This window comes from Marinobacter sp. CHS3-4 (assembly GCF_030053415.1).
Classification (GTDB): Bacteria; Pseudomonadota; Gammaproteobacteria; order Pseudomonadales; family Oleiphilaceae; genus Marinobacter.
Window position 1 is genome coordinate 1,150,780 of the sequence record NZ_JASGBJ010000002.1, and the last position, 56,668, is coordinate 1,207,447.

Sequence of the window (56,668 nt, forward strand, 5' to 3'; positions counted from 1 at the left end):
ACACAGGCAACCCCAAAGGCTGGCTGGATCATGAAGAACCGGAGAACACAGCCAAGTCGGTTGAATTGATGGGCCTGCGCTACATTGTTCTTACGTCTGTGGATCGGGACGACCTGGAAGATGGTGGCGCCAGCCACTATGCTGCCTGCGTCTCGGCCATCAAAGAGCGCACTCCGGAAGTGGCGGTGGAAGCCTTGACCCCGGACTTCGATGCGGTCATGCCCAACGTTGAAAAAGTGGTCGATTCGGGGCTGGACGTTTTTGCACAGAACGTGGAAACCGTCGAGCGTCTGACTCAGCGAGTTCGCGACCCCCGCGCCGGTTACCGCAAAACGCTGGATGTACTTGCCCACGCCAAGCAGTATCGTCCTGACGTTCTCACCAAGACCAGCCTGATGCTGGGCCTGGGTGAAACAGAGGAAGAAATACTGGCCACCATGGACGATCTGCGCGCCATCGGCGTGGACATCCTTACACTCGGCCAATACTTGCGTCCTACCAAAAACCATCTGCCTGTCGAGCGCTATGTCACCCCGGAAGAATTTAACCGCTATCGGGAGATCGGGCTGGAAAAAGGCTTCCTGGAAGTGCCTTCTGGTCCCATGGTGCGTTCAAGCTATCGGGCTGACCGCGTCTTTGAAAAGAACAATCTGGGTCTGGCAGTGCCAGATGTTCCAGAATCCACCCCACCTGGCCAAATTGCGGTCACCCAGATCGATTAACGGCATTCCTCGCTGCTGGTCCGGTTATTAATGTCACATGTTCACTCGTAACTTGTAGATTGCACTCAAAAACCGGACAATCTGGGTCGCCGCCGAATCGACGTTACGGCGGCCTGAAGTCTCAGGGAACGCTTTGATCTAACCCTCGAAAGCGACTTATAGGACTTCTTCACCCAGATAATTAGCTAGGAATGCTTCCATGATGAAAAAAACCTTTATCGCACTGTCTACTGTAGCCGCCCTAACAACTACGGGAATGGCGAGTGCCCAGGACTCTGGGTCTAATGATCTGATGATGGGCTTCAACCCCTTTGGACTTAATTTTGGTGGTCTGAATGTCGATTCAAGTCAGATTTCAGCAACTGCACCATCTTTCATGGTCGGCATGCGAACCAGCGACAAGTTGATGCCTTTTGGTTATGCAGCCATTGCCGACAACGGTGGCAATACTGATACCGTCATTGGCTTCGGCGGTGGCGCACGTTATTACCTCGACAATATCTCGCAGAATGTCCGCCCATTTGCCGGCGCATCCGCAGGCATTATCAGTGCCGAAGACACCGGCTTTGGCATTGGTGGTTTCTTCGGGGCCGAAGCAATGGTAACCGACGCATTCTCAGTCAGTGGCCAGGTTGGTCTCGAAATTGCTGACCAGGGCGGCACGAACAGTGACACCGTCTTCCAGCTGGGCACAGCAAACGTGATGTTCAACCTGTACTTCTAAGTCAGGTTCTGTCGGCCGGTACGCCTCACAAATGCGCACCGGCCAACGGCCCGCCTACGAAACCACAGTACAGACATACCATCTCTGCCTTCGAAAAAAACCACGCATAGGTGCCCTCTGACATGTCCTGGCTTCGATCATTTTACGAGCGGGTAGTGCTTCCTCACCCAATCCTTGTGCTGGTCATCTTTGGCGCGCTTCTGCTGACCGCCAGCCTGCGACTCGATCAGTTCCGACTGGATGCATCAGCCGAATCCCTGGTTCTGGAGAATGACCGTTCTCTTGAACAATACCGGCAGGTGAATCGCCGGTTCACCAACTCTGACGACTTTCTGGTTGTGACGTTCACGCCGGACACCGAATTATTCAGCCAGCAAGGCCTGGCCCTGCTCACCCGTCTTCGCAACGATCTACAGGCGCTCGAACGGGTCAGTTCGACCAATAGCATCCTGAACGTTCCGCTGCTTCACAGCCCGGATCTGACGCTGGACACGGTGGATTCCGAGATCAAATCCATTGATGAAGACGAGGTTCCACCAGAGACGGCCAAGAAGGCCCTGCTGAACAACCCGCTTTACCCCAATCTGCTGATCAGCGAGGACGCCAAAACCACGGCCATTCAGGTAAACCTGCCGACTCCTCAACGTTATTTCGATCTGCTGAATACCCGCAACGAACTGCGGGAAAAGATCGCTGCTGGCGAAGCGAGTACAGAGGCGCAGCAAAAGCTCGAACGGGCCAATCAGGCCTTCATCGCTTACACCGAGTCGCTTGGAGAAGATCGGGACAAAACCATCAGTCAGGTCCGTGACATTCTGGATCAATACAGGGATCGGGCGGAGATTTTCCTGGGCGGCGTGCCCATGATTGTCGCTGACATGATTCGCTTCATCCAGAACGACCTCTCTACCTTTGGCGTGGGTGTGCTGATTTTCCTTTTGCTCACTCTGGCCGTGATCTTCCGACAGTGGCGCTGGGTGATGGTACCGCTGCTGTGCTGCAGTTTCACCGTATGGCTGATGCTGGGCTACCTGAGCTGGGCCCAGTGGCCCGTGACGGTGATTTCATCGAATTTCGTGTCGCTTCTGCTGATCATGACGCTGTCATTAACCATTCACCTGATCGTACGCTACCGCGAGTTCCAGCACGACGCTCCTGAAGCACCCCCAAAAGACACACTTCGAAATACGCTTCTGGCCATGATCAAACCCTGTTTTTACATGGCCATTACCACCATCGTAGCTTTTGGATCTCTGACCTTCAGTGGCATTCGGCCCGTCATTGATTTCGGCTGGATGATGACCCTCGGGCTGACCGTTGCCTTCCTGATTACCTTCCTGGTTTTCCCGGCATTGCTGACGTTGCTGCCTCCCCCGGTCGATGATCGGGTGAAAGCAGACCGCATCCCCTTCACAGATCGCTTTGCCAACCTCACCCAGCACCATGGCGGCCTGGTAATGGTGGGTGCCGCCGTGATTGCCGTACTTTGTGTGATTGGTCTGAACCGACTGACGGTAGAAAACAGCTTTATCGACTATTTCAAATCCAGCACTGAAATCCACCAGGGCATGATCGCCATCGACGAACGCCTGGGCGGCACCACGCCACTGGATGTTGTCATAACCGACGACAAGCCGCCGGCAGGCGAGGCCAACGGCGCAAACAGCGATCCTTTTGCCAGCGACTGTGATCCCTTCGTTGAGGACTGCGGCGGAGACGAGGAATATCGGGATACCTGGTTTACCTACAAAAAGATGAGCCAGTTGGAAAAAGTACACGACTATCTGGATAGCCTGCCCGAAACCGGCAAGGTGCTCTCGATCAGCACCACCCTCGACATTCTGGCTCAGGTAAACGGCGGGGAACCACTGAACGCACTGGAACTGGCGTTCGTGCCGTCAGCGATTCCGGAAGACCTTCAGGATATTTTGTTAACCCCGTACATCAGTGAAGAGCATGACCAGGCACGGTTCAGCATCCGGGTTCTGGAAACCCTGCCGGATCTTCGCCGCCAGGCACTGCTGGACGGCATAAGAGCCCATCTGACGGATGAGCTCGGATACGAAAGCGACCAGGTTCAGTTGACCGGCATGATGGTGATGTACAACAACATGCTCCAGAGCCTGTTCGACTCCCAGATCAAAACCATTGGCGTGGTGTTCCTGGCAATCAGCCTGATGTTTCTGGTGCTGTTCCGGTCACTGACCCTGGCGCTGATTGGTATGGCGCCGAATCTGATAGCGGCAGGATCCGTTCTGGGGTTGATGGGCTGGTTGGGCATTCCTCTGGACATGATGACCATTACGGTCGCTGCCATCACAGTCGGAATCGCGGTGGATGACACTATCCACTACATTCACCGATTCAAAACCGAGTTCCAGAAAGACGGCGATTACATTGCCACCATGCATCGCTGCCACCGCAGCATTGGACAGGCGATGTTCTTCACCTCGCTGACCATCATCACAGGCTTTTCAATTCTGGTGCTGTCGAACTTTATTCCCACCATCTACTTCGGCCTGTTCACCGGTTTCGCCATGTTCATGGCACTGCTGGGCGCATTGACACTGCTGCCGAGATTGATCCTACTGATCAAGCCCTTCGGAAAGCAGGCATAAAAAAACCGCCCGGGCCTCGCGGCCGGGGCGGTTCTCAGCAAGTTTGAAACTTACTGCTGCTGTTGCATCTGACGACGCTGCTGCATTTGCTGCTGCATCTGCTGCATGCGCTGGTTCAGCTGCTCACGCTGTTCTTCAGTGAACACGCTATCGACTTTTGCCTGCATGATGGTAGAAAGCGCTGCGATTTCGCCAGTAATCTCGCCGAGCTCGGCCGCGTTCTCGCGAATAGAGGCTTCGTCGTAGTCTGGCTTGATCTGGCCCTGGATTTCCTGCTGCAGCTGCTGCGCCTGGGTGTTCAGCGCCTGAATCTCAGCCTGCATCTCGTCCAGAATACCGCGAATTTCTGTCTGCTGGTCATCGCTCAGACCAACCATTTTGGCCAGCTGGTCGACCTGGTCCGGCTGCTGTGCCAGGGTTGGCGCACTCAGACCCAGAGCAATCAACGCAATGCCAAACAGTTTCACGAGCTTCATAATCATCTCCACGTACGATCAATTGAGTGTCTTATCTTTTTTCGAGCCCTACACCCTAGTACAAAACGAACCCCGATTTCACCCTGTCCCCCCCGATTTTTGTACATACTTCGCATCACAGTGTGCCAAAGCGCCTGCCACGGGCGGTTTGAAGCAAATGTGAAAATTTAGTCATTCCCGTCCATAATGGCGCAGCCTAGCCACTTCCAACCCTTTTCCGGAGTCACACCATGGCGATTAACTGGTTTCCCGGGCACATGCACAAGGCCCGAAAGGAAATCAAAAAAGTAATGCCTCAGATGGATCTGATCATTGAAGTACTGGATGCCCGGCTGCCGTTTTCCAGCGAGAACCCCCTGGTACCCGCTCTTCGCGGTGACACGCCTGTCATCAAGGTTCTCAACAAGAGAGACCTGGCTGATCCCGATATAACCGCCCAGTGGCAGACCTGGCTGGAAAAGGAGCGAGGCGTCCGGGCGATTACCCTGACCCACAACCAGAGAAACGAAGCTCTGGATATTCTCCAACTGGCAACGGAAATGACGCCGGATCACGATCGCCAGAAAAGCGCCCTGCGGGTCATGATTCTGGGCATACCCAATGTCGGCAAGAGCACGCTGATCAATACCCTGGCCGGGCGCCCGGTGGCGAAGACCGGCAACGAGCCGGCCGTTACTCGCGCCCAGCAGGCCATCAAGTTGCCGGACAACGTATTACTCTATGACACGCCGGGGTTTCTCTGGCCCAAGCTGTCGCCCGAGGCTTGCGGTTATCGCTTGGCGATCAGCGGGGCCATTCGAAGCGCAGTCATCGATTTCGAGGACGTGGCACTGTTCGCTGCAGATTTTTTTCTCGACCGTTATCCGGATCAGGTGCTGGCTCGCTACGGCCTGGAGGATCGACCGGCCGACGGGCTTGCTCTGATGGATGGCATTGCTCTCAAGCGCCGCTTTCTGGGAAGGGGTGGTGTGCCAGACCTTCATAAGGTGGCGGAAGTGTTACTGAATGAATTTCGCGCCGGGAAGCTCGGGCGCCTGTCGCTGGAAACCCCCGAGATGGTGGAAAGAGAAGCGGCCGAAGCAAGCGGTGAGGTGCCTCAAACAAAGGATTGAAGACGCGCCCTGTTAGGCCCGAAGCTTATTAGGTGAATTCGTCGCTGATTTCTGACACTTTCCCGGCGCTGGACAGCAATGCCAGCTCCTCAGACAGACCGGAGCGCCAAGGCAGTTGTTTGATGCCAAAGGTGTTCCGGATTTTGGTGCAGATCATGGTGGCGTTGGCAGGCTCCAGCGTCGCCCATTTCGGCATATCGTCCACCACTCGTAAACCACTTGGAATCCCTTGCAGACCCGCAATGGCAAGGCCGAGTTCGTACATGGAAATATCTTCAGCTCCACCATATTGATACGTCCCCCAAACCTCTGCACCGCAATCGATCTGCAAAACAATGGCCGTTATCACGCGGGCCAGATCGGTTACCGTCACCGGCTGACCTCGGCATTTTCCCGGCAGCTGAATGGTATCCGATGCTGCAGCCACTTGCTGGACCTTGCTCACGAAACGCCCAAGACTCCAGCCCGTACGCAGAAGAATGTGTTGGTTCAACAAGGTCCGGATGGCTTGCTCGCTCTCCCACTGCCAATTGCCCAATTCGTTGCAGGGTTGCCCCGGATTGGATGCAATATAGGCGCTCTGTTTACGGCCATCGAATACATAGCTGGACGAAAGCTGAAGCAATGCCATGCCATGGGCGTTGGCGTATTCCGCCAAAGCAACGGGCAATGAAAAGGAAGCTTTGTGGGCAAACTCGGGATCATTCTCGGCCAGTTCGGGATCGGCCAGCCACAATGCGTTCACAATCAGGCCAGTGTCCTCCGGAATCCAGTTTTCCAATGCTGTCAGCTCGACGCTATCCAATTCGCTGATCAGCAGTGGACTGACCTGCAGATACGTTTCGCGCAAGTCTTCCAGCAACACCCTCCCCAGGGGACCATAATCATGAACTACAAGAACGTGCACGGGCCTTACTGCCTCCGTTTGATCATCGGGATTTTACTGATTTGACGGTGCGGGGAGCACCCAGAGCCAATGGCAGTGTTTGGTATCGGCGTACACTAACGCCCACAGACTTCAGCCAACAACTCACACTGCGAGCATACAACAACAGGACCTGCCATGCTTAAACAACAGAGTCACATTGTTGCACCTATTCCAGACGAGCTTCGTACCCGCTCACTTTATACCGTGGACGAACTCAGAACGCGGGGCAAAGCCGACAAAGAAGCCATTGATAAGCTGTTTAATCTTATTGTCGATCTGACCGAGAACGGCCTGGATTTCTTCTTTCTGGAACCACTGCGCCGACTCAGGGCCGGCAACATGATGATGAGCATGGCCAAGATGGGCATCAGCAGCATGCTCAAGGGCAGCAAAATGGTGGTTCACAAAGTGCTGAAAAAACTGGACGACCGGAGCCTGGCCTCCATCCTGGATTTCATCGAAGAAATCATTCACGAACCCGAGGCACCCGCACAGTAACCCCGGTTAATAGCTCATAACCGATGGTGCCGGCGTGTCTGGCCACTTCGTCGACAGAAATATTCTTGCCCCAGAGCTCTACCCTGTCGCCGGGCTTTGCGTTCGGCGCATTATTCAGATCGACTGCCAGCATGTCCATCGACACTCGGCCAATCAGGCGAATACGCCGTCCGTTTACCCAGGCTGGCGTATCCGTGCCGGCATGGCGGGGATAACCATCACCATAGCCAACGGCCACGATCCCCATTCGGGTTTCTTGCGTGGCTTTAAAGCTGCCGCCATAGCCGACAGCCTCACCTGCCTGAATGGTACGAACGCTGGTCAATTCTGCCTCCAGCGTCATCGCCGGTTCCAGATCCAGGTCGGGGCCGAATGTGTTGATCATTGGCGACGCACCGTAAAGCATTATGCCGGGCCGGCTCCAGTCGTAAAGCGATTGACCTTCACGAAAATGAGCCGCTGAGTTGCCCAGGCTCTTCTCAAGGTGCGGCCAGGGGGCAACTGCACGCGCAAAACAATCGGTTTGCTGGGCGGTAAAGTCACTGGACGGGTCGTCAGCACAGGCAAAATGGGTGACGAACCCCGTGATTTTCTGGCCGTGCCCTGCCGCCTCCAGGCGAGCCATCACGCCTTCGAGATCGGCCGGTGAGAATCCAAGGCGATTCATGCCGGAATTCACTTTGATCCAGAGCACCGGCACCACTGCTTGCTGATCGAGCCAGTTGAGCTGATGCTCACTGTGAATGACCAGCTCAAAGCCTTCCGCTTCGCTGGTTCCAATGTCCTGGTCGCTGTGTGGCCCCTGCAGTAACACCACGGGCTGGGAAACGCCTGCCTCGCGAATTGCATGCGCTTCTTCAATGCACGCAACGGCAAATTTCGGCGCCTCGTCTTTAAGGGCAACAGCGACGTCACGGATACCGTGACCGTAGCCATCGGCCTTGATAACGGCCATGGCCCGGGTGCCATTACCCAGTGCCAGGGCCCTGCGATAGTTCTGACGGATGGCGTTGGTGTCAATTCGGGCGATTGTGGATCTGGGCATCAGTAGTCACCACCATAATCGCCGTGGGCCAGGTCTTCGAATTTGGTGTATTTGCCGATAAATGCCAACCGAACAGTACCAATGGGGCCGTTACGCTGCTTGCCGATGATGATTTCGGCAATTCCCTTATCCGACGTGTCCTCGTTGTATACCTCATCCCGATACACAAACATGATGACGTCGGCGTCCTGCTCAATGGCGCCCGATTCTCGCAGGTCCGAATTGACTGGCCGCTTGTTCGGCCGTTGCTCCAGGCTACGGTTAAGCTGGGACAGGGCCACCATCGGGCAACTGAGCTCTTTTGCCAGGCCTTTGAGCGAGCGGGAAATCTCGGAGATTTCCGCGGTACGGCCCTCGGTATTCCCGGGCACCCGCATCAACTGGAGGTAATCCACCATGATTAACCCCAGTTCGCCGCCGTTCTCGCGGGCGACCCGGCGCGCACGGGAACGCATTTCAGTGGGACTGAGACCGGGGGTGTCATCGATATACAGTGGCTTGTCTTTCAGCAGGCTGACGGCGGACGTCAGCCGCGGCCAATCGTCCTCTTCCAGACGACCGCTTCGCACCTTGCTCTGATCGATACGACCAAGCGATGACAGCATACGCATGACCAGTGCATCGGCGGGCATTTCCATACTGAACACAAGAATGGGCTTGCCGGTAGTGATCAACGCGTTTTCAACGATGTTCATCGCAAAGGTGGTTTTACCCATGGACGGGCGGCCCGCAACAATCAACAGATCGGCAGGCTGCATGCCCGATGTCCACTCATCCAGGTCCTTGAACCCCGTGGTCAGGCCGGTCGTGGCTTCACCCGATTCGAACAGCTCCTCAATGCGGCTCAACGCCTTGGTCAGAATGGGGTTGATCGTCTGCGGACCGGACCCTTCCTTGATCCGGGATTCAGCAATCCTGAAGACATTGCGTTCGGCCTCATCCAGGATTTCGCTGCTGTTTCGACCCTGGGGGTTAAACGCCGAATCCGAAATTTTACCGGAGGCTTCGACCAGCTGACGCAGGATTGACCGCTCGCGCACGATGTCGGCGTAAGCGCGAATATTGGCAGCACCCGGGGTCTTTTCCGCCATTTCCGCCAGATACGACAGCCCGCCGGCATCTTCAATGTCACCCGCGCGCTCGAGAAACTCTGCTAGGGTAACCACGTCCAATGGCTCGCCTTCCCCCGCCAGTCGCTCCACTGCACCGAAGATCAGGCGGTGATCCTGACGGTAGAAATCAACCGCAGAGATAAACTCGGAAATTTCGTCAAAGCGACTGTTGTCGAGCATCAAGCCGCCGAGGACAGCCTGCTCGGCTTCTACGGAATGCGGGGGAACTTTTATCCGGCTGGTCTCCGTATCACTGGAAACCGGTTGGAAATTGGGGTTGGCCATGGACTCTACTTCGTCTGTGTTTTAAAACCACAAGCATACACCAGAACATCCGTTTCCAGAACGTCACTATCCATAACGAAGCCCATAACGAAGCCCATAACGAAACAGGCCCGGAATCCACCAAAAATGGAACCGGGCCCGTTTCGCTCGTGCACTGGTCACGAGTTGTCCAGCATTCTGTGGTTTGCCGCCGTCGTTTACTCGGCAACAACCGCCAGATTGATGGTTACGCTTACGTCCGAGTGCAGCTGCAGCTCAATTTCGTACTCGCCAACAACCCGCAGTGGGCCTTCTGGCAGACGAACTTCGCTCTTCTCCACTTCGGTACCGGCAGCAGTGATTGCATCTGCGATATCACGCACACCGATAGAACCGAACAGCTTGCCTTCTTCGCCAGCCTTGGAAGTGATCGTTACCGATGCACCATTCAGGGCTTCGCCACGCGCTTGAGCGGCAGCCAGCTTCTCGGCAGCTGCTTTTTCCAGCTCGGCACGACGCTCTTCGAACGCCTTAAGGTTGTCTGCAGTTGCAGGAACAGCCTTACCATATGGCAGAAGGAAATTACGACCGTAACCGGCCTTTACCTTAACCTTGTCACCCAGTGAACCAAGGTTTGCTACTTTTTCGAGCAGAATAACATCCATCTCGTTAACCTCTTCGTGCTTTATTCAGCCGGGTCCGCAGGCTTGATTCGCCCCCGGATGTCCAACCAGCTATCCACAAACGCCAGAACCAATAACAAAATCATCAGACTCGGACCCAGGAAAACCAACGCCAGATAGAACAACACCAGCCATTGGCCACTCAGCCCCTTTCGACGCACAGACCCATGAATCAGCCCCAGGCCCGCCAAAACCAGCGGAAACGCGCCAGCCCAACCCATCAGCATGGGGTTCAGCCCGATAAACGAGCCTCCCACAGTGATCACCACGCAGAGAACTGCGATGGCCGGCGATAACCGAAGAGCGTGAAACTCTTTCTGGAAACCTCCCGGGTTGTACAACTTGGCTTGCCAGGATCTTGCCAACATCGTCATGCCGATACCCACCATCAGATAGGTTCCGGCCATACTCGCAATCATGGTTTGCCGAATGACGGTCTCCAGGCTGTCGCCAAAGGTTTTCGCCATCTCAGCATTGTACTGTTCGTAAAACTGCACCCCGGTCTGAACCAGACTGTCCAGCATATCCGGGTAAATCAGTGGCAACAGCCAGCCAGTGACAATGGCCAGACCGGTGCCAGACATCAGTGCCTTTTCCCAGGACTGGGATACCCTGAGTACCGACGCCACAACAAACACCTGAAGTAATACCACCAGGGATGTCGGGTCGTTTACCCAGGCCCAGCCCAGCGCTGGAAGCAGTGCCCAAAGACCTATATTCAGTCCCTGACGGACACCTAACCTGAGAATAACCAGGCCGATGACCGCTGCACCGATCCAGAACAGCAGGGGGACCAATGTCGCAGCAACTGCAACCCCGCCCGCCTGCAGGGGACCGCGCATAACAAATTGTGCCAGTGCACGCATGGTCCCGAGTCCTGTGATTCTATATCTTAGTTATCGTGGCTGTCCGAGTACGGCAGCAGTGCCAGGTAGCGGGCACGCTTGATAGCGGTAGCCAGCTGACGCTGATAACGTGCTTTGGTGCCGGTGATACGGCTAGGCACGATTTTGCCGGTTTCAGTGATGTAACCTTTCAGGGTGTCCAGATCCTTGTAATCGATCTCTTTCACACCTTCTGCCGTGAAGCGGCAGAACTTACGACGTCTGAAAAAACGAGCCATAACTTAACTCCTCAACTCCGGTTAATTACTCTTCTTCGTCCTGATCTTCAGTCTGACGATTCTGATTTTCCTCAGACTCGGAGGAACGACGTGGGCGATCTTCACCGCCGCCACGACGGTCTTCACGGGACTCAGATGCTTTCATCGGTGACAGCTCAGTGTCAGCACCGTCGCGACGCAGGATCATGTCGCGGATGATGGCATCGTTGAAGCGGAAGTTGTGAGTAATCTCGTCCATCGCACCCTGTGAACATTCAACGTTCATCAGGACATAATGAGCTTTGTGAATCTTGTTGATCGGGTAAGCCAGGTGACGACGGCCCCAATCTTCAAGGCGATGTACCTGACCGCCATCTTCAGTGATGAGGTTGGTATAACGCTCGATCATCGCGGGCACTTGCTCGCTCTGATCCGGGTGTACCATAAATACGATTTCGTAGTGACGCATGAGTTCTCCCTACGGTTTAAACAGCCTCTTGCAGACGAGCCTCGCGGGGCACTCCTACAGGAAGCAAGGAGGTGGCAGACCAGGCTGCCGGCTTCTATCGCTTTTTTGACGCCCGACACCAGCAAGGCTGGTTTCAGGCAATACAAAAGCGCCCCTAAAAAAAGGGGTGCGGTATTCTAGGGGTATCGGAGTCTCTATGCAAGACGCTGACGCAAGGCTTCGTAAAGGCAAACGCCAGTGGCGACCGACACATTCAGACTATCTACGTGCCCTAGCATCGGAATATTGATGAGCAGGTCGCAGTGTTCACGGGTCAGGCGACGCATTCCCTTGCCTTCAGCGCCCATCACCAGCGCTACTGGACCTTTGAAATCCGCCTGGTACAGCGTGCTGTTCGCCTCTCCAGCAGTACCAATCAGCCAAACGCCGTCATCCTGTAGGGTTCTCATGAATCGGGCAAGGTTGGTCACACGCACGAGTGGTACGGTTTCAGCCGCGCCACAAGCGACCTTTCTGACGGTTGGCGACAGCGATGCCGATTTGTCTTTCGGCACAATCACTGCCTGAACACCAACAGCATCCGCCGTGCGCAGGCACGCGCCCAAATTGTGGGGGTCGGTGACCCCATCGAGAATCAACAGAAAAGGCGCAGCGTCCTGGCCAGCCAGGGACTGAAGCAAATCGTCCTCGCTCCATTCGCGACTTTCGGATACCTGGGCCACAACACCCTGATGGACACCCGCAACCCGCTTATCAAGCTCCCGACGATGAACAACCTCCCAGGCAACGCCGTGGCTATCCAGCGCCTCAGTCACGCTTTTTACCCGCTTATCCTGCCGGCCGGTCTGGATCCACACCCGCAGTAACCGTTGGGGTTCACGTTTCAGTACGGCTTCAAAGGCATGCCAGCCAAAAATATACTCGTCAGACACGAACTACTTCCCTACTTTTTTGGCTTGCGCTTTTTATCAGTACCGGTGCGGCTGCTTTTCTTGCCTTTCTTCTTGCCGTCGCCCAGCGCCAGCTTGGCGGCCTCTGCCACCAGTTTGTTCCGGGCTGACATTTCACCGTCTCCGGAACCGGAGCTGGCCGGGCGTTTTTTCGGGCGAGAGGGCTTTCCATCCGGCTTGCTCGTGCCAGGCTTTGCCTTTCCACGGCCCTTACCGTCACCCCGACCTTTGTCCTTGGCGCGGCCTTTGTCTTTGGCACGACCTTTATCCTTTGGCGATCGCTTGGTGACTTCCAGAGCATCCAGATCAGCCTGGCGATGATGCGGCTCGCTGGTCAGCTCCAGATCGATTTTGCGATCCTCCATACCAACCCGGACCACCTTCACACGCACTTCATCGCCAAGCCGGAAGCTCATGGCCGTGCGCTCACCAATCAGGCGGTGCTTGGCCGAATCATGGTGAAAATAATCACCGGCTAACGTGGAGACGTGAACCAGTCCTTCGATGTAAACCCCGGAAAGCTCCACAAAGAAGCCGAACGGCACCACCGAAGCAATCACTCCATCGTATTCCTCGCCCACATGGTCTTTGAGGTATTCGCACTTCAGCCACGCCATCACGTCACGCGTTGCATCGTCTGCGCGGCGCTCGGTCATGGAGCAGTGCTCCCCGAGCTGCTGCATGCGCGCATAGTCATACGGATACTTGGCCAGTTCGGAATCCCGCTTTTCAGGCGCAACCACATCCTTGGAGTCTTGATCGCCATGAATAATGGACTTGATGCCACGGTGTACGATCAGATCCGGGTAGCGACGTATGGGCGACGTAAAGTGCGCGTAGCTGGCAAAACCGAGACCGAAGTGGCCGCCCTCTTCCGGGCTGTACACCGCCTGACTCAGTGAGCGCAGCATCACGGTCTGAATGACGTTGGCATCGCTACGGTCTGCAATGCTGGACAAAAGCTCCTGATAGTCCGCTGATGTCGGGCTGTCGCCGCCACCAAGCTGAAGGCCCAGCTCACCCAGAAATAATCGAACGGCATTCAAGCGCTCTTCGGACGGCCCATCGTGTACCCGGTACAGGGACGGCACTTTGTGCTTTTTCAGGAAACGTGCGGTCGCCACATTGGCGCACAGCATGCATTCCTCAACGATTTTATGAGCGTCGTTGCGGGTAACCGGAACGATTTCTTCGATCTTGCGATTGGCATCAAAAACCACTTTGGTTTCAGTGGTTTCAAAATCAATAGCACCGCGTTCAGTGCGGGCTTTCCTCAGCAGTTTGAACAGCCCATAAAGATTGTGCAGATCGGGCAATACATGGGCGTACTGCTCGCACAAGCGATAACCAGGCTCGGAATCTGGGCGTTCCAGCATGTCGCTGACTTTGTTGTAGGTCAGCCGCGCATGACTGTGCATCACCGCCTGATAAAAGGAATAGCTGCTGATTCGTCCGGCCGCGCTCACGGTCATATCCGCGACCATACACAGCCGGTCAACTCCTGGATTCAGTGAACACAAGCCGTTGGACAGCTTCTCGGGCAACATCGGCACAACGTGATCGGGAAAATACACAGAGTTGCCGCGATTGATCGCCTCCTCGTCGAGGGGCGAGCCCGGACGCACATAATGCGAAACATCGGCGATCGCAACCACAAGGCGATAGCCGCCCCGGGGTCTTGGCTCACAATAGATGGCGTCGTCAAAATCTCTGGCAGTCTCGTCATCAATCGTGACCAGATTCAGGTTGCGGAGATCGACCCGGTTCTGTTTGTCACTTTCTGACACCTCTTCCGGGATATCAGCCGCCTGCTCTCCAACGGCGGGCGGCCAACTGTGGGGTATATCATAAGACCGAATAGCCACCTCGATTTCCATACCCGGGGCCATGTGCTCGCCCAGAACTTCAACCACTTTGCCAAGTGGCTGGGTGCGAACCGAAGGCTGACGCAGTATATCGACCACCACATACTGGCCGTGACGCGCTTCGCCAACATGTTCTGCCGGCACCAACACCTCGTGGTTTATGCGGGCATTCTCTGGCACAACGAACGTAATACCGCTCTCCTGAAAAAGTCGCCCCACGGTCTGGGTGGTTCGATATTCCAGCACCTCGACAATGACACCCTCACGACGCCCGCGGTCGTCCACGCGATCCACCCTGGCAGCAACCCGGTCGCCATGAAAAACCTGCCGCATCTGACGGGCGGTCAAGAACAGATCGCTGCCGCCGTCGTCCGGTATCAGAAACCCGAAACCATCCTTATGACCGACCACTCGCCCGGAAACCAGGTCCGCCTCTTCGAGCGGCAAATAAGCGCCGCGACGATTGCAAATCATCTGGCCATCTCGGCACATGGCAATCAGTCGGCGACGCAACGCTTCAATGCCTTCTTCCGAATCAAGCCCGAACTCTGAGCACAGAGTTTCATGGGTAGCTGGCGCACCGCGCTCTTTCAGGTGCGCAAGAATAAACTCCCGGCTGTGGATCGGGTTGTCGTATTTACTTGCCTCACGCTGGGCATGGGGGTCTTGGCCTGATTTTTTTCTGGAAACCATTCTTGTCCTTCTGCCGGCTGCTCCGCAGCAGCCAGCGACTTGAGTGTATCGATGATCGACTATTGGGCAGGAGTATAACGCTGAGGGCCAGTTTCCACCTAACACGCGGGCAAAATAACGGTGTGAAAGACCGCCAGAAGCCGATAAAAAACATTTGACAGTTTTTTTGCGAATGATTAAAGTACGCGCCATCGGATAACGGCAACGCCGATTCCGAAGCAGAAATCCCGGAAATTCAGTAATATAAAGCGTCCACAGATGCTTTAAACTGCGCCGGAATAGCTGCAAGTCATCTGCCGAGGTGGCGAAATTGGTAGACGCGCTAGCTTCAGGTGCTAGTGGGGGCAACCCCGTGGAGGTTCAAGTCCTCTCCTCGGCACCATTTCTTTCCCCAAGAAATGGCTCTCAGAAAAGCACATCATCCCGATATTTGAAGAATTCCCGATGCGTTGATTTGTGTCGGCCTGATGCTGGCCGAAACTGGCTCTTTTACTGAACCAGCCCGGCTAGATACTCGGAAAATTTCTGGTAGGAATAGGCGACTCGCGCATATCCAGTGAATGGTGCCCGGTCAACCGCACGCCCGCAACTGTCTTCACCCTGGTATTGCTTCAGATACGCGCTATCGATCAGGTTGGGTTGATCCGGAATAAAACGGTCTTGGCTGGTGGTGGGATAGTAAAACTGCCACTGGAAGCCGCCTGAGTTGACCACCCCTGCCGTGCCTTGAAAACCCTCATCTTGAAAGCCGTATCGCAATGGGCGATTGAAACCGTCGCGAAGATCCAGTTCCAGCGCCACATTAGCCAGAGCTGAAGGTATTTCCATTTCGCCCGAGATGGAGTAATTCTGCGTGGCAGATACAACCAGCGGTTCATCCAAATCTTCATCTGCGATATCAGCTTCACAGGACTGGGGGGCAGAACTGAATGCAACAACTTCCCTGTCGATACCGTTTACCGTTCGGGTAAAACCAAGGAACGTATCCGAACTACCAGTGTAATCAGGCTTCAAAATCTCGGTTTTGCTATCGCTGATGGCCGTAATGGAGTCAACGCGACCATTCGCCATCGACCAGTCGTATGCAATAGCCGCCTCCCCCCCAAGTTCGGAAGTGGAGGCAAGGCTGCCGTGGCAGGTGGTCGTCGTTTCGAAAGCGGCCGTTCCATTTTCCCAGTCAAAGGACAGGCGCTCGTCCACACCCTCTTCATCATAGAAGGTTCCGGAGATCTGATTGAGTGTGATCGTGGGCACCCACTGAACGTCTGTATCCGCGATGCGGCCATTGGCATTGATCAACCTGACCAATTCGCTGAGCTCTGGTTTCATGCATCCGTTGGTTTCTATAGAAGTCAGACGGCCACTTTCGGAGTAGTTAAAAGATAGTTCCGCCAATTCCTCAAGACTGGAGATAGATTCTGGCAATTCGTCACTGGCGCGGGCAAAAACAGTTTGCCGAACGACCACCTCGTTGTCTTCCAATTCCAGATCCACATCCGGCAACTCGAGTGCCTCCACATCGACCACTGAATAGTCACCGTCCACTGCAGCCGAATCTACAGCCTGGACAATCTCAAGTGCGTTTCGGGCAAAAGAAATACCCATCAACCTGACAGCATCAGCGCTCAGGCCCGGCTGAAGGCCATCGCCGTCTGCCAGAATCTCTTTATAGTAAGAGGGAAGCTGACTCGAAAGAAAACGTCCGAATGCCTTGGCATAGGCTTGAGCGCGCACATCACCAGACAACACATAATCACTGACCAGGTTTACATTACCCAGAGCCAAAGCCAGCTCGGTCGTCCCGGACAGAAACCCGAAAAGGCCATTTACCTGTCGCTGACGAGCAAGGGTGGTAAGAGGCGTCACATTGCGAACGCCAGGCGGCGAACTCATCATGAACGCATTGTCCAGAACCTGGTCGCCAGCGTCTGTCTGCTCCAGTGTCTGGCCAGGCAGCACCACCGCAAACAGTGGATAGTCCTTGGGGTCCAGATCAGCGGAAATTAGCGGATCCTGCTCCAGCTGCGAAATATCAAGCTCAAACCGCCCGTCTTGCCCTGACATGCCGGTGGGCTCTCCACTTGTCAGCACCAGCTCGGTTCCGGCTTCATTTTCAATGGTCAGAGGACCGGGCGTGTACTGCCCGTTGCCGTCAATATCCAGCCAGACACGGGCATTCTTCAGGTAACCATTCATCACCCGACCGACATAAGGCTTGGTATCGATGTAGCCTTCCGCATCGAAGTTCCGACCGTCTTCCGGATAAACGTCGGATTCCTCTTCACAGCCGATCAGCAGGAGGGAAAATAAAGTGATGGTGACAGGGAGCAGGAATTTCATCGCGGCAACCATTGTCCTTGTTAGAGGTTGTGCCGCTACTTTAGGGGATGTTGGCTCTTTGAACCTTGATAGGTTTGGCAATTTGTAAACTTAGGTAACCTGCTGGCGCAGTTCTATCCCTGCACAGGGATAGAACTGCGCCTTCCTGTGCCCTAAAAAGAGCGGGCCACGATTTCTTTCATGATTTCGTTGGTTCCGGCGTAGATTCTCTGTACACGGGAATCAGCCCAGGCCCGGGCAATGGGATATTCCCACATGTAGCCGTAGCCGCCGTGCAGCTGCACGCACTCATCCATGACCTTGCACTGCAGATCCGTCGTGTGCTGCTTGAGCATGGCTGCGGTGGGAATGTCCAGTTTCTTCTCCAGATGCAGCTCCAGGCAGCGGTCGCAGAACACTCTTGCCGCGGTGATTTCTGCCTTCAGCTCGGCCAGCTTGAAGCGGGTATTCTGGAACTTGATCACCGGTTTGCCGAAGGCTTTGCGTTCTTTCACGTAATCCAGTGTCCACTCCCAGGCAGCTTCAGCGGCCGCGACGGCGGTCAGGGCTACCTGCAGACGTTCTGCGGGCAACTCCTGCATCAACTGAAAGAATCCCTGGCCTTCCATACCGCCAATCAGGTTTCCTGCCGGAATTTTTACATCCTGGAAGAACAGCTCTGACGTGTCCTGGGCCTTCATCCCCACTTTGTTCAGGTTCTGCCCCTTTTCAAAGCCATCCCATTCGCTTTCCACGATAAACAAACTGGTGCCCTTGGCGCCTTCTTTGGGATCCGTCTTGGCCACGACGATTACCAGGTCCGCCATCTGACCGTTAGTGATAAACGTCTTGCTGCCATTGAGTACGTAGTGCTCGCCAGAAGCATCCTTGACGGCGGTGGTTTTGATGCCCTGAAGATCGGACCCTGCACCGGGCTCGGTCATCGCAATGGCGCCAATCATTTCACCAGTCGCCAACTTGGGCAGGTAGTGGGCTTTCTGATCATCTGAGCCATAGTTCAGTATGTAAGGTGCGACTATGTCCGAATGCAACGACCAGCCAATACCGGAAAGCCCCGCACGGGAAACCTCTTCCATGATAACGGCACTGTATCGAAAATCGGCGCCGACTCCGCCGTATTCTTCGGGCAAAGTTGGGCAAAGAAAACCCAATTCGCCGGCCTTGGCCCAGATTTCGCGACTGACCTGGCCATCTTTCTCCCACTGTTCATGATGAGGGGCCGCTTCCTGCTGAAGGAACTTTCGAACGGAATCGCGAAACCCATCCAGGTCGGCGTCGAAAATCGTGCGTGGAATCATGATAAACCTCAGCGAACTGTGTTGTTGTGATAGGAACAGTGTCAGCCGCAGGTGCAGATGGGCTCAATGATGAAAAATGTCATTCGGGCTGACCAAAACCATCGCAGATAGGGTATGCATCGCCAGCCAGGCGCCGATCAATCGGCCTTTTTGGACGCCAGCCTATCCTCTCCCCAGCGGGGCATCAAATCCTGAGGAAAATCGAGGTGGTCCATCAGCCGAGCCACGATGAAATCGACTAGGTCAGCAATGGATTCGGGTTGGTGGTAAAAGCCCGGACTGGCAGGCATGACCAAAGCCCCCATGCGGGTGAGCCGAAGCATGTTCTCCAGATGAACTTCAGAAAACGGCGCCTCTCTGGGAACCAGGATTAATTTTCGGCGCTCTTTCAATGCGACATCACCGGCCCGCTCAATCAGATTGTTACTGGCACCGGTGGCCAGTGCAGACAAGGTTCCGGTGCTGCAAGGGCAAACCACGAGCGGCGCTTTTTCTCCTGATCCGGAGGCGGGTGGTGAAAACCAGTCCTCCCGACCGAACACCAGCACCTGCCCTTCATCAGCGCCTGCATAGTCTCGAAAGGCTTCCTGCATCGAAGCCGTGTTGCCAGACAGCTTCAAGTCAGTCTCGGTGGCGATAACGATCTGTGCTGCCTTACTGATCATAATATGCACCTGGCACCCAGCGGCCACCAGGCATTGCAACAGCCGCAGGCCATACTGGGCACCCGAGGCCCCGGTGAAAGCCAGATTGATGACGCGACGTTGCTGTGTAACCTGGGTCATAAATTGCTATCCATATCGAATAATGCAAATTGGATCAGGAAGATCTGCGTTCCAGTTCGTGAATCAGTTTCTTATGAATTCCGCCGAAACCGCCATTACTCATCACCACTATATGGCATGGAGCAACTGCCTGCCCGGCTACCCGTTCAACAAGCGCCTCAAGCGTGGACTCAACATAGTGATGCGGTCGGCTATCCCCTTCACTGGCAGACACCAGATCTGTGAGCCAGCTCATGCCGTTGAGATTAGCCCAAACCACCTGATCTGCAGCGCCTGCACTTGGCAACAGAGACTGCTGATGCACCCCCTGCTGCATGGTATTGGAACGAGGTTCTATCAACGCAAGCACCGTTTCCTGCCCCACCTTGTTACGCAAACCTTCCAGCGTCGTAGCAATGGCCGTCGGATGGTGAGCAAAATCGTCATAAACCTTTACGCCATTCACATCCGCCAGCAATTCCATTCGGCGCTTCACGCCACCAAAGCGGCTCAGTGCTGAAATGGCGTGATCCGGCGTCACACCAACATGGCGGGCTGCGGCAATCGCAGCCAAACCATTACGCACGCTGTGCATTCCGGTCTGTGACCATTTCACCTTGGCTACCGGTTGCTCACGGTGAATCACCATAAATTCGCTTCCGTCTTCCTTGAGCAACTCGGCGCGCCAATCGCTCATATACGGCACTTCACTGCCAACGGACGTTTCCTGAATGCTGGTCCAGCACCCCAATTCCAGCGCTCGATCCAGATGGTGGTCTCGGGACGGCCGAACAATCAGTCCGTTTGAAGGCACCGTCCGCACCAGATGATGAAACTGGCGTTCAATCGCCTCGACATTGTCAAAGATATCGGCGTGGTCGAACTCCAGGTTGTTCAGAATCAGTGTGTGCGGCCGGTAGTGGACAAATTTGGATCGCTTATCGAAAAAGGCGCTGTCGTATTCATCCGCCTCGATCACGAAGAAATCACTGCTACCAAGGCGAGCCGACACCGGGAAATCGTTGGGCACACCACCCACCAGATACCCCGCGTCAAATCCTGCCTGCTCCAGAATCCACAGCAGCATTGAGGTCGTTGTGGTTTTGCCATGGGTGCCAGCCACGGCGAGCACCCAGCGATGGCGCAATACCTCGCGAGCCAGCCACTCAGGCCCGGACATGTAATCGATGTTGCGATTCAGGACGGCTTCCACTTCCGCATTGCCACGTGACATGGCATTGCCAATAAGTACCAGGTCCGGTTGTGGTTCGAGATTCCCCGCCTGATAGCCTTCCATCAGTCCGATGCCCTGAGCTTCCAGCTGGGTACTCATTGGTGGATAGACACCCTGATCTGAGCCCGTCACCTGATGGCCCAGTTCTCGGGCCAGCACGGCCAGGCTGCCCATAAACGTGCCGCAAATTCCGAGGATGTGAATGTGCATGAACGGAATGACCTCTTACCTTTTACCCTTAGACAGGAACCTGCAAAGCCTCCCGTATAGACTGCGGGGCGTCAAGCGCTTCGTTATGACCTTTGGCTCATGAAAAAAACCGGCGATTGGCGTATCATCGACGGCAACTCATTCACCAGCAGGAGGCACCTCCCCGAAATGGCCATCAGAAATGCATTTTACGCCCAGTCAGGCGGTGTTACCGCCGTCATCAACGCCAGCGCCTGTGGCGTCATTGAGACCGCTCGCAAGCACCCTGAACAGATTGGCAAAGTGTACGCGGGCCGAAACGGGATCATAGGTGCCCTGAAGGAAGAGCTAATTGATACCAGCCTCGAAAGCGACGAGGACATCAAGGCCTTGCTCCATACACCGGGAGGTGCCTTCGGCTCCTGCCGTCACAAGCTGAAAAACTTTTCTGAAAACCGCCGAGAATACGAGCGCCTGATCGAAGTGTTCCGCGCCCACGATATTGGCTACTTCTTTTACAACGGCGGCGGTGATTCTCAGGACACCGCCTACAAGGTGTCGCAGCTGGCCGAGAAAATGGGTTACCCGATTACCTGTATCGGCGTGCCAAAAACCGTCGACAACGACCTGCCGTTTACCGACTGCTGCCCGGGCTTCGGGTCCGTCGCCAAGTACATTGCCACGTCTACTCTGGAAGCCAGTCTGGATATCCGGTCCATGTGCGACACGTCCACCAAGGTATTCATTCTGGAAGTGATGGGGCGCCACGCAGGCTGGATTGCCGCCTCAGGCGGACTTGCCGGAAAAGGAGAAGGCGAGCCGCCACACGTCATCCTGTTCCCGGAGGTACCCTTCGAGCGTGAGCGCTTCCTGGAACGGGTCGATTTTTGCGTCAAGGAATATGGCTACTGCGTGGTGGTGGCCTCGGAAGGCGCACAGTACGAAGATGGCCGTTTCCTGGCAGACGCAGGCGCAAAAGATGCGTTTGGCCATACTCAGTTAGGTGGTGTCGCCCCGGCACTCGCCAATATGGTCCGACAGGCCCTGGGGCACAAGTATCACTGGGCTGTTGCTGATTATCTGCAACGCAGCGCCCGTCATATTGCCTCAGCTACTGACGTTGAACAGGCCTATGCCGTTGGCAAAGCGGCCGTGGAAATGGCGTTGAACGGTAAACAGGCACTGATGCCAACCATCGTTCGCGAACAGGCGAAGCCCTATCGCTGGAAGGTCGGCGAGGCACCACTGAGCGAAGTGGCCAACCAGGAAAAGAAAATGCCGATTCACTACATCACCGACGACGGCTATGGAATCACCCAGGACTGCCGCGATTACCTGGAACCGCTGATTTATGGCGAGAGCTTCCCTCCGTTCGACGACGGGCTGCCCCGGGTGGCCAAACTGAAAAATCAGCTGATCGAGAAAAAACTCAAAGCTGATTTTCAGATGTGAGCAGCGCGCTCCACATACGCTGAAAAGTGGTCAAAACCACCGATATGCTCGTCCCCCACGAAAATCTGGGGGACGGTATTTACCGGCTTGCCAATGGTTCTGGACAGGTCATCCTTGCTGATACCTTCCCGCTCGATATCGACATACCGGTAGGGTAATTCTTTAATATCGCAGAGCCGCTGCGCCATCACGCAGAACCCACACGATGACCGCCCAAAGATGGTTACCTGTTCCATACAACAACTCCTAAAGCGAACCAAAAGGGGCAGAGAGCCCCGAATCGCTCGCTATTATGAGCCACGTCCTATCAACAATAAAAATTAATGGGACGAATGACGGCAATAGCCAGTAACCATTCTATCAAGCATCTCAGGTTTTCAGGCGGTTAAGCTCTGAATCAAGGGCACCCACCTGCTCATCCAACGTGCGTCCACTGCCGCTGACTCTCTGGGCAAGCGCCCTGAGATCGTTGGCCGCATCGTTGATACGGGTCAGATTCTGATTGATTTCCTCGCTGACGGAGCTTTGCTCTTCCGCGGCCGTTGCCACCTGGGTTACATGCTCAACAATGGATGCAATTCTCTCTACCACGGTGGCCAAGGAGTGATCTGCTTCGCGGGTGCCGTCAACGGCTCTCGTTGCCCGCTCTACACCCGTCTGAATGACCGAAACGGCGCCACCAACGTCGTTTTGCAGGCCGTCAATCATCTGGCTGATCTCATCCGTCGATTCCCTGGTGCGAGACGCCAGGGTTCGAACTTCATCTGCAACAACGGCAAAACCACGACCCTGCTCACCGGCCCTCGCGGCTTCGATGGCCGCGTTCAGGGCCAGCAAATTGGTTTGCTCCGCCACACCCCTAATCACCTCGATAATACGGTTGATTTCTTCGCTGCGGGTGGCAACGTGACCGATCGCCGTGCTCGCCTCGTCCATGTCCCCCGCCAGAGCGCTAACGCCGTCCACCGCTGCGGTCAGGGTTTCCTGGGTAAAGCGGATGCCATCCTGAGCCATCTGCGCGTTTTCGGCCGCTTCGCCTGCGAAACCGGCCACTTCACCAGCCGCCGCCGACATTTCGTTCATGGCGGTCACCACACTCTCGATATCCTGGTGCTGACTCTCTGTCTGATCGTTGGTTTCCCTGGCGATGGTATTCACGTCAGACGCCTGCTGGCTGACCTTTGCATTCACCTCTTTGAGATCAATAATCATGTTCCGCAAGCGACTCAGGAACTGGTTGAAGCCACCAGCCAGTTCAATCAGTTCGGCATGGGTATCAATGGTCAATTCACTGGTGAGATCCCCTTCGGCACTGGCCAGGTTCTTCATGCGATCTCTTATTTCATTCAGAGGCCTGGTCACCGAACTCACCAGAACAACAAGGATACCGATGGCAATCGCCGACACCAGTACGCCCACTAATGCCTGGCTGCCGGCCGTGGCATTGACTTCCGAAGACAGCAAACTGGTTATATCGTTCACATCGGCAAGGGCAACGTCTCTGGGCAATTCAATCAGCAATGACCATTCGGTATCAGGCAGCTTGATTCTGATGGGCTGTGAAACCGCTAGAGTTTCACCGTCGTCATAGGGTTCAGCACTTTCATGGAGAGAGGTAAATTCGCTGGCCAGATCTGGCAAGGCTTCTGACAGAGGACGTCCCAGAAAGTCCACATAATGACTGGAGGCTGCAATTAACCCCATGTCACTGAGGAGCGTCACGCGGGACTGCCCGTCATAGAGGCTCTGGCTGACGGATTCGATGGTTTTCTGCAGCGTCGACAAATTGATATCAACGCCCACCACCCCTGCAAACTCACCCTCATTCAGAATCGGCAACACCAGGCTCGTCATCAGTTCGGAATAGCCCTCTTCGATTTCGTAATCGTAAGGCTCCAGGATGCAGGGCTGTTTGGAATCCCTGGAACACAGATACCACTCTGCCTCACGGATTCCGAACTCATTTTTGCTATCAAGGTATTTGGTGGCAGGGTCCTCTGTGCGGCTGAAAATCACCTCGCCCTCCGGGGACCGGTAATAGTATATCTCCAGCGTGCCCTCGTCGCTGCTGTGATCCTCCACGCCGCCCGTGAAATAGCGATCTTGGCCGTCATAGGCATCGGGTTCAAACTGAGCGTAGATGGAGCTCAGGCTTTTCTGCTCTTTCAGAACCGCGCCCACGGTCTCTTGAAGAGCAACCCGGCTGATCCGGCCAGAACTGCCCGCCTGTATATTTCGGGTGATCACATTGCGGACCACTTCCGGCGTCCGGTAGGCTGTTGCAAACATGCCACCGACAAGCTCGCCATACTCCCCGGCCGTTGCTTTCAGGCGGTCGACCGCCAGAGCTCTGACCGTATTCCGGGTTTCCGTGGTGATGCGTTCTTCCATACTACCCAGAGAAATCTGGGCTGTGATGACAATGCTGATCCCCATAATCAACAGAAGCGTAATCACCAAGGCGTATAGCTTGAAACGTAGTGACAGTTTTTTCATCGGACTCGTAGCCTGTCTGGAATCGGTTTATTTTCAGCTTAGTACGGGGCAAGCAATGCAGCCATCCATTTCGGACAGGTCGTGATTCACATGGTAAACCCGTGACTTATCTGACTCTTTTCTTAACGGCTCTGGCTGCCGCAACGCTATTGCCCGCCTATTCAGAAATTCTGGTCGGTGGCATGGTCACGCAGGGTTATTCCCTCTGGTGGATCTGGCTCTGGGCCACAACGGGGAATACAACCGGTTCGGTCATCAATGGTGTTATCGGCAGACAGGTGGATCGCTTTAAACACAAACGCTGGTTTCCCGTATCGGAAAAACAGCTGGATCAAGCCCGTACTCGCTTCAATCGTTATGGGCAGTGGTCATTGCTGCTGGGGTGGCTGCCGATTGGCGGTGATGCGCTCACGCTTGTGGGGGGCATTATGCGCGTGCCCTGGCTCAACTTCGTAGTGCTGGTGGGTATCGGCAAAGGGCTGCGCTACGCCTTTGTAATATGGGTCGTGCTGGAAGCATCCGGGTTGCCTGGCTCGCCATAAAGATATTCCTTTAATAGCGGCTCACCGTTAAATTCTGCGTGCAGCACGGCAATGAACGTGTATACGCCAATCAGCTTTCGGTTCAGAAACACAAATTCCTTGGGTGGCACCTTAAAGTAACGACTGATCGCCGATCGGGCAGCCTGTCTCGCAACCCTCGATGGCAGGTCACTTTGTTTCCAGCGATACTGACCCTGGTCATTGACGGCGTATTCTGGCCACTGGCTGTGATCACTGGAAAGAGGCTCCAATACGGACATACACACAGAGCCGAATTTGTTCAGTACATCTTGCGGCCAGTCACGACTCATGAATTTGAGCTTGATGCCTCCATCCACCACTCCGTCCAGGTCGCCCTCATAAGAGCACCTGATCATCTGGATGACGGGATCCAGAAATTCTGGTGAGTAGACCTGAACGGCACCGAAATCCAGCAAAACAATTTGATCATGGGTAGAACTTGCACCGCCCTCACCGGCAATCCGAATGCGGTAGTTACCGAAGTTGGGATCAGTCTGGATTTCACTCCAGACGAACAATTCCCTGAAGAAGAGCTCCAACGCCGCCTTTCCCAACTCGCTGCGGCGCTCCAGGGGAAGTTCGCGAACGGCCACAGAACTGACTGAATGGCCCTCTTCAAATGTTGACGCAATCACGTGGGCAGTACAGTACTCGTTCAATACTCGAGGCACCACAAATCGCGGGTCGTGTTCCAGCATTTTGCGGAATCTTTCTGTGGTTCGGGCTTCCAGCCGATAGTCCACCTCCCGGTGCATCATCACCCGGACCTCTTCCAGCCAGTCTTTGAACTCGGGTCCGAAATAGACCAGCCGGGCAATTTTCAGCAGGTGGGCGACGGAATTCAGGTCGCTGTCTACTGCTTCGTCAACACCCGGGTACTGAACCTTCAACACCAGTTCCAGGCCATCGTCGCGTCGTCTCGCACGATGAACCTGACCCAGAGAAGCCGCACCAATCGGCTCAGGGTCCACTTCCAGCTCTGCCAAACGGTCTGCACCAAGCTCATCTTTCAGAACCCGCTCAATCGCAGACCATTCCAGTGACGTGGTCTGATCCTCGAGCGTGTGAAGCGCTTCGGTAACCTCGTCGGGCAAAAAATGCTCACCGTACAGCGCCATCACCTGACCAATTTTGACCACACTTCCCTTCAGGCGCCCCAGCTCGTCGACCAGGAACTGAGCCTGACTGGACAGCATGGCTTTGTGTCTGGCCTCACGTTTATCCTTCCCGCTGAACCAGTTAGTCGCCATGTGCGATGCCATGCGAGTGCCCGCAAACAACCCTGCTTTTGTCAGCGACAGGCGACGTTCAAAACTGCCAGTTTTAATACGGGAAACGGAAGTGCCTTTGCTGTTGGACGTGCTTTTGCGCTTGGAAGCCATCTGAATCCTGTTCGGACTTGTCGGATGTCAAAGTCTAACCTGGTCTCACATTATACGGATCATGGCCTCGCAGCGCCTTACCGATCAGTCACTGTGTCTGCGGCCCCGAGGCCAATGTATTCAATGCCTTTGGGATTTACTTCTAGCCACGGCCTTCGGTTTACTTTTTTACACAATGAATGGGGCCAGAGGACGCTACTATGTCTGGCATGACAAAAACAACGACACAAGCGCCTGAGGTTAGACTGTCCCGGTTCAGGGTGACAGGAGAGATTCCTGTCCCCCTACTGATCGGGTGGTTGACCTGTGCGGCCGTTCCCCTGCTCCTGTTTTTCGGCTGGCGCTCACTGGAGCGTGGCGAGACCACCGCCGCCTACCTTCTGGCAATGTTTGCCGCATTGCTGGCACTCAACGGGCTGGTCTATCTGATCAGCCGCAGAACAACGCTACAGCGGCGTGGCTTCATCACCATTATCACTGTGCTGTTCACCTATTTGGCCGTCAATGCCATTGAGGAGGGCGCGGCCATACTCTGGCTCTTTGCCTACCCTGCCATTATTTTTTACATCAGCGAAGCCCGGGTTGGCGTGCTGGCCTGCATTGGCGGGCTATTCGCAACCGCCGTTCTGTTCAGCCCGGTTGGCGAGACCATGTTCGACGTCCCCTACACCACCAGCTTCAAGCTGACGATGCTGGCCGTGCTGACATTCGTAATGACCACGTGCTTCGCCCTCGACCAGAGTCGGCGCCGCGCCAAACTGGGCTTGCTGAAACTGGCGGCTGAATTTGAATATGCGGCCAAACACGACACCATGACCGGACTGGCCAACCGTCGCGAGGCTCACGCCCAGCTTGATACCGAATATGAACGTTACCTTAGAAACAACCGGCCGTTCTCCGTGCTGTTAATGGACATTGACCTGTTCAAATCCATCAATGATAACTACGGTCATCACGTCGGAGATGATGCCATTGTGATGGTTGCCCAGACTTTAAAAGAACAGAGTCGCAAGGTTGATACGCTATCGCGGTGGGGCGGCGAGGAGTTTCTGCTGTTGCTGCCGGAGACAGACTGTGATGAAGCTGCCCGGACTGCCGAACGCATTCGCTTCAAGATTTCCACCACCCCAATCAGTGCGGACAATCAGACCATTTCAACAACCGTCAGCATCGGCGTGGCCACCATCGAGGGCACTGAATCGGTCGACAGACTTCTTCAGCGGGCAGACGAAGCCCTTTACGAAGCCAAGAAGAATGGCCGCAACCTGGTAAGGCAGCACGGAATCACCAGCCACTGACCCGCGATATCGAATCAATTGACAACTTGCTCTGAAGCGCAGCCTCAAGGGCCCCGCCCACGGCTTCGACCGTGATGGAGGGCACGAAATCCAGCATCTGGCACATGGGCATTCCGGCAAAACCACAGGGATTGATGCGGGCAAACGGCTCCATGTCCATGTTGACATTGAGCGCAAGGCCGTGGAACGAGCAGCCACGGCGAACCCGGAGGCCCAAGGACGCAATCTTGGCCTGTTCTACATAGACCCCGGGAGCATCGGGCCGCGGCGCTGCATCAATGCCAAATTCTCCCAGGCAGCTCACGATCGCCTGTTCAATGACATCCACTAATTCGCGAACACCCATCTTGCGGCGCGTCAGATCAATCAGCAGGTAAACTACCAACTGGCCGGGGCCGTGATAGGTAACCTGCCCACCTCTGTCGACCTGGATCACCGGAATCTCTCCAGGCGCCAGGATATGCTCGGCTTTGCCAGCCTGGCCCTGGGTATACACTTTCGGGTGCTCCAGAAACCAGAGCTCATCCGCCGAATCCGGTCCGCGCTGGGCGGTGTACGCCTTCATCGCTTCCCAGGTTTCCAGATAGGGCTGCTCCCCTAACGTTCGCAGGATCAGCTCTGCCATGGACTAGAGCACCATGTGCACGCGGCCGCTGGACTTGAGGTCTTCAAACAACGCTTTGAGCTGAGGCTCGCCGGTAGCAACAATTGTCAGGTTCACCGAGACAAACCGCCCCCCCTTGCTGTCCTTGACCGTAACGTCATCCTCGGACACTTCCGGTGCATGGTATTCAACAACGGAGAGAACAAATTCAACGAAATCCGGCGCAGCGTCTCCGATCACCTTGATCACGTAGTCACAGGGGAATTCGATTTTCGGAGCTTTCGGATCACTCATTGGCTCTCAGACTCCCTAAAACAACTGAATAAAGAACAACTTGATCGCGTCCCAGATACGCTTGAAGAATCCGCCTTCCGGCACATCGCTCAGAGCCAGAACGGGCTGGTCAACCACAGTTTCGTCATCCAGCGTGACCTTTACCCGACCCAGCTCATCGCCAACTGAAACCGGAGCTTTAATGACCGTATCCAGTTCAATGATGGACTCCAGAGAGTTACGAGAACCACGAGGGATGGTGACATGCACATCTTCCAGTATGCCCACAGACAACTGATCACTCTGGCCACCCCAGACCCTCGCTTCCATCAACTCCTGGCCTTTGCTGAACAGACGCTCTGTCTCGTAGTAGCGGAAACCGTAGTTCAGCATCTTCTGGATTTCCTGAGCCCGTGCTGACGTGCTGCTGGCCCCCATCACAACCGCAATCAAGCGGGTATCGTTTCGTTTGGCTGAGGCCACCAGGCAATAACCAGCTTCCTCTGTGTGCCCGGTTTTCAGACCATCCACGCTATCGTCACGCCACAACAGACTGTTGCGGTTAGGCTGGCGAATGTTGTTGTAGGTAAAATGCTTTTCGGCATAGATCGGGTAGTTTTCCGGATAGTCCTGGATGATGGCCTTGGCCAACAATGCCAGATCCCGTGCCGTTGAGAAGTGATCAGGTGCTGGCAGACCGGTGGCATTGGCAAAACTGGTTGCCTCCATGCCCAGCAACTGCGCCTGCTGGTTCATAATATCGACAAACGCGCCCTCGCTGCCGGCCACAAACTCAGCGAGTGCCACGGATGCGTCATTGCCAGACTGGATAATGACACCACGAAGCAGATCCTCAACCGAAACTTCCGTGCCTTCCTTTACAAAGGTTCTTGACCCTTGCGTCTTCCAGGCGTTGACGCTGATGGGCACCATATCGGTCATGGAAATACGGCCTTCATCCAGTTCCCGCTCGACAATGTAAGCCGTCATCATTTTTGTCAGACTGGCAGGCGGCAGTCGCTCGTCGCTGTTCTCCTCCATGATGATACGCCCGGACATCGGGTCCATCAGGATGAAAGAACTGGCCGCAATCTGGGGTGGAGACGGAATCAGGACCGATTGTGCTGACGCAGTCACCGCCGGAAACAGAACCAGCAGTAGTAAGGAAAGAACGACTCGTAAGAATCTGGGGAACAGTCTAGTAAGTGCCATGGGATCCGTTCGATGTATTGGTGAGTGGCTGTATTAGTGATTGTCAGTCAGAAGAATGGATTCCTTGAATCCTCGATCTTCCAGACGTGTCTGCGCTTCCAGGGCTTCGTCTTCATTGTGAAACGGCCCAACCTGTACACGATGAAACCGGCCGGACTCCGTCACTATCTCACGCACCCTCATCGGGTTGGAAATCGCCTGGCTGGCCTGTTCCAGAAGCATTTGTGCCGGGCTCCTGTGGCTGAATGATCCAAGCTGCACAAACAGCGCCTGGTTTCCGGTACTCGCTATCGGCTCTGACGACCCACCGAAGGGCTTACCCGCCATGGTCATCGATCCATCAGGCCTGACATTGATAGCGGCGACCTCCACACGGGCCGTTCCGCTGCCAAGATAACCCAGTTTTTTAGCCGCTGCGTAAGAAAGATCGATCAGTCTGTCGCCATGGAATGGCCCGCGGTCATTAACCCGTACGATAACAGACCGGCCATTATCGAGATTGGTGACCCGGGCATAGCTCGGAATCCGAAGACTCTTGTGGGCCGCCGACATGGCGTACATGTTGAAGATCTCGCCATTGGAGGTCTTGTGACCGTGGAACTTCTCCCCATACCAGCTGGCTGTACCCTGCTGAACATAGCGTTCGTTGGAGCTCATCACACGATAGGATTTGCCCCAGACGGTGTAGGGAGATTTATTGCCCGCCGAGCGAGGCTTTTCGTACCTGGGTTGCGCATCCTGCAAACCAGAGACGTCGAAGTTACCGGCAGGTGCACGATCCTGAGAGATCGAATACCGCGAGGAGTGGTCGGGCGTGGAGCTGCATCCGGCAATTGCCAGTGCCACCAGCACCAACATTGGAACAACCGACTGTTTCACCACCGTTTACCCGTCCTTCCTGTTTCCACCAAGATCTTCACCTGACTTGAGGGCCCGTGCAAGCTGATACACGGCCATCGCATAGAGGTGACTGTGATTGTAGCGGGTTATCACGTAAAAGTTGCGATATGTGAGCCAAAGTTCATGTTTCCCTTCACCCTCGCCACCGTTCAGCCTCAATGCTCTGGCCGGAAGGTCATCGTCGACAGAGTCGGGGACCGGCAACCCCGCCTCGCGGTAGTCCGACACCGTAAGGTTCGGTTTCAGTCCGCTCGTGAGTAACGCCGAGTTAGCTGGTAGTTCCGCATCAAGCTGGTCTGCCACTGGTTCGCCATGCTGCCACCGATGCTCACTGAAGTAGTTGGCGACGCTGCCAATGGCGTCAACGGGATTATCCAGAATGTCGGCAACACCATCTCCGTCAAAATCGACCGCATAGTGGCGATAGCTGCTGGAGATAAACTGCCCGTAACCCATGGCGCCGGCGTAAGAGCCTTTCAGGGACAGAGGATCCAATCCTTGCTCGCGAGTCATCAGAAGGTACTGTTCGAGTTCACTGCGAAAGAACTGGCTGCGTGGCGGGTAATCAAACGCCAGGGTCGCGAGTGCGTCCAGCACCCGATAATTGCCGCGATAACGCCCGTACCAGGTCTCAACGCCGATGATCGCGGTCACGATTTCCGGCGGTACACCGTATTCCCGCTCGGCGCGGGCCAGGGGGGCCGCGTAGGCCGCCATGAACTCCAGCCCCTGGGAAATACGCTCAGGCTTCATGAAAATCTTGCGGTAGCTGTGCCACTCGAGCGTTTTCTCTGCCGGGCGACTGATGGCTTCCAGAACAGCATCCTGGCGTTGTGCATCTCTCAACAAAACCTCTACCCGGCCTGCCTCAAATCCGTAATCCTGAGCCATGGTACTGACAAATGCCTGGCCAGCCTCGGACTCGTGATACTGGCTTGCCGACAGTGAGGCAGGCAGAAAACAGCAGAAGATCAACAGAATCGAGGGCGTACGGGCATTCAACATGCAAATTTCTCACTTTCAGGTCTGTCAGGCACTGATCATCCGCCTGTGAGTGTGAATGGACATGAGAACACCAAAAGCTGCCATCAAAGTCACGCTGGACGTACCGCCATAACTGATCAGGGGCAATGGCACGCCAACGATCGGAAGCAGCCCGCTAACCATGCCTACGTTTACAAAGATGTAAATAAAGAAGGTCATCGTCAGGGCACCAGCAAGCAACCGGCTGAAGGAATCCTGAGCCATGGCGGCGATATAAAGGCAGCGGAGGATAATAAGAAGGTAAAGCCCCAACAGGCAGGCCATACCAACGAACCCGAACTCTTCGGCCAGTACCGCAACAATAAAATCGGTGTGGCTCTCCGGCAAGAACTCCAGGTGCGACTGGGTCCCCTGCAGCCAGCCCTTGCCTTCCAGGCCGCCAGACCCGATGGCCGTTTTTGACTGAATGATGTTCCAGCCCGCGCCAAGGGGGTCACTTTGAGGATCGAGCAGCGTTAATACCCGCTGTTTCTGGTAGTCCCGCATCACGAAAAACCACATCAGCGGTGCCGAGACAGACGCCAGAGCGAAGAAGGCACTGATGAGCTTCCAGCTCATGCCCGCGAAGAAGATTACAAACAGACCCGCAGCACCGACCAGAAGAGACGTTCCCAGATCCGGCTGCAGAATAATCATCGCCATGGGCATCACCACGATCACGAAAGAGCCCGCAACGTAGCGAAGACGTGGCGGCAGAAACTGACGTGACAGATACCAGGCCGCCATCATGGGCACCACCAGCTTCATTAGCTCCGACGGCTGAAACCTGGGCAGGCCGGGCAGTGCAAGCCAGCGCTGGGCACCCTTGGCTCCAACGCCGAACAACAAAACGGCCAACAGACCCGCAACACCGGCAACGTATAACCACGGGGCCCAACGGCGGAAAACGGCTGGATCAAACTGAGCGAACACCACCATCACCACCAGAGCCACACCCATACGGATGCCCTGGGCTTTCACCACCGCCATGTTCTGGTCAGCCCCACTGTACAGAATAAACAGTCCGCCAGTGATCAAGACAAACAGCAGAAGCAGCAGCACAGGATCCAGATGAACCATCGACCAGAAACCTCTGGCCCTGCCCGCAAGCGCGTGGTTATGTGGCTGGTCAAGAAATTGTCCGGCTGCCATCAGTTATTGGTCTCCTGACCCAGTGCTGCCAACGATTCCTGCTGAGAGTATTCCAGAATCCAGGCGTCGAACATGGCGCGGGCGACAGGTGCGGCGGTACCACTGCCGCTGCCGCCATTCTCTACAATCACGGCAACGGCAATCTGCGGATTGTCCAACGGAGCAAAACCGACGAAAAGGGCATGATCGCGTAACCGTTCGCGGACCTCTTCCTCATCATATTCTTCATCTTCCGCCAGGCTGAACACCTGGGCGGTACCCGTCTTACCTGCCATCCGATAGGCAGCGTTTCTGCCAACCCTGCGAGCCGTACCCTTTGCTCCGTGCATGACTTCTGCCATCGCATCGGCGGCAAATGCCCAGGTATCGGGATCTTTCAACGAAATGGATTGATGGGTTGCCTCGGGCAAAACCTCATCAACTGACCGATCGCCCTGAACAGACTTCAGCAAACGGGGCTCTGCCCAGTTTCCGCGGTTTGCGAGCACCGAAGTTGCGGTTGCCAGCTGAAGCGGTGTAGCAAGCATAAAGCCCTGGCCAATCCCCATATTCACCGAGTCACCCGGGTACCAGGGCTGACTGTGCACCGCCCGCTTCCAGTCCCGGGAGGGCAGCAAACCACTCATGGCCCCCGACACGTCCAGAGTCGCATCTTCGCCAAATCCGAACTGGGACAGGTAGTGGTGCATGGTGTCCACCCCCATCTCGGTCGCCATCTCGTAAAAATAGATATCGCAAGACTGCGCAACCGAGTCCTTCAGGTCGACCCAGCCGTGGCCACTGCGTTTCCAGTCTCGCCAGCGTCTGCCGCTGTTTTTGAGCTGAAAATAGCCCGGATCCCAAATGGTTTTGTCGCGGGTGGTTGCACCGCTATCAAGGCCCGCAACGGCTAACATGGGCTTGATGGTTGACCCCGGCGGATACTGGCCTCGCAGCGCCCGGTTAAAGAGGGGTTTGTCCAGGCTGTCACGGAGCTCCCGATAAGCATCCACCCCGATGCCGGTGACAAACAGATTCGCATCAAAGCCCGGCACGCTGGCCAGTGCCAGCAGACCGCCAGTGGAAGGCTCAATGGCGACGATAGCGCCGCGACGACCATCCAGCAGCTTGTGTGCCAGGCGTTGAAGTCTCAAATCCATATGAAGCTCGATGTTTTCACCGGGCACCGGATTCTGCCGCTCCAATACCCTCAGGGTACGACCCCGTGCATTGGTTTCTACGTGCTGGTAACCAACCTCACCGTGCAACAGCTCCTCATAGAAGCGCTCGACGCCTGATTTTCCAATGTAGTTGGTACCCGCGTAATTGACCGGATCAATACGCTGCAATTCCTGACGATTGATACGCCCAACGTACCCAAGGGCGTGCGCTGTCAGCTCGCTGTGGGGGTAGTAGCGAACCAGTTCAGCGGCTACCTCGACCCCGGGCAATTCGTGACGATGAACCGCCAGGCGAGCGATTTCCTGTTCGGTCAAATCGTATCTGAGAGGGAGCTCTTGAAAGGGCCGACGGCGCTCTTCCAGTCGACGCTGGAATCGTTCCATGTCTTCTTCGGAGACTTCCAGCAATTGCTGGAGCTTGGCGAGGGTTTCATCCATGTTACCCACCCGTTCAGGCACCAGGGTAACGCTGAAGACGGGCCGGTTCTCTGCCAGCAATTCGCCATTACGGTCGTAGATCAGACCCCTCGGTGGAGAGACCGATTGAACCTGTACCCGGTTTTTGTCTGAAAGCGTGGTATAGACATCGTGCTCAACAACCTGGAGCTGATACATGCGAGCCACCAGCAGGCCAAGCATGACAAACACTAACACCAGCATCACAACGGTTCGTCGCTGGAACAGTCTGCGCTCTGCTACGGTATCCTTGAATTCTCCCCAGGGCATGATGAGTTCCTAAGCCCGATGGTAAGGATGGTTGCGGGTGACCGTCCATGCGCGATACAGCTGTTCCGCCAGAAGGATTCGAACCAAGGGGTGAGGGAGTGTGAGGTCGGACAGGGACCAAAGCTGATCTGCACGCTGACGGCAAGTATCGTCCAGCCCGTCAGGACCACCCACCAGAAAACAGACATCCTGGCCATCAAGCTGCCAGCTTTCCAACTGGTCAGCCAGTTTTTCGGTAGACCAGCTACGCCCGCCTACCTCCAGCGCAATCACGCGATCTTTTGCCGCGACCGCTCCAAGAATGGCCTCGCCCTCGCGCTTCTTCAACCTTGCGATGTCCGGATTTTTGCCGCGGTGGGCCATGGGTATTTCAGTCAGCTCTATTCCAAGCTCGGGCGGCATGCGGCGGGCATAGTCACTGAACCCCTGGCTGACCCAATCAGGCATTTTCTGCCCGACACAGATCAGTTTCAGACGCATGTCTATTCGCTTCCCGCTACACCCAGGTTCGGGGCATCGCGCCAGAGGCGCTCAAGATCGTAAAACTCGCGGGTGGCAGGCATCATGACATGCACAACCACATCGCCCAGATCTACCAGAATCCAGTCGCTGGCCCCGGAACCCTCAACGTTGCTGGCACGGACGCCCTGCTCTTTTGCTTCAGAGACAACCGAGTCTGCCAGTGATTTTACGTGGCGGTTGGAAGTACCCGATGCAAGAACCATGAAATCGGTCACGCTGGTGCGGTCTCTCACATCGATCACGCTTACGTCCTGCGCTTTGATATCTTCAAGCGCGTTCACTACCAGTTCTCTAAGCTGCTCTGCCTGCATAATCACCCTGTTGAGCATGAAGCAGCCCCTATGGCCGCCTCTATCGTCTTACCTATTGGTTATTGTATCACTAAAAGTTCCCGTCAAGTCACGGTCTGTAGAGCCCCAAGTGACGAATTTTTAACCAGACGGTATCAGGCAAAAGGTATCGCGGCGACCGCCCATCCGCGATTCGTTCGCGAATACCCGTCGCGGAAATATCCATGAGGGGTGGCTCGAGAACCAGAACCCGGCCACACGGGGCCGCGTAAAGCTCCTCTACCGTGGTCGCCGCCTTTTGCCTCATTAAGTCGGCCGCAGCGCTCCCCGCGGGGATGTCGGAGCCCGGACGAACCACCACAATGATGTGTGCCAACTGCGGAATCGCTTCCCACTCCCGCCAACGATCAAAGCTGGCGAAAGAATCCGTGCCGACAACCATTGCCAGAGGCTTATCCTGACCAATTTCGCTGCGGATCTGACGCAGCGTATCTGCCGTGTAAGAAGCACCTTCACGCTCCAGTTCTCGCTCATCCACCACCAGCCCAGGTTCGTCCGAGACCGCCAGTTGCAGGAGGTCAAGACGCTGATCACTGCCAGCCCCCGGCGATTGTCGATGCGGCGGAATGTGACAGGGAACCAGTGCGATTTCCGCCGTACCCAGACACTCTTTTAGCTCAATCGCCAGCCGCAGATGTCCATGATGGATGGGATCAAATGTACCGCCATAGATCACTTTCATAAACGATCAGGTACGCACATGGCCGTCGCCAAATACCACGTACTTCTGGGAGGTCAGCCCTTCCAGGCCAACCGGGCCGCGCGCGTGTATCTTGTCCGTGGAAATGCCAATCTCGGCACCCAATCCGTATTCAAAACCGTCCGCAAAGCGAGTGGACGCATTCACCATTACCGAGGCGGAATCCACTTCCGTCAGGAATCGACGCGCTCGGGTATAGTTTTCAGTCACAATGCTATCGGTGTGCTGGGAACTGTACCGGTTGATGTGCTCAATGGCCTGATCCAGCCCATCCACCACTCGCACGGCCAGCACTGGCGCCAGATATTCTTCAAACCAGTCCATTTCGGTCGCTGCAACCGCATCTGACAGGATGGCCTGCGTTCGGGAGCACCCACGCAGCTCCACGCTCTTCTTGCGGAACGCTTCCGCCAACAAAGGCAGCATATCTTCGGCAATCTCCTCATCCACCAACAGTGTCTCCATGGTGTTGCAGGTTCCGTACCGCTGAGTTTTGGAATTGAGTGCGATATCCAGTGCCTTTTGTGGATCGGCATGACTGTCTACATAAACATGGCATACGCCATCCAGATGCTTGATGACTGGCACTCGAGCGTCCTTACTGATGCGCTCAATCAGACCTTTACCGCCACGGGGCACGATGACATCGACAAACTGGGGCATGGTAATCAACTTACCCACAGCGGCACGATCGGTGGTCTTGATCACCTGCACCGCGCTTTCCGGCAAGCCGGCTTCGGCTAGCCCCCTGGCCAGACAGGCTGCGATGGCCTGGTTGGACTCAATGGCTTCAGAGCCGCCACGCAGGATGGTGGCGTTGCCAGACTTCAGGCAAAGGCTGGCCGCCTCGACTGTTACGTTCGGGCGTGATTCGTAAATAATGCCGATCACACCCAGCGGCACGCGCATTTTACCCACCTGGATACCGGACGGGCGAAAAGTCATCCCGGTAATTTCACCAATGGGATCTGGCAGCGTTGCCACCTGTTTCAGGCCCTCGATCATTGCATCAATACGGGCCGGGGTCAGCTCCAGACGGTCCAGCATGGCGGCCTCAAGACCGTTGTCTTTACCACGCGCCAGATCAGCCTCATTGGCCTGCGCCAAGGCGTCACGGGCACTTTCCAGCGCCTCGGCCGTCGCCAGCAGGGCGCGATTACGCGTCGCAGTTGTGGAACGAGCCACCTCCGCCGCTGCGCGTCGTGCTTCCTGGCCGACTTCCGCCATGTAAGCTGCAATATCCATCGAAAACCCTTCTCTTAACTGATCCATTTTGCAATTCAGTACTTAAGCTCGCTGAAGCCGTTTCAAGTAACCGCCCCAACGATTATCATACCGCCCTGTCACATGCGAAAGCGCAGGCATATTACAGGTTCCTGCATTATGCTGTGAATCACGGACGCCCGGGAGAGGACGGACACCATGGCCCAGATGGCCGACAACTTCCTGTTAAGCCGCCTGTCGCGGACAGGATTCGTATTGCTGATCGCAATCGCGCTTTTCGCTTCAGCCAGATCCGAACACCTGACTCTGGTCACTGTGCTGCTTGCCGCAATGGTTGTATTCACAAGCAGCGCTTTCAGTGCCAACCGCTTGCAAACGCCCTGGCCCGTCATCCATAAAATGGCGTTTGCAGCCCTGGCAATGGCGCTGGCTGCCAGTCTCTGGTTTGGTCCCTGGAGCCTGGTGCACTGGTTTTACGTGATACCGCTCATCGCCTTCGCTTTGTTACCGCTGGCCTGGGCTACCGTCGTCAGCCTGATCTGCGTGCTCATGGCCATGATGGCCATTTCCTCCCTCACCGGCATGCCCGAACGCCATCAGATGATCAGCGCCTTCCTGATGACCATCTTGCTTTCCTGCCTGCTGGTTTTCCTACGAGAATACAAATCTCGGCAGCTAGCCCCGCTGCGGCGAACCGACGAACTCACCCAGGCCGCCAGCCGGGAATACCTGTCGGCCGATCTCCACAAGGAAATACAGCGCAGTGAGCGAGAAGGCATCGACATGTCTGTCATCATGATTGGCCTGGACACTCACCTCAGCGACAGTGATCCAGACGCCGATATCAGGTCTATTCTGCCACGTATCGGCCGCTACCTGCACTCTCAGCTGAGGGACTTCGACACCTACTACCGGGTTGCCGACCTACAGTTTCTGATCATTCTGCCAGGCATTCCGACTGCTGAAGCCTCCAAGCTGGCCGAAACCATTCGAATCGGCCTCAAGTCGCTCCTCAGCTCCCATCACCTGGAGCTGACTGTCAGCGCGGGTATTGCAGGCCTCAATATAGGCGACGATGCTGACAGCCTGCAAAGCTCGGTTGCAAACGCACTGCGCCGGGCGCAACAGCAGGGGGGCGATCGGGCTCAGGCCTACAGCACCTACAAACAGAAGCGAACTGAAAACCGGGCGGGAGGTCCAGCAACTTGACCGAAACACGCCTGAGGACACATACCCATCTGGCCGCGTATACGCTTGCCACTCTGTTCATTGCCAGTCTGGCTTTCCAAAACCTGCGATACGGGTTCTACGACCTCTTTTTCCTGGCCGCCGGAATGGCGCTACTGACTCTTAGCGGCGTCGGCTATACCTTTATTTCACGTCGCCACCAACTCTCTGCCAAAGGGCATCTCTTCATTCTGGCGGGGCTGAACAGCGCGCTAGTGGCCGCCATGATGGCGCTTTCGCCTACGGGCATCAGTCACTGGGTGATGCCCATGGTGGTTTTCAACCTGCTGGTACTGCCACTTCGACAGGGGCTCATTCTGTCTCTGCTGCTATTGCTGACGCTCAGCGGTTTTCTGCTGGTCTCCGAAACGCTGATCGAAGCCACAACTACAATCGCTGGAGTGTTGTCACTGATCATCGTGGCCGCACTGTACATCTGGCATTACGACCACATGGCGCAGTCGGCTGAAGATCTTGCCATTACCGACCCCGTTACTGGCGCGCACAACGCCCGCTTCCTGGATGAAACCCTACAGAAGGAAATCAGCCGCGCCATTGTGATGGACCACTGCCTGTCGGTCATAACGCTGGCCGTTGACTATGCGGATGAAGCGGAAGACTTGCACGGCAAAGATGGCCTGCAAAGACTGCTTAAAGATCTTACCCGGCATCTGTTCGGGGTGATAAGGGCAGGCGACACGCTCTACACGCTTGAAAATGGCCAGTTCTACCTGATCCTTCCATTTACTCCGGAAGAAGGTGTGCGCGTCATTGCCGAGCGCATTCGACGGACAATCGCAGAAGAAAGCTGGCCGGCTGTCGGCAAGGTAACCGTTAGCCTCGGCTGCACGACTCTCGCCAGTACTGACAGGCGCACCCAGGATCTGCACCGCCGAGTTCGTTCAGCGCTGCACGAAGCGCAGAAGCGCGGCGCTGACTCGGTGTGGTACAGCAAGGGCGACGCAACGGAATCATGACCGCCGACGGCTTACAGCCTCTGACAGACTGGCTGGCAATGAATCCCCAATGGCTTGCCTTCGCACTTTTCCTGACCGCCTTTCTGGAGTCTCTGGCACTCGCCGGCATCATCATTCCCGGCGTTGCCATTCTTTTCGCCATCGCGGCCCTCGCAGGCCAAACTGCCATGCCACTGATGCAGGTCCTCCTATGGGCCGGAGCTGGTGCCATCGCCGGCGACGGCCTGAGTTTTGGACTGGGAAGATGGTTTCAGGGACGGCTGGACCAGTTATGGCCACTGTCCCGCTATCCGGCGCTAATCACTCGGGGCGAGCGTTTTTTCCGGCGGCATGGCGGTAAAAGCGTGGTGGTAGGACGTTTTGTGGGCCCGATTCGCCCGGTCATTCCACTGATAGCGGGCGCATTCCTCATGCCATGGCGGCGGTTCCTGGCGTTCAATTTCGCCTCCGCAATAGGTTGGGCCCCGGTCTACATTCTGCCTGGCTATCTGGTCGGCAGCGCCATGGCCAGCGCTATCAAACCGCCGCCACATTTTTACCTGGTTGTCGGTATCGGCGTCGCCATTCTGACCGTCATATACCTGCTGATCTTCCGATTTCAGCTTGGGCTCGTCCAGGGCAGCCGTGCCTACGAATGGCTGGCCGCAAAGATGAGAGCCTATGACTCGACCCATCGTTTCTGGCGTTTGTACTCCAGCCACCGGCCGGATCATGCGGGGGAATTTCCTCTTCCGTCCATGATGCTGGGCCTTGGATGCCTGGCATTGTTCGCTATTCTTTCCCAACTGGCTCTTGCAACGGATCTGCTGGTCCGATACGACCAGCTGGCTGTCGAATGGCTGAGCCAGTTACGCCACCCACTTCTGGACAAACTGTTTATCGCGATCACGTTAATGGGCGACACGGCGATTCTGTTATCGGCGGCGGTTCTGATGACAGCCCTATTTGCATTTCGCGGGTTCTATTCAGCGGCTCTTCACATCGCGACAGCCACCATTTTGGCATCACTCGTTGTCTGGTTGCTCAAGGATGCCACTGCGATCGCTCGCCCTGACCTGGCATCGGCGTCACCGGATTCCGTCGCTTTTCCAAGCGGTCACGCCACAGGAATCACGCTGTTCTGCGCCCTGACCGCGAGCTTTGTCGCACGAGAATTCCGGACCGGGCAACGCTGGCAATTCTACCTGGCCTTCAGCCTTCCAATTGTTTTGGTTGCGACCAGCAGGATCTATCTGGGGGTTCACTGGCCGACCGATATTTTGGCCGGAATCTTTCTGGGAATGGCTATCGCCGGATTGACCAGAACCAGCTTCAGCCGATTTGACAACACACCGGTGACGCTGGACGCCACGCTCATTCTGACGATTACAATATGGGTGGGGTTTTCTGCAGCCTACCTGTTCTATCAGTGGCCACAGGCGCTGATGGCCTATGGGCAGATCTGAACTCAGCCACTTTCTTCCAGAGCTTCCAACAGGTCGTTCAGCCGATCCAGCCTTTCCATCGGGTCCTGAAGTTCTACCAGGCGCTGCTTCTCTTGCTTGTCCAACGGCAATAGCTCGGTCAGACGCCAGCCAACTTCGCGGGCATCGTGGTAATCCACTTCCATGCCAAGATCCCGGATCACGGGGTGCCGAAACAACGCCTTGAGTACCGAGGGCAGCTCCGCATAACGCTCGGGGATCAGTCGCTCTTCTTCCGCCAGCAGGCACTCGACATCCCCAACGTTCAGGCCATCATCCTGCTGCCAGGAACGCACCACGGTCACTTTGCTTTGACCCTCTACCGTGATACCCAACAAACCATTGTCCAGTTGCTTGAAATCAATAATACGGACATAGGTACCGATGTCGTAGAACGCCGCCATTTTACCGGTTTCCAGTCCATCTCTGAGCAATACGACCACGAAACCACGATCTTCTTTCATGCACCGGGTCAGCATATCGAGATAGCGCGGCTCAAACAGCTGCAGGGGAATCCTGCCGCCAGGCAACACTACAGAATTCAATGGAAACAGCGGTACGTTCATGGTTGGGGTTGTCACCAAATCTGAAACTCCGGAAGACCGGCTACCATGCCATATCTTCAGTGAATTGACAGCAATCGGTGAACCTCGTCTACGCGTGCCCGCGCCTCAGTCAACAACTGAAGGCTGCGGGAGGCGTTCAACTCAAGCTCACCCAAGCGACGATAGGCCGGTACCTCATCAAACGACGGAAGATCCCGATTCTGGCTCGCGCCGATCATCGAATGAAGCTGGGCCACAATAACCACATCAACCAGCTGAGGAGCAGACTCACTGCATTCATGGGACCAGGTCTCTGCATAACGGACCGCATTCAGAAATGGAGCGGGAAACGCCCAGTTTTCCAGTACTGCGGTGCCCACATCACCCCGCAATTCGTGAATCGCATGGTCGAGGTTGGTCTGGTCGGCAAACAGGTTCACATGGTGCTCCGCCTGAACCAGTATGGGAACCACCCCGATGTCGTGCAGCAACCCGGCCAGCAAGGCCTCTTCCGGATCAATGGACGTTGCACTGTCAGCCAACACCCAGCACAACGCTGCCACCTCTCTGGAGTGGCGCCAGAGCCGGTCCATCTCTTTTTGCAAAGAAGGGTGCTTGGACCGGAAAACCTCGCGCATCGAGAACACCGTTACCAACTGCCGTGTCGTTCGCATGCCCAGGCGAACGACGGCCTCGCGCACGTTTCGGACGTCAGAGAACCCGCGATACAGTGGGCTATTACAGGCCCGAACGAGCTTCGCCGCCATCGCCGGATCGGCCGAAACTGCATTGGCAACCTGTTCTGCTGCCGTGTCCTCACGGTCGACAAGTCGGCGCACCTTCCAGGCCACATCGGGCACGCTGGGCAGGGTCAACTGATTGGAACGAAGTTCCGCGTAAAATCCCATCAGCAGATAATGCTCTTCGCTCTCGGCTTCTCCGTTTGACTCGCCCGAATCCATTTCCACCTGCTGTACAGGGGCCGCGCGCAATAGCTGGTTGAGAAGATCCTGCCCGATCACCAGAAATTCGCAGGGTTTTATTGCCGTGACGTTGTACATGCGAGGCTGCAAACGAGCAATGGGGTTCACCGCCTTGTCGGAGGCAGCATCGATTGTGGATTTGCGTCCATCCACAGATTCCAGCTCGATTCGCCCCTCCACAAGAAAGAAATCCAGGCCATCACGCACGCCACGCTCAATCACTCTCTGCCCAGGGCCATGGCGTCTGCGCTCTGCCCTGTTTGCCAGAAGTACCAATTGATCATCGGTTAGCCGGTTGAGGGGCTGAAATTCTCTGAGGCGACGTAAAGACAGGCTATCCTGGCCAGCCATGTACTTTTCTCCCTTCTTCTGATGATGTCCCTGTAACACATTGTAAGCAGGTATTGGCGAAACAACCATTCCGCACAGACCGAATCTGCTCTTTATTGCGGATTATAAACTGCCCGGCCATGGCTCTCTGCTGGCTAACCACTTTGGTCGCGAACAGCTGTTTCGGAAGGCAGGTCGACAGATTGTGGAGAATGCAAAGGGCCATTACGAGGAAAACGACGCCAGCACCCTGACATCAAGCAAGGCGGTGCGACCGGGTTAGTCGAGTAGCGCGAACTGGAAAGGCGCCGTGAAGGGTCTGGAAAAGCTGGATTGACATAAAAAAACCGGGTGTTTGCCACCCGGTTTATTTGGATTCACACCATCGATCAGAAGAACGACCAGCCACCGTCGTCCTCTTCTTCAATATCATCTTCTGATTCTTCTTCAACTGGCTCCGGCTCTGGTTCAGACGCGGCAGAGCTTGTCTCTGGCGCACTACTCCCAGAGGAAGACGACTCCGCGGCGTTGGATGCAGCAACCTGCACAGACACCATGCCCAACGCTTCTTTGGTGGAATCATCCAACACTCCGGACGCGGTCAGGCCGTTGTCCTGCTGGAATTTTGTCAGCGCCTGACGCGTGGCATCGTCCATTTGCGGGCTAACGTTACTGATCGCGTATCCTGCGCCATAGAGCGCATTTTTCAGTGCAACCGTGTCATTGGCCATGGCAGACGGTGCGGCAGCCAAAGCGACGGAGCCTGCCAGAGCGGCAGCAGCAATATGACTGCGAAAACGTGTGAGCCTATTCATGAGTCACTCCAGTATCCTGTGATTTGTTTTTGTGGAACCAGACCCGTTCTGGCACTTAGCCTTTGATAGATCGGGATTTATACCAAAAGCCTAGCACAATCAGCCCTGATCCACCGGGCCGGATTGTTGTGATTCTGTAGCCGAAGGAGGCAGTTTCGTTTCAGGCTCGGGGTCAACTTCGCCAAACTCTCGAATGAAAATGCCCCAGAACGCCATGAACAACGCCGCAACCAGCGGCCCCATCACAAACCCGTTAATACCGAACATCGCAAGCCCACCCAGAGTCGACAACAGCACGATGTAATCCGGTAGTTTGGTATCACGACCGACCAGAATGGGGCGTAGCAAGTTATCCGACAGGCCAATCACCACGGTTCCGAATAGCGTCAGGATAACAGCCGAAACGATTTCACCGGTGGCGGCCAGGTAGATGGCGGCAGGCACCCAGACCAGGGCTGCGCCGACTGCCGGCAATAACGAGGCAATCGCCATCACCACGCCCCAGAGCAAGGCACCCTGAATACCCAGCACCCAGAATATGAAACCGCCAAGCGCGCCCTGAATAATGGCAATCAACAAATTGCCTTTTACAGTGGCACGGGTAACTTCGGCAAACTTGGCAAACAGCAGGCGCTCACGCTCGTCACCCAGCGGCAACGCCTTGATCATCAACTCGATCAGTTTATTACCATCGCGCAACAGGAAAAAGGCCAGATAGGCCATCAACGCCAGGCCAAGAAAGAACTGGAAAGTGTTCTGGCCAAAACCGATAGCCTGTTTGGCAAGCAACTGACTCCCACCCACGAACACGCTAACAGCGCGATCACGAAGATCGGTAAAATTGATCCCGAACTCCGCGAAGAACGCCTCAATGGCAGGAAACGAATTGACCACCTGGTCAATGTATTCACCGGGTTTGAGCTCCCCGCTCTGGATTTTCTGATACACGACCACGCCCTCTGCCACCAGAGAGGTCACCAGAGCCAGCACGGGTATAATGACGATCACCAGACACAGAGTCAGCGTCAACAGGGCAATCACGTTGGGCCGATCCCCCAGACGCCCCGCAAGCTTCTGGCGCACCGGATGGAAAATCAGCGCGATGGCCACTGCCCAGAAGATCGGGCCAAAGAACGGCTTCATCAGAAGGATGAAGGCCAGGGAAACGCCAACCAGCATGGCGAGGAAAGTCCGTGTTTCAAGTTTTTCGTACATAAGAGGATTACCAGTTCCCTGTTAGAGGTGAGCGACACTTAGCCTCGACGTCATGGCCAGTGTAACGGCTTTCAGGGTATAGTTGTGGGTTGTTGATTATTCGTTAAACAGGTCAGAAGGTTGGATAACGAAGAGTTTACCGTTGAAACGGCTCTTGAAGCAGCAAGCGCTCTCCACCGCGTGCTGGCTGCCAGAACGCATCGCCGCAAAGTCATGGGCCAGGACGTTCTGGTACCAGGCCAGCTCGGCGAGGCTTTGCACCTGCCGCAAATTATCCGTCGCCTGCAGGGCAAACAGGCCAGACAACGAGATCAGGGACTGGAGGATTTCCAGGACCTATGGCCGACACTTTCTCCCGCCACAAGGGACAAGGTTCTGAACGACATTGGCTGGTATGACCCCAAGTCACTGGACTGGGATGACAAGCGCTCGAACCGACGTCCAGTCATCGACCCTGACTAAATAAATCAGATAGTTAGCCCACTAATCCAGAGAACCTCTCGCTCATCTTTACGCCAGTATTCGCCCCGGATTCATTTGGTCAACGGACTGTTACCGAAACCAAACACAGTGGATTTCAAACTGCTATATCCTGATTTGTATTGGTCGGCTGCTGCTCGGCCACGCAACCAATCAGTTAGGACAGTCGATGGCATGCGTATCCTGAGAACCGATGAAAGCCGCTTCACGGGCTTACCGGACTATCCATTCACACCCAACTATCTCGACGCCGAACCCGGCCTGAGAATGCATTACGTGGACGAGGGCCCCATCAGTGCCGACCCCGTCGTGATGCTGCATGGGGAGCCCTCCTGGTCCTATCTTTACCGACATATGATCCCTCTTGTTTCCGCCGCCGGCCACAGGGTGATTGCGCCGGACCTGATAGGCTTTGGTAAATCCGACAAGCCGTCTGACATCAATGATTACAGTTACGACCGACACATCGCCTGGCTTTCAAGCTGGTTGCACTCACTGAATCTCAGAAATATTACGCTGGTCTGTCAGAACTGGGGCTCGCTTTTGGGCTTGCGCCTGGCAGCAGAACATCCGCAACTGTTCCAGCGCATTATCGTCGGTAACGGGATGTTGCCTACCGGGGAAACATCCGTGCCGGCGGTGTTCAGTTTCTGGAAAGCGTTTGCCACTCACAGCCCATGGCTTCCGATCGGGCGTATCGTACAGCTGGGCACCGAGCGAACCCTCAGCAAGGCTGAAATCTCGGCCTATGAAGCGCCGTTCCCGAACGACGAGTACAAATCAGGCGCCCGTGCCTTCCCTAAACTGGTACCGGTTAATGAGAGTCATCCGGCCAGCCCCGCAAACAAAGCGGCCTGGCGCGTGCTGGAAAAATGGAGAAAACCGTTCATCACTTGCTTCAGCAGTGGCGACCCCATTACGCGCGGCGGAGAGCGCCACATGCAGCGGCGTATCCCGGGGGCCCATGGTCAGCCTCACATTACCCTGCAGGGCGGGCACTTCCTGCAGGAAGATTCTCCGGAGGCGTTTGCCCGCATCATTGTCGACGCCTGCAAGTCTGAACTGGCTGCATAAACCGCCTCATCGACAAAGCACAATTCTTTAACCGAAGACCGTGACGGTCTGACGACTCGTTGCCACCAATTCCCCCTGCTGAGTCCAGATCCCGGCTTGAGTATGACCATACCCTGCCTCGGCCTGATCGATGGTTGCCTTGTACAACAACCAGTCACCAGGTTCGATCTTCGGCCTGGGATGAAGAATATCCATCGCCCAGCTCAGTGAACTCGCCGGCGCCGGTGCCTTCAGGTGTGGCAGCAATGCAGGTGGCCAAGCGTCTACCAGCGCGACAATGTGAGCGTCGGTTATTTCCTCTGGCGGCTCCCGAAACTGCATCCAGCCGCCCATTTCACGACCGCCCTTGCCACTGAACGGCATCTGGCCAAATGCCCAGCGCATTTCAATGTGCTGGGTAAACTCTGGAGTGACATTCTTGATGTAGGATAGCGGCTGGCATTCTTCGGGCGGTGGGGCATCCGGTGCTGGCAGCGGGTCAACAGCTACTGATGAATCTCGTCCACCACCAAAACTGGCAAACGCAACCAGTTGAGGCTGATCACCCTGTTCAATCCGCCCCATGGCCTGACTGACGGCCTTGCCTTCGCGCAGAATCTCGGCGTTCAGGCTTGCAGGCTCGTCGGATTTGACTGGCCCGACAAACGATACCTGCATGGAGCGCATTGGCCTCCCCTCGGCAACCACATCAGCCATACGCTCGAACAGCAGCGCAGCGGTTAAACCTCCGAACGTGGCCCTGCCCTGTCCCCAACTTGGGGGAATCGTTATCTGGTTCTGCGCAGCGCTCACACTCAACAATTCATCAAAGGTCATTCTCTCGCCTCATTAGCATCCTATTCGAATCAGCGAAAGCTTGCCCAATCCTGAACAGCGGCGCAACCACTGCTCCGGCAACTACCTACAGGGCTCTGGACAAATCGGATATAAAAGCAGCAGCAAAGCGGGTATACTCTGCCCCACATTATGCATTGTCCTGCAATGCTCTACCCTCCGAATCCCGAGATCATGAATGTCTGATTTGACCTTTGCCGAACTCGGCCTCGATGCAGCGGTGCTTGAAGCTGTTGCGGCCGTCGGCTATGAAAAACCTTCTCCTATCCAGGCGCAGACCATTCCTGCGCTGCTGGCTGGCAAACATCTGCTGGGCGTGGCCCAAACCGGCACCGGTAAAACCGCTGCGTTTGCCCTGCCGCTGCTGAGCCGAATCGATGCTTCGGTCATGGAGCCCCAGATTCTTGTACTGGCTCCTACACGCGAACTGGCCATTCAGGTAGCCGAAGCCTTCACCACCTATGCCAGCAAGTTCCGTAATTTTCACGTGCTGCCCATTTATGGCGGCCAGGATTTTCAGCCACAGATCAAAGGGCTCAAGCGCGGCGCCCAGGTGATTGTGGGCACTCCAGGCCGAATGCTGGACCATCTTCGCAAAGGCACATTGAAACTGGGCAGCTTGAAAGCCCTGGTTCTGGACGAAGCCGACGAAATGCTTCGCATGGGCTTTATCGATGACGTGGAAGCCATTCTGTCCAAAACGCCGGACAACTGTCAGCGGGCCCTGTTCTCTGCAACCATGCCGCCGCAGATCAAGAAAGTTGCACAGACGTATCTGCGGGATGCTACAGAAGTCCGTATTGAAAGCGAAACTCGCACTGTCGAGCGCATTTCCCAGTTTGTCTTGCCCGTCTATGCGGAGCGCAAGCTGGACGCATTGACCCGCATTCTGGAAGTGGAGCCTTGCGACGCATCCATCATCTTCGTGCGCACCAAGGCTGAAACTACTCTGCTGGCCGAAAAACTGTCTGCTCGCGGACACGCCGTAGCGCCGCTCAATGGTGACCTCAATCAGCGCCAGCGAGAGATGACCGTTGAGGACCTCAGACGAGGCCGAAAAGACATCATCGTTGCCACTGACGTGGCCGCCCGTGGACTCGACGTCCCGCGGATCACCCACGTCATCAACTACGACGTACCCTACGACACCGAAGCCTATATCCACCGGGTTGGCCGGACTGGTCGTGCAGGGCGCAACGGCAAGGCGATTTTGCTGGTCACCCCGCGCGAGCGCAGCTGGCTGCGGACACTGGAGCGCGCCACCAACTCGCCCATGGAAGCTTACCAGCTACCTTCGCCGGTTGAACTCAAGAAAATGCGTGAGCAGCAGTTTGAGCAGCAGCTTCTGGGCTTTGCAGAAGATGGCAAGCTGGCCAAGGCGATGGGCCTACTGGACGAAATCGCCGAACGCAACGAGATGGACGTTGCGATGGTCGCAGGCGCCCTGGCCTGCTGGATGGAAGCCATTCAGCCGGGAACACTGCCGCTGGAACAACCGGATGCACTGCCGGTGGTATCCGCAACGCCTCCACCCCGTCGTGATCGCAAAGGCGGCAAACCACCCGGCAAGGGCGGCTTTAAGAAAGGCCCGAAAGGTCGTGGCGGCCCGGGCGGCTTTAAAGGCAAGCCACCCGGCAAAGGTGGCAAAGGCGGTGGCAAGCCCGCTGGCAAGCGCCCGCCTCGCAAGGACTAATCAGCCGGCTTCTGGCCGCTGATAGACGACAAAACTGTAGTCATAGGGGTTGTTTTCGGACGCGGAGAAATCCTCCCGTCCGATTTCTTCCCACTCATCCCAGTTTACTTCCGGGAAAAACGCATCGCCTTCCACTTCGGCGTGCACCTGGGTCACGTACATGCGATCGACCATTGGCAGTGCCTCGGTGTAGATCTGCCCACCGCCAATGATCATCACTTCATCACCACCTTCGATTTCTGCCTGCGCTTCCGCTTTTACCAGCGCCTCTTGCAATGAGTTGGCAGAGGTAGTGCCTGCAGGCGCTTCCCAATCGGAATTGCGCGAAATCACCACGTTCATTCGGCCGGGCAACGGCCTGCCAATCGAATCCCAGGTTTTCCGGCCCATGATGATGGGCTTACCCATGGTCGCTTGTTTGAAATAGCGCAGATCTCCGGGCAGGTACCATGGCAGGTTGTTGTTGCGGCCTATGACCCGGTTTCGGGACATGGCTACTATGAGGGCTTTTCTCATGTGTTTGGCCTTCAGTTTGGGAGTCCTGTTCTTATGGGCCCGCTGACTGTGAGGCAGCAAAACGTCGGGGAGGATCTTTCAAAAAACGCTACGAGCGCATCCATGCGCGCTTGGGCTCCGCCATCCATGGCTCCGCACATTTTTGAAAGATCCTCCCCGACGTTTCGCGTCCAATTTAGTCGCGAGCTTTTCAAAGCTAAAGCGGCCACACCCTTCAAGGAAATGACCAATTGGATAATACAGGTTCGTTGTCACTAGGAAATACATTCGCCCGAAGCCAGAACGCGAGGCAGTGAGAGGGGCTGTCCGAAAATGTGCGGAGCCATGGATGGCGGAGCCCAAGCGCACACGGACGTGCTTGTAGCGTTTTTCGGACAGCCCCTCTCACTGCGTCGCAGTCCCCACAACAATCGGACTAGCACTGAAGCAAAGCGGCAAACTAGACGGCAATGGGCGCCTTGATCCCAGGCAGCGGGTCGTAGCCCTCGAACTCGAAATCCTCGAGCTCATACTCGAAGATACTGACAGGCTTGCGCTTGATGACCAGTTTCGGCAAAGCCCTGGGCTCGCGCTTCAACTGTTCGAACACGATCTCATCGGTGAGATGGTTCTGGTACAGGTGGCAATCACCAAAGGTATGCACAAACTCGCCGACATCCAGATCACACTGCTGGGCAATCATATGGGTCAGCAGTGAATAGGAGGCGATGTTGAACGGCACTCCGAGAAACAGGTCCGCACTGCGCTGGTATAACTGACACGACAACTTTCCATCGGCCACGTAAAACTGGAACAGACAGTGGCAAGGCGCCAGCGCCATGCGACCCTCGCGAACGTTATCCTGGGGACCGATGGATTCGTCTGGCAGCTCTGCCGGGTTCCAGGCAGAGACGATCAAGCGGCGGGAGTTCGGCTTGGTTTTAATCTGTTCAATCACTTCGCTGATCTGGTCCACGACATCGCCATTTGGGCACTGCCAGCTTCGCCATTGCTTGCCATAAATCGGGCCCAGATCGCCGTCTTCAAGGGCCCATTCGTTCCAGATAGAGACCTTTCGTTCTTTCAGCCAGTTATTATCCGTGGAGCCACGCAAAAACCACAGGAGCTCATAGATGATGCTGCGCAGGTGAACTTTCTTGGTGGTGACCAGCGGAAACCCTTCCTGCAGGTTGAACCGTAGCTGACGACCAAACACAGACCGGGTACCCACGCCGGTACGGTCTCCTTTGTCGAAGCCGTTATCGACGACATCCTGCATCAGATCGAGATAGGCTTTCATGACTCATTTCTCCGATAGGCAATGAACATCAATGTGGCACCCGCAACGATCATGGGGAAAGACAATACCTGACCCATCGTCAGCCAGTCGAAAGCCAGATAGCCGAGTTGCGGGTCCGGCTGTCGAACGAATTCCACCATGAAACGGAACACGCCGTAGGCCAACAGAAACAGGCCAGACACCGCCATTCTGGGTCGAGGCTTGGCCGAGAACCACCACAGGATGACGAACAATGCGACACCCTCAAGAGCAAATTGGTACAGCTGAGATGGGTGGCGCGCCAGCGAGTCAGGCGCAGTGCGGAATACCATGCCCCAGGCGACGTCTGTCGGTTTTCCCCAGAGTTCGCCATTGATAAAGTTGCCGATCCGCCCTGCACCCAATCCAATCGGCACTAGAGGTGCGACGAAATCCGCCAGCCGCCAGAAGCCACACCCAACCTTGCGGCCATACCACCACATAGCGGCGATGACCCCCAGAAGGCCTCCGTGAAACGCCATGCCCCCTTCCCAGACCCGGAACAGCCAGAGCGGATCCGCCAGAAAGGCATCGAAATTATAGAAAACGACATAGCCGAACCGGCCACCCAGAATCACGCCCAGAGCAAGGTAAAAGATCACGTCGCCCATTTGTTCTTCGGTGATTGGCGAGCCGGGCTTGCGGGCCCGCAATTTGCCCAGCCACCAGGCAGCCAGGAAACCCACCAGATAGGTCAGCCCGTACCAGTGGATTTTCAGCGGCCCCAGGGAAATAGCGACCGGATCAATTTGCGGGTGTTGCAGCATCAGAAACCTCTGTGCGTTGACTTCAGATCAGGAAACGAAGTCCTACTATGATCAGCAGAACGGCAAAAATCTTCTTGAGCAATCTGGCATCTAACTTATGGGCCAGGTTGGCGCCCACTCGGGCAAACAGAACGCTGGTCAGAACAATACCCAGGAAAGCGGGCAGATAAATAAAGCCAAGGCTCAGCGATGGCAGATCGGGATGATTCCAGCCGGTGCCGATATTCGCAAGAGCGCCTGCGAAGGCAATGGGAAAGCCACAGGCGGCGGAGGTTCCGACCGCGTTTTGCATACGCAGGTTACACCAGCTAAGGAATGGCACTGTCAGCGTACCGCCGCCAATACCAAAGATCGCCGACGCCCAGCCAATACCGGTACCGGCCACACCAAGGCCAAGCTTACCGGGCACATCCCTGCCCGGCTTTGGATTGACATCGAGCAACATTTTAAAAGCGACGAGTATGACAAAGACGCCGATGATCAATTCCAATGAGGGGCCTGACAGCATGGAAGCCGTCACCGCGCCCAACGAAGCTCCCAGCACAATGCCGACGGCCATGGATTTTACGATGTCCCAGCGTACGGCCTCATGCAGATGATGAGAACGGATTGAACTGATGGACGTAAACACAATGGTCGCCAGAGAAGTACCAACGGCGAGATGCGCGGCGATTTCACCACTTACTCCTTGCAGGCCAAAGCTGAAAATCAACACGGGCACAATCACCAGCCCGCCACCAATGCCAAACAGTCCGGCGAGTGTTCCAGCGAAGGCGCCCAGGCCAAGATACAGAGCTATGAGGGAAATCAGCGTCATTGTTGATCCACGCACGCAAAAAACGGAGGCTGGTATGATACACACCGTCGCCCTTTTGTTCACTTGCCAGGAAACCAGAACCGTATGTGCCTGATTGTTTTTTCCGTTGGCCGGCATCCTGAGTTCCCGCTGGTCATGGCTGCCAACCGAGATGAATTTTTTCGACGCCCAACCGCAGCCATGGATTGGTGGTATAGCGATACCGCCGGTTCAGAGGTTCTTGCGGGTAGAGACCTGCAGTCGGGTGGAACCTGGCTGGCGGTAAACGCCCAGGGTGTTGTGTCCGCCGTTACCAACGTCCGGGAAGCCAACGATATGGCGGCGGCACATTCGCGGGGCGAACTTCCGTTGATGGCCCAGGCTCTGAGCACCCAGGAATTGAATCGCAGACTGTCGTCGGAGCAGGATCACTACGCTGGATTCAACCTGGTCCGGGTCGATCCGGATGGTGGTTGGTACTTTAGTAATCGCGCCGCGGGCGCTAGCAATCGTGCCGCAGGTGCCAGTCACCAGGGTGCCGATTCCGGGCGCGAGATTCACCACGGTATATACGGGCTCAGTAACCACCTGCTCCAGACCCCCTGGCCAAAGCTATTGCGACTTCGACGCTCTGTTGGTGAGACGCTCGAGGGCGCCCTCGAGAACAATACAGACGAGATTCATGACTCCTTGATAGGTCAGCTGCAGGACACCACTCCAGCGCCTGATGATCAACTGCCCGATACTGGCGTAGGCCTTGCGACCGAGCGCTTTCTTTCATCTCCCTTTATCAAAAGTGAAGAATACGGCACCCGGGCCACGACCATCGTCACCGTCGGCAAGAGCGGTCGGATACAGGTCACAGAGCAGAGCTATGGGCCAAACGGAGAAAAATCAGAACGCAGGCAGTTTCATTGGCAGCGAACGGCATGAAGCTTTGATATAATCCGCCCAAATCCGCGACAACCGGAGGCCCCGTATGGCCGCTGAAGAAAGTACCGCGTCCATTGCCGACTTCGAAAAATCACTGGATGAGCTTGAAAAGCTGGTCAACGATCTGGAACGGGGAGAGCTCTCTCTGGAGCAGTCGCTGTCCGCTTTCGAACGCGGCGTAAAGCTCACTCGCGAATGCCAGCAGGCACTGAAGACTGCCGAACAACGGGTTGAGCAACTGGTGGAGAACAGCGACGGAACGCTGGAAACAAAACCGTTTACGCCTGACGAATCCGACTGACGCCCTGGCCCGATGGACGACTCCGCCTGATGAACGCTCTGGAAACTCCGGTTACGCCTTTCCTTGAAACCTGTCGATCAAGAATTGATAGCACCCTGGACCAACGACTGAGCGCTTCAGAGTTTGGATCGCCACGCCTGCTGGAAGCCATGAGGTACAGCGTTCTGGGTGGTGGTAAACGAGTGCGTCCGGCACTCTGTCTGGCTGCTTCCATGGCGGCAGGACAGTCAAACGACGCGGCACTGGTGCCGGCTTGCGCGGTGGAGCTGATTCACGCCTATTCACTGATTCACGACGACCTGCCTGCCATGGACGACGATGATCTTCGCCGGGGCAGACCGACCACCCACATCGCCTTCGATGAGGCGACCGCCATTCTGGCCGGTGACGCCCTGCAGACTCTGGCCTTCGACTGGCTTGCGGACGCTCCATTGCTGAACGACCAGAAACGATTGGCAATGGTTCGGGAATTGGCCGCCGGCAGCGGCCATCTCGGCATGGTGGGCGGCCAGTCGATTGATCTGGAATCCGTGGGCAAACAGCTGTCCATTGACCATCTGGAATCCATGCACCGCCACAAGACTGGCGCCCTGATCGTCGCAACCGTGCGCATCGGCGCCCTCACGGCGCCGGATATTCGCCCTGAACAGCTGACGGCGTTAACGGATTACGCCAACACGCTGGGCCTGGCTTTCCAGGTTCAGGACGATTTGCTGGATATTGAGGGGGACACCACAGTGATCGGAAAGCCACAGGGCTCTGACCTGGCACGTGGCAAACCGACTTATCCATCACTGATGGGCGTAGAACGCGCCAGACAGTACCTGAACGAACTCCTGAATTCGGCTTTGGCAAGCCTGGACGGCTTTGGCCCGGAAGCTGACACGCTTCGCGCCATGGCGGATTACGTTGTTGCCCGCACCCATTGATAGCCCGCCGACCTGACGTGCACACTGGCAATGAATAAGGTTTAAAGGTCGCAGGACTGAAATATGTCGTGACCATCCCGTATAATAGTCAGACATTCGAAACACCCGACAAAGAACGAGTAGATGCACGAACCATATACTTTTCAGGAAATCCCGTCTCAGCGGCCCAACACGCCGCTGTTGGATCGGATTGACACCCCGGACCAGCTGCGTGGATTGCACGCCGAGCAGCTGACTCAATTGTCCAGGGAGCTTCGTGCGTTTCTGCTTTGGTCGGTAGGCCAGACCGGCGGCCATTTCGGCGCCGGCCTGGGGGTCCTCGAGCTCACGGTCGCGCTGCACTATGTATTCAACACGCCGGACGACCGGCTGGTTTGGGATGTGGGTCACCAGGCGTATCCCCATAAAATACTGACCGGCCGCAAACACCGTATGGATACCATTCGCCGAAAGGAAGGCCTGGCGGGGTTTCCCAAACGCGCAGAGAGCGAATACGACACGTTCGGCGTTGGCCATTCCAGCACGTCCATCAGCGCCGCACTGGGCATGGCGATTGCTGCCAGACTGAAAAACACCGGTCGCAAGAGCATCGCAGTGATTGGCGACGGTGCGATGACCGCCGGCATGGCGTTCGAAGCATTGAATCACGCCGGTCACCTGCATGCCGACATGCTGGTCATTCTCAACGACAACGACATGTCGATATCCCGCAACGTGGGTGGGCTGTCCAACTACTTTGCGAAACTGCTGGCCAGTCGCACTTATAACCAGGTGCGTGACAGCAGTAAGCGGGTGCTTCAGGGAACACCCAACCTGATGGCCTTTGCCCGCAAAACAGAAGAACACTTCAAAGGCATGATTTCGCCCGGCACCCTGTTTGAAGAGCTGGGCTTCAACTATATCGGGCCGATCGACGGCCACGACCTTCCGTTGCTTCTGGAAACCCTGGAAAACATCCGCGAACTGGACGGTCCACAGTTTCTGCATATCGTGACCACCAAAGGCAAAGGATTTGCTCCGGCCGAGGCAGATCCCATTGGCTACCACGCCATCAACAAGATCGAGCCGGTACCGCCTTCCCGCCCCGAGCCTGTCAAACCCAAGCCTTCCAAGCCAAAATACGCCAATGTGTTTGGCCAGTGGCTGTGCGATACGGCGGCTGAAGACAGCCGGGTTGTCGGCATAACACCTGCGATGTGTGAAGGGTCGGATCTGCTTGAGTTCTCGAAGCGGTTTCCAGATCGCTATTTCGATGTAGCCATCGCCGAGCAGCATTCGGTCACCCTTGCTGCAGGCCTGGCCTGCGACGGCGCCAAGCCTGTCGTTGCCATTTATTCCACGTTCCTGCAAAGGGCCTACGACCAGCTGAT

Annotated in this window: 55 protein-coding genes and 1 tRNA gene (2 of these 56 running past the window's edge); 19 read left to right on the top strand and 37 right to left on the bottom strand. The window is 55.9% G+C overall.

All coding sequences use genetic code 11. The annotated features are described in order from the left end of the window. The 3 genes from lipA to QLQ17_RS13220 all read left to right on the top strand — a co-directional run. A protein-coding gene (gene lipA, locus QLQ17_RS13210) for a lipoyl synthase (protein WP_283210042.1) crosses the window boundary here: on the top strand, nt 1-722 show its 3' portion. It extends 325 nt beyond the left edge of the window; 722 of the gene's 1,047 nt are visible here — the last part of the coding sequence; the start codon falls outside the window, past its left edge; the stop codon is at nt 720-722. A gap of 199 nt (nt 723-921) precedes the next feature. Beyond that, entirely contained in the window at nt 922-1,446 is a 525-nt protein-coding gene (locus QLQ17_RS13215; protein ID WP_283210043.1) for a hypothetical protein, read from the top strand. 122 nt (nt 1,447-1,568) lie between these two features. After that, the gene (locus QLQ17_RS13220; protein ID WP_283210044.1) at nt 1,569-4,064 is read left to right on the top strand and encodes an efflux RND transporter permease subunit; all 2,496 of its coding nucleotides are present in this window, start codon (nt 1,569-1,571) and stop codon (nt 4,062-4,064) included. 50 nt (nt 4,065-4,114) lie between these two features. On the opposite strand, the gene QLQ17_RS13225 is transcribed toward QLQ17_RS13220, so the two are convergent. Next, nucleotides 4,115-4,540, bottom strand: coding sequence for a Spy/CpxP family protein refolding chaperone (locus QLQ17_RS13225; RefSeq protein ID WP_283210045.1), 426 nt, complete (start codon nt 4,538-4,540; stop codon nt 4,115-4,117). A 230-nt stretch (nt 4,541-4,770) separates the two neighbouring features. Here QLQ17_RS13225 and ylqF point away from each other — a divergent pair, with 230 nt between their 5' ends. After that, a complete protein-coding gene (gene ylqF / locus QLQ17_RS13230; RefSeq protein ID WP_283210046.1) occupies nt 4,771-5,652 on the top strand; it encodes a ribosome biogenesis GTPase YlqF in 882 nt (293 codons plus the stop codon). A gap of 28 nt (nt 5,653-5,680) precedes the next feature. On the opposite strand, the gene QLQ17_RS13235 is transcribed toward ylqF, so the two are convergent. Next, nucleotides 5,681-6,559, bottom strand: coding sequence for an SDR family oxidoreductase (locus QLQ17_RS13235; RefSeq protein ID WP_283210047.1), 879 nt, complete (start codon nt 6,557-6,559; stop codon nt 5,681-5,683). A gap of 156 nt (nt 6,560-6,715) precedes the next feature. Here QLQ17_RS13235 and QLQ17_RS13240 point away from each other — a divergent pair, with 156 nt between their 5' ends. Next, nucleotides 6,716-7,078: a hypothetical protein gene (locus QLQ17_RS13240; RefSeq protein WP_283210048.1), complete on the top strand. Its 363-nt coding sequence runs from the start codon at nt 6,716-6,718 to the stop codon at nt 7,076-7,078. On the opposite strand, the gene alr is transcribed toward QLQ17_RS13240, so the two are convergent. From alr to rnr, 8 genes are all read right to left on the bottom strand, one after another. Further along, entirely contained in the window at nt 7,047-8,123 is a 1,077-nt protein-coding gene (gene alr, locus QLQ17_RS13245; RefSeq protein WP_283210049.1) for an alanine racemase, read from the bottom strand. The two genes, QLQ17_RS13240 and alr, sit on opposite strands and share 32 nt — an antisense overlap. After that, nucleotides 8,123-9,520, bottom strand: coding sequence for a replicative DNA helicase (dnaB, locus tag QLQ17_RS13250; RefSeq protein ID WP_283210050.1), 1,398 nt, complete (start codon nt 9,518-9,520; stop codon nt 8,123-8,125). The genes alr and dnaB overlap by 1 nt, the downstream gene beginning before the upstream one ends. Nucleotides 9,521-9,717: 197 nt before the next feature. Next, the gene (rplI, locus tag QLQ17_RS13255; RefSeq protein ID WP_283210051.1) at nt 9,718-10,164 is read right to left on the bottom strand and encodes a 50S ribosomal protein L9; all 447 of its coding nucleotides are present in this window, start codon (nt 10,162-10,164) and stop codon (nt 9,718-9,720) included. A 20-nt stretch (nt 10,165-10,184) separates the two neighbouring features. Beyond that, on the bottom strand, nt 10,185-11,048 hold the full coding sequence (locus QLQ17_RS13260; protein WP_283210052.1) for a hypothetical protein: 864 nt from the start codon (nt 11,046-11,048) through the stop codon (nt 10,185-10,187). Between the two features lie 26 nt (nt 11,049-11,074). Continuing rightward, nucleotides 11,075-11,305: a 30S ribosomal protein S18 gene (rpsR, locus tag QLQ17_RS13265; RefSeq protein WP_007154918.1), complete on the bottom strand. Its 231-nt coding sequence runs from the start codon at nt 11,303-11,305 to the stop codon at nt 11,075-11,077. Between the two features lie 25 nt (nt 11,306-11,330). After that, a complete protein-coding gene (gene rpsF / locus QLQ17_RS13270; RefSeq protein ID WP_283210053.1) occupies nt 11,331-11,753 on the bottom strand; it encodes a 30S ribosomal protein S6 in 423 nt (140 codons plus the stop codon). Between the two features lie 194 nt (nt 11,754-11,947). Beyond that, nucleotides 11,948-12,685 (bottom strand): 23S rRNA (guanosine(2251)-2'-O)-methyltransferase RlmB, encoded by a 738-nt coding sequence (gene rlmB / locus QLQ17_RS13275; protein ID WP_283210054.1) that lies wholly within the window; start codon nt 12,683-12,685, stop codon nt 11,948-11,950. Nucleotides 12,686-12,696: 11 nt separating this feature from the next. Beyond that, nucleotides 12,697-15,261 carry a ribonuclease R gene (gene rnr / locus QLQ17_RS13280; protein ID WP_283210055.1) on the bottom strand — a complete coding sequence of 855 codons (2,565 nt, stop codon included), beginning with the start codon at nt 15,259-15,261 and terminating at the stop codon, nt 12,697-12,699. Between the two features lie 295 nt (nt 15,262-15,556). Between rnr and QLQ17_RS13285 the strand changes: the two genes are divergently transcribed. Continuing rightward, nucleotides 15,557-15,643 (top strand) — tRNA-Leu (locus QLQ17_RS13285). Nucleotides 15,644-15,750: 107 nt separating this feature from the next. Here the strand turns inward: QLQ17_RS13285 and QLQ17_RS13290 are convergent. The 4 genes from QLQ17_RS13290 to mpl all read right to left on the bottom strand — a co-directional run bounded on the left by QLQ17_RS13290 (nt 15,751) and on the right by mpl (nt 21,107). Beyond that, the gene (locus QLQ17_RS13290; protein ID WP_283210056.1) at nt 15,751-17,601 is read right to left on the bottom strand and encodes a hypothetical protein; all 1,851 of its coding nucleotides are present in this window, start codon (nt 17,599-17,601) and stop codon (nt 15,751-15,753) included. A 152-nt stretch (nt 17,602-17,753) separates the two neighbouring features. Further along, a complete protein-coding gene (locus tag QLQ17_RS13295; RefSeq protein WP_283210057.1) occupies nt 17,754-18,899 on the bottom strand; it encodes an acyl-CoA dehydrogenase family protein in 1,146 nt (381 codons plus the stop codon). Between the two features lie 137 nt (nt 18,900-19,036). Further along, nucleotides 19,037-19,684: a flavin prenyltransferase UbiX gene (locus tag QLQ17_RS13300; RefSeq protein WP_283210058.1), complete on the bottom strand. Its 648-nt coding sequence runs from the start codon at nt 19,682-19,684 to the stop codon at nt 19,037-19,039. 34 nt (nt 19,685-19,718) lie between these two features. Further along, nucleotides 19,719-21,107: a UDP-N-acetylmuramate:L-alanyl-gamma-D-glutamyl-meso-diaminopimelate ligase gene (mpl, locus tag QLQ17_RS13305; protein ID WP_283210059.1), complete on the bottom strand. Its 1,389-nt coding sequence runs from the start codon at nt 21,105-21,107 to the stop codon at nt 19,719-19,721. A gap of 168 nt (nt 21,108-21,275) precedes the next feature. Here mpl and QLQ17_RS13310 point away from each other — a divergent pair, with 168 nt between their 5' ends. Further along, nucleotides 21,276-22,538, top strand: coding sequence for a 6-phosphofructokinase (locus QLQ17_RS13310; RefSeq protein WP_283210060.1), 1,263 nt, complete (start codon nt 21,276-21,278; stop codon nt 22,536-22,538). Here the strand turns inward: QLQ17_RS13310 and QLQ17_RS13315 are convergent. Beyond that, nucleotides 22,529-22,774 carry a GrxA family glutaredoxin gene (locus tag QLQ17_RS13315; RefSeq protein ID WP_283210061.1) on the bottom strand — a complete coding sequence of 82 codons (246 nt, stop codon included), beginning with the start codon at nt 22,772-22,774 and terminating at the stop codon, nt 22,529-22,531. The two genes, QLQ17_RS13310 and QLQ17_RS13315, sit on opposite strands and share 10 nt — an antisense overlap. Before the next feature lie 133 nt (nt 22,775-22,907). Continuing rightward, nucleotides 22,908-25,034, bottom strand: a complete 2,127-nt coding sequence (locus QLQ17_RS13320) for a methyl-accepting chemotaxis protein (protein ID WP_283210062.1) — start codon at nt 25,032-25,034, stop codon at nt 22,908-22,910. Nucleotides 25,035-25,135: 101 nt separating this feature from the next. Between QLQ17_RS13320 and QLQ17_RS13325 the strand changes: the two genes are divergently transcribed. Then, nucleotides 25,136-25,576: a YqaA family protein gene (locus tag QLQ17_RS13325; RefSeq protein WP_283210063.1), complete on the top strand. Its 441-nt coding sequence runs from the start codon at nt 25,136-25,138 to the stop codon at nt 25,574-25,576. Here the strand turns inward: QLQ17_RS13325 and QLQ17_RS13330 are convergent. After that, nucleotides 25,519-26,979, bottom strand: coding sequence for an ABC1 kinase family protein (locus tag QLQ17_RS13330; RefSeq protein WP_283210064.1), 1,461 nt, complete (start codon nt 26,977-26,979; stop codon nt 25,519-25,521). The genes QLQ17_RS13325 and QLQ17_RS13330 overlap by 58 nt on opposite strands. Before the next feature lie 200 nt (nt 26,980-27,179). On the opposite strand from QLQ17_RS13330, the gene QLQ17_RS13335 reads away from it, so the two are divergent. Continuing rightward, complete coding sequence (locus QLQ17_RS13335; RefSeq protein ID WP_283210065.1) at nt 27,180-28,277, top strand: GGDEF domain-containing protein; 1,098 nt, start codon at nt 27,180-27,182, stop codon at nt 28,275-28,277. Here the strand turns inward: QLQ17_RS13335 and lipB are convergent. The 11 genes from lipB to QLQ17_RS13390 all read right to left on the bottom strand — a co-directional run bounded on the left by lipB (nt 28,264) and on the right by QLQ17_RS13390 (nt 38,144). Then, the gene (gene lipB / locus QLQ17_RS13340) at nt 28,264-28,902 is read right to left on the bottom strand and encodes a lipoyl(octanoyl) transferase LipB (protein WP_283210066.1); all 639 of its coding nucleotides are present in this window, start codon (nt 28,900-28,902) and stop codon (nt 28,264-28,266) included. The two genes, QLQ17_RS13335 and lipB, sit on opposite strands and share 14 nt — an antisense overlap. Before the next feature lie 3 nt (nt 28,903-28,905). Beyond that, the gene (locus QLQ17_RS13345) at nt 28,906-29,175 is read right to left on the bottom strand and encodes an HP0495 family protein (RefSeq protein ID WP_283210067.1); all 270 of its coding nucleotides are present in this window, start codon (nt 29,173-29,175) and stop codon (nt 28,906-28,908) included. Nucleotides 29,176-29,190: 15 nt separating this feature from the next. Beyond that, complete coding sequence (locus QLQ17_RS13350; protein ID WP_283210068.1) at nt 29,191-30,366, bottom strand: D-alanyl-D-alanine carboxypeptidase family protein; 1,176 nt, start codon at nt 30,364-30,366, stop codon at nt 29,191-29,193. A 33-nt stretch (nt 30,367-30,399) separates the two neighbouring features. After that, nucleotides 30,400-31,224, bottom strand: coding sequence for a septal ring lytic transglycosylase RlpA family protein (locus QLQ17_RS13355; protein WP_502867387.1), 825 nt, complete (start codon nt 31,222-31,224; stop codon nt 30,400-30,402). Between the two features lie 27 nt (nt 31,225-31,251). Further along, entirely contained in the window at nt 31,252-32,271 is a 1,020-nt protein-coding gene (gene mltB, locus QLQ17_RS13360) for a lytic murein transglycosylase B (protein WP_283210070.1), read from the bottom strand. A 24-nt stretch (nt 32,272-32,295) separates the two neighbouring features. After that, nucleotides 32,296-33,441: a rod shape-determining protein RodA gene (rodA, locus tag QLQ17_RS13365; RefSeq protein WP_283210071.1), complete on the bottom strand. Its 1,146-nt coding sequence runs from the start codon at nt 33,439-33,441 to the stop codon at nt 32,296-32,298. Next, nucleotides 33,441-35,327 (bottom strand): penicillin-binding protein 2, encoded by a 1,887-nt coding sequence (gene mrdA / locus QLQ17_RS13370; RefSeq protein ID WP_283210072.1) that lies wholly within the window; start codon nt 35,325-35,327, stop codon nt 33,441-33,443. Before mrdA ends, rodA begins: the two co-directional genes overlap by 1 nt. 9 nt (nt 35,328-35,336) lie before the next feature. After that, entirely contained in the window at nt 35,337-35,807 is a 471-nt protein-coding gene (rlmH, locus tag QLQ17_RS13375; protein ID WP_283210073.1) for a 23S rRNA (pseudouridine(1915)-N(3))-methyltransferase RlmH, read from the bottom strand. A gap of 2 nt (nt 35,808-35,809) precedes the next feature. Beyond that, entirely contained in the window at nt 35,810-36,160 is a 351-nt protein-coding gene (gene rsfS / locus QLQ17_RS13380; protein ID WP_283210170.1) for a ribosome silencing factor, read from the bottom strand. Between the two features lie 88 nt (nt 36,161-36,248). Next, a complete protein-coding gene (gene nadD, locus QLQ17_RS13385; RefSeq protein WP_283210074.1) occupies nt 36,249-36,881 on the bottom strand; it encodes a nicotinate-nucleotide adenylyltransferase in 633 nt (210 codons plus the stop codon). A gap of 6 nt (nt 36,882-36,887) precedes the next feature. Beyond that, nucleotides 36,888-38,144, bottom strand: coding sequence for a glutamate-5-semialdehyde dehydrogenase (locus QLQ17_RS13390; protein ID WP_283210075.1), 1,257 nt, complete (start codon nt 38,142-38,144; stop codon nt 36,888-36,890). 177 nt (nt 38,145-38,321) lie between these two features. On the opposite strand from QLQ17_RS13390, the gene QLQ17_RS13395 reads away from it, so the two are divergent. Genes QLQ17_RS13395 through QLQ17_RS13405 form a run of 3 tightly spaced genes read left to right on the top strand, consistent with a single transcriptional unit; the run spans nt 38,322 to nt 41,772 of the window. After that, nucleotides 38,322-39,332 carry a GGDEF domain-containing protein gene (locus tag QLQ17_RS13395; RefSeq protein ID WP_283210076.1) on the top strand — a complete coding sequence of 337 codons (1,011 nt, stop codon included), beginning with the start codon at nt 38,322-38,324 and terminating at the stop codon, nt 39,330-39,332. After that, the gene (locus QLQ17_RS13400) at nt 39,329-40,327 is read left to right on the top strand and encodes a GGDEF domain-containing protein (RefSeq protein WP_283210077.1); all 999 of its coding nucleotides are present in this window, start codon (nt 39,329-39,331) and stop codon (nt 40,325-40,327) included. Before QLQ17_RS13395 ends, QLQ17_RS13400 begins: the two co-directional genes overlap by 4 nt. After that, nucleotides 40,324-41,772 carry a bifunctional DedA family/phosphatase PAP2 family protein gene (locus QLQ17_RS13405; RefSeq protein WP_283210078.1) on the top strand — a complete coding sequence of 483 codons (1,449 nt, stop codon included), beginning with the start codon at nt 40,324-40,326 and terminating at the stop codon, nt 41,770-41,772. Before QLQ17_RS13400 ends, QLQ17_RS13405 begins: the two co-directional genes overlap by 4 nt. 2 nt (nt 41,773-41,774) lie before the next feature. On the opposite strand, the gene QLQ17_RS13410 is transcribed toward QLQ17_RS13405, so the two are convergent. The 4 genes from QLQ17_RS13410 to QLQ17_RS13425 all read right to left on the bottom strand — a co-directional run bounded on the left by QLQ17_RS13410 (nt 41,775) and on the right by QLQ17_RS13425 (nt 45,678). After that, nucleotides 41,775-42,356 carry an LON peptidase substrate-binding domain-containing protein gene (locus QLQ17_RS13410; RefSeq protein WP_349306801.1) on the bottom strand — a complete coding sequence of 194 codons (582 nt, stop codon included), beginning with the start codon at nt 42,354-42,356 and terminating at the stop codon, nt 41,775-41,777. A 56-nt stretch (nt 42,357-42,412) separates the two neighbouring features. After that, the gene (locus QLQ17_RS13415; RefSeq protein ID WP_283210080.1) at nt 42,413-43,669 is read right to left on the bottom strand and encodes an HDOD domain-containing protein; all 1,257 of its coding nucleotides are present in this window, start codon (nt 43,667-43,669) and stop codon (nt 42,413-42,415) included. A 368-nt stretch (nt 43,670-44,037) separates the two neighbouring features. Continuing rightward, nucleotides 44,038-44,463 carry a peptidoglycan-binding domain-containing protein gene (locus tag QLQ17_RS13420; RefSeq protein ID WP_283210081.1) on the bottom strand — a complete coding sequence of 142 codons (426 nt, stop codon included), beginning with the start codon at nt 44,461-44,463 and terminating at the stop codon, nt 44,038-44,040. Between the two features lie 99 nt (nt 44,464-44,562). After that, complete coding sequence (locus tag QLQ17_RS13425) at nt 44,563-45,678, bottom strand: AI-2E family transporter (protein WP_283210082.1); 1,116 nt, start codon at nt 45,676-45,678, stop codon at nt 44,563-44,565. A gap of 120 nt (nt 45,679-45,798) precedes the next feature. On the opposite strand from QLQ17_RS13425, the gene QLQ17_RS13430 reads away from it, so the two are divergent. Continuing rightward, nucleotides 45,799-46,140, top strand: a complete 342-nt coding sequence (locus tag QLQ17_RS13430) for a hypothetical protein (protein ID WP_283210083.1) — start codon at nt 45,799-45,801, stop codon at nt 46,138-46,140. A 192-nt stretch (nt 46,141-46,332) separates the two neighbouring features. Continuing rightward, nucleotides 46,333-47,232, top strand: a complete 900-nt coding sequence (locus QLQ17_RS13435; RefSeq protein ID WP_283210084.1) for a haloalkane dehalogenase — start codon at nt 46,333-46,335, stop codon at nt 47,230-47,232. A gap of 27 nt (nt 47,233-47,259) precedes the next feature. Here the strand turns inward: QLQ17_RS13435 and QLQ17_RS13440 are convergent, their stop codons facing one another. Then, entirely contained in the window at nt 47,260-48,048 is a 789-nt protein-coding gene (locus tag QLQ17_RS13440; protein ID WP_283210085.1) for an acyl-CoA thioesterase, read from the bottom strand. A gap of 196 nt (nt 48,049-48,244) precedes the next feature. Here QLQ17_RS13440 and QLQ17_RS13445 point away from each other — a divergent pair, with 196 nt between their 5' ends. Next, entirely contained in the window at nt 48,245-49,759 is a 1,515-nt protein-coding gene (locus QLQ17_RS13445) for a DEAD/DEAH box helicase (RefSeq protein ID WP_283210086.1), read from the top strand. Here the strand turns inward: QLQ17_RS13445 and QLQ17_RS13450 are convergent, their stop codons facing one another. From QLQ17_RS13450 to QLQ17_RS13465, 4 genes are all read right to left on the bottom strand, one after another. Further along, nucleotides 49,760-50,275, bottom strand: coding sequence for a dihydrofolate reductase (locus tag QLQ17_RS13450; RefSeq protein ID WP_283210087.1), 516 nt, complete (start codon nt 50,273-50,275; stop codon nt 49,760-49,762). It lies immediately after the preceding gene. A gap of 439 nt (nt 50,276-50,714) precedes the next feature. Continuing rightward, the gene (locus QLQ17_RS13455) at nt 50,715-51,554 is read right to left on the bottom strand and encodes a thymidylate synthase (protein WP_283210088.1); all 840 of its coding nucleotides are present in this window, start codon (nt 51,552-51,554) and stop codon (nt 50,715-50,717) included. After that, nucleotides 51,551-52,339, bottom strand: coding sequence for a prolipoprotein diacylglyceryl transferase (lgt, locus tag QLQ17_RS13460; RefSeq protein WP_283210089.1), 789 nt, complete (start codon nt 52,337-52,339; stop codon nt 51,551-51,553). Before lgt ends, QLQ17_RS13455 begins: the two co-directional genes overlap by 4 nt. A gap of 22 nt (nt 52,340-52,361) precedes the next feature. Continuing rightward, entirely contained in the window at nt 52,362-53,156 is a 795-nt protein-coding gene (locus QLQ17_RS13465; RefSeq protein WP_283210090.1) for a sulfite exporter TauE/SafE family protein, read from the bottom strand. 84 nt (nt 53,157-53,240) lie between these two features. On the opposite strand from QLQ17_RS13465, the gene QLQ17_RS13470 reads away from it, so the two are divergent. The 4 genes from QLQ17_RS13470 to dxs form a co-directional block, all read left to right on the top strand. Then, nucleotides 53,241-54,068 carry an NRDE family protein gene (locus QLQ17_RS13470; RefSeq protein ID WP_283210091.1) on the top strand — a complete coding sequence of 276 codons (828 nt, stop codon included), beginning with the start codon at nt 53,241-53,243 and terminating at the stop codon, nt 54,066-54,068. Nucleotides 54,069-54,114: 46 nt separating this feature from the next. After that, entirely contained in the window at nt 54,115-54,369 is a 255-nt protein-coding gene (locus QLQ17_RS13475; protein ID WP_283210092.1) for an exodeoxyribonuclease VII small subunit, read from the top strand. A gap of 29 nt (nt 54,370-54,398) precedes the next feature. Beyond that, nucleotides 54,399-55,298 (top strand): (2E,6E)-farnesyl diphosphate synthase, encoded by a 900-nt coding sequence (ispA, locus tag QLQ17_RS13480; RefSeq protein ID WP_283210093.1) that lies wholly within the window; start codon nt 54,399-54,401, stop codon nt 55,296-55,298. Between the two features lie 123 nt (nt 55,299-55,421). Beyond that, a protein-coding gene (gene dxs / locus QLQ17_RS13485; RefSeq protein ID WP_283210094.1) for a 1-deoxy-D-xylulose-5-phosphate synthase crosses the window boundary here: on the top strand, nt 55,422-56,668 show its 5' portion. The gene runs 688 nt beyond the window's last position; only the first 1,247 of its 1,935 coding nucleotides appear in the window; the start codon lies at nt 55,422-55,424; its stop codon lies beyond the right edge, outside the window.

What these genes read in the sequence shown, in the direction of transcription:
- QLQ17_RS13215 (WP_283210043.1), top strand. Translation starts at nt 922, where the DNA reads ATGATGAAAAAAACCTTTATCGCACTGTCTACTGTAGCCGCCCTAACA.
- QLQ17_RS13220 (WP_283210044.1), top strand. Translation starts at nt 1,569, where the DNA reads ATGTCCTGGCTTCGATCATTTTACGAGCGGGTAGTGCTTCCTCACCCA.
- QLQ17_RS13225 (WP_283210045.1), bottom strand. Translation starts at nt 4,540, where the DNA reads ATGAAGCTCGTGAAACTGTTTGGCATTGCGTTGATTGCTCTGGGTCTG.
- ylqF (WP_283210046.1), top strand. Translation starts at nt 4,771, where the DNA reads ATGGCGATTAACTGGTTTCCCGGGCACATGCACAAGGCCCGAAAGGAA.
- QLQ17_RS13240 (WP_283210048.1), top strand. Translation starts at nt 6,716, where the DNA reads ATGCTTAAACAACAGAGTCACATTGTTGCACCTATTCCAGACGAGCTT.
- alr (WP_283210049.1), bottom strand. Translation starts at nt 8,123, where the DNA reads ATGCCCAGATCCACAATCGCCCGAATTGACACCAACGCCATCCGTCAG.
- dnaB (WP_283210050.1), bottom strand. Translation starts at nt 9,520, where the DNA reads ATGGCCAACCCCAATTTCCAACCGGTTTCCAGTGATACGGAGACCAGC.
- rplI (WP_283210051.1), bottom strand. Translation starts at nt 10,164, where the DNA reads ATGGATGTTATTCTGCTCGAAAAAGTAGCAAACCTTGGTTCACTGGGT.
- QLQ17_RS13260 (WP_283210052.1), bottom strand. Translation starts at nt 11,048, where the DNA reads ATGCGTGCACTGGCACAATTTGTTATGCGCGGTCCCCTGCAGGCGGGC.
- rpsR (WP_007154918.1), bottom strand. Translation starts at nt 11,305, where the DNA reads ATGGCTCGTTTTTTCAGACGTCGTAAGTTCTGCCGCTTCACGGCAGAA.
- rpsF (WP_283210053.1), bottom strand. Translation starts at nt 11,753, where the DNA reads ATGCGTCACTACGAAATCGTATTTATGGTACACCCGGATCAGAGCGAG.
- rnr (WP_283210055.1), bottom strand. Translation starts at nt 15,261, where the DNA reads ATGGTTTCCAGAAAAAAATCAGGCCAAGACCCCCATGCCCAGCGTGAG.
- QLQ17_RS13290 (WP_283210056.1), bottom strand. Translation starts at nt 17,601, where the DNA reads ATGAAATTCCTGCTCCCTGTCACCATCACTTTATTTTCCCTCCTGCTG.
- QLQ17_RS13295 (WP_283210057.1), bottom strand. Translation starts at nt 18,899, where the DNA reads ATGATTCCACGCACGATTTTCGACGCCGACCTGGATGGGTTTCGCGAT.
- QLQ17_RS13300 (WP_283210058.1), bottom strand. Translation starts at nt 19,684, where the DNA reads ATGACCCAGGTTACACAGCAACGTCGCGTCATCAATCTGGCTTTCACC.
- mpl (WP_283210059.1), bottom strand. Translation starts at nt 21,107, where the DNA reads ATGCACATTCACATCCTCGGAATTTGCGGCACGTTTATGGGCAGCCTG.
- QLQ17_RS13310 (WP_283210060.1), top strand. Translation starts at nt 21,276, where the DNA reads ATGGCCATCAGAAATGCATTTTACGCCCAGTCAGGCGGTGTTACCGCC.
- QLQ17_RS13315 (WP_283210061.1), bottom strand. Translation starts at nt 22,774, where the DNA reads ATGGAACAGGTAACCATCTTTGGGCGGTCATCGTGTGGGTTCTGCGTG.
- QLQ17_RS13320 (WP_283210062.1), bottom strand. Translation starts at nt 25,034, where the DNA reads ATGAAAAAACTGTCACTACGTTTCAAGCTATACGCCTTGGTGATTACG.
- QLQ17_RS13330 (WP_283210064.1), bottom strand. Translation starts at nt 26,979, where the DNA reads ATGGCTTCCAAGCGCAAAAGCACGTCCAACAGCAAAGGCACTTCCGTT.
- QLQ17_RS13335 (WP_283210065.1), top strand. Translation starts at nt 27,180, where the DNA reads ATGTCTGGCATGACAAAAACAACGACACAAGCGCCTGAGGTTAGACTG.
- lipB (WP_283210066.1), bottom strand. Translation starts at nt 28,902, where the DNA reads ATGGCAGAGCTGATCCTGCGAACGTTAGGGGAGCAGCCCTATCTGGAA.
- QLQ17_RS13345 (WP_283210067.1), bottom strand. Translation starts at nt 29,175, where the DNA reads ATGAGTGATCCGAAAGCTCCGAAAATCGAATTCCCCTGTGACTACGTG.
- QLQ17_RS13350 (WP_283210068.1), bottom strand. Translation starts at nt 30,366, where the DNA reads ATGGCACTTACTAGACTGTTCCCCAGATTCTTACGAGTCGTTCTTTCC.
- QLQ17_RS13355 (WP_502867387.1), bottom strand. Translation starts at nt 31,224, where the DNA reads ATGTTGGTGCTGGTGGCACTGGCAATTGCCGGATGCAGCTCCACGCCC.
- mltB (WP_283210070.1), bottom strand. Translation starts at nt 32,271, where the DNA reads ATGTTGAATGCCCGTACGCCCTCGATTCTGTTGATCTTCTGCTGTTTT.
- rodA (WP_283210071.1), bottom strand. Translation starts at nt 33,441, where the DNA reads ATGGCAGCCGGACAATTTCTTGACCAGCCACATAACCACGCGCTTGCG.
- mrdA (WP_283210072.1), bottom strand. Translation starts at nt 35,327, where the DNA reads ATGCCCTGGGGAGAATTCAAGGATACCGTAGCAGAGCGCAGACTGTTC.
- rlmH (WP_283210073.1), bottom strand. Translation starts at nt 35,807, where the DNA reads ATGCGTCTGAAACTGATCTGTGTCGGGCAGAAAATGCCTGATTGGGTC.
- rsfS (WP_283210170.1), bottom strand. Translation starts at nt 36,160, where the DNA reads ATGCAGGCAGAGCAGCTTAGAGAACTGGTAGTGAACGCGCTTGAAGAT.
- nadD (WP_283210074.1), bottom strand. Translation starts at nt 36,881, where the DNA reads ATGAAAGTGATCTATGGCGGTACATTTGATCCCATCCATCATGGACAT.
- QLQ17_RS13390 (WP_283210075.1), bottom strand. Translation starts at nt 38,144, where the DNA reads ATGGATATTGCAGCTTACATGGCGGAAGTCGGCCAGGAAGCACGACGC.
- QLQ17_RS13395 (WP_283210076.1), top strand. Translation starts at nt 38,322, where the DNA reads ATGGCCCAGATGGCCGACAACTTCCTGTTAAGCCGCCTGTCGCGGACA.
- QLQ17_RS13405 (WP_283210078.1), top strand. Translation starts at nt 40,324, where the DNA reads ATGACCGCCGACGGCTTACAGCCTCTGACAGACTGGCTGGCAATGAAT.
- QLQ17_RS13410 (WP_349306801.1), bottom strand. Translation starts at nt 42,356, where the DNA reads ATGAACGTACCGCTGTTTCCATTGAATTCTGTAGTGTTGCCTGGCGGC.
- QLQ17_RS13415 (WP_283210080.1), bottom strand. Translation starts at nt 43,669, where the DNA reads ATGGCTGGCCAGGATAGCCTGTCTTTACGTCGCCTCAGAGAATTTCAG.
- QLQ17_RS13420 (WP_283210081.1), bottom strand. Translation starts at nt 44,463, where the DNA reads ATGAATAGGCTCACACGTTTTCGCAGTCATATTGCTGCTGCCGCTCTG.
- QLQ17_RS13425 (WP_283210082.1), bottom strand. Translation starts at nt 45,678, where the DNA reads ATGTACGAAAAACTTGAAACACGGACTTTCCTCGCCATGCTGGTTGGC.
- QLQ17_RS13435 (WP_283210084.1), top strand. Translation starts at nt 46,333, where the DNA reads ATGCGTATCCTGAGAACCGATGAAAGCCGCTTCACGGGCTTACCGGAC.
- QLQ17_RS13440 (WP_283210085.1), bottom strand. Translation starts at nt 48,048, where the DNA reads ATGACCTTTGATGAATTGTTGAGTGTGAGCGCTGCGCAGAACCAGATA.
- QLQ17_RS13445 (WP_283210086.1), top strand. Translation starts at nt 48,245, where the DNA reads ATGTCTGATTTGACCTTTGCCGAACTCGGCCTCGATGCAGCGGTGCTT.
- QLQ17_RS13450 (WP_283210087.1), bottom strand. Translation starts at nt 50,275, where the DNA reads ATGAGAAAAGCCCTCATAGTAGCCATGTCCCGAAACCGGGTCATAGGC.
- QLQ17_RS13455 (WP_283210088.1), bottom strand. Translation starts at nt 51,554, where the DNA reads ATGAAAGCCTATCTCGATCTGATGCAGGATGTCGTCGATAACGGCTTC.
- lgt (WP_283210089.1), bottom strand. Translation starts at nt 52,339, where the DNA reads ATGCTGCAACACCCGCAAATTGATCCGGTCGCTATTTCCCTGGGGCCG.
- QLQ17_RS13465 (WP_283210090.1), bottom strand. Translation starts at nt 53,156, where the DNA reads ATGACGCTGATTTCCCTCATAGCTCTGTATCTTGGCCTGGGCGCCTTC.
- QLQ17_RS13470 (WP_283210091.1), top strand. Translation starts at nt 53,241, where the DNA reads ATGTGCCTGATTGTTTTTTCCGTTGGCCGGCATCCTGAGTTCCCGCTG.
- QLQ17_RS13475 (WP_283210092.1), top strand. Translation starts at nt 54,115, where the DNA reads ATGGCCGCTGAAGAAAGTACCGCGTCCATTGCCGACTTCGAAAAATCA.
- ispA (WP_283210093.1), top strand. Translation starts at nt 54,399, where the DNA reads ATGAACGCTCTGGAAACTCCGGTTACGCCTTTCCTTGAAACCTGTCGA.